General features: G+C 68.9%; 52 protein-coding genes, 1 tRNA gene and 1 pseudogene (2 of these 54 running past the window's edge). 17 read left to right on the forward strand and 37 right to left on the reverse strand.

Going from position 1 to position 55,280, the window contains the following annotated elements; translation table 11 throughout:
• Positions 1-145 carry the start of an SDR family oxidoreductase gene (locus ACE3UA_RS01280; protein WP_374641697.1) on the reverse strand. The gene continues 587 nt to the left of window position 1, outside the view, so only the first 145 of its 732 coding nucleotides appear in the window; its start codon is at positions 143-145; its stop codon lies beyond the left edge, outside the window.
• 104 nt (positions 146-249) lie between these two features.
• Here ACE3UA_RS01280 and ACE3UA_RS01285 point away from each other — a divergent pair, with 104 nt between their 5' ends.
• Complete coding sequence (locus ACE3UA_RS01285; protein ID WP_374641699.1) at positions 250-1,353, forward strand: hypothetical protein; 1,104 nt, start codon at positions 250-252, stop codon at positions 1,351-1,353.
• Positions 1,354-1,383: 30 nt separating this feature from the next.
• On the opposite strand, the gene galE is transcribed toward ACE3UA_RS01285, so the two are convergent.
• On the reverse strand, positions 1,384-2,370 hold the full coding sequence (gene galE / locus ACE3UA_RS01290; RefSeq protein WP_374641701.1) for a UDP-glucose 4-epimerase GalE: 987 nt from the start codon (positions 2,368-2,370) through the stop codon (positions 1,384-1,386).
• 17 nt (positions 2,371-2,387) lie between these two features.
• On the reverse strand, positions 2,388-4,775 hold the full coding sequence (locus tag ACE3UA_RS01295) for a hypothetical protein (RefSeq protein ID WP_374641703.1): 2,388 nt from the start codon (positions 4,773-4,775) through the stop codon (positions 2,388-2,390).
• Positions 4,776-6,412: 1,637 nt separating this feature from the next.
• Between ACE3UA_RS01295 and ACE3UA_RS01300 the strand changes: the two genes are divergently transcribed.
• A complete protein-coding gene (locus ACE3UA_RS01300) occupies positions 6,413-6,580 on the forward strand; it encodes a hypothetical protein (RefSeq protein WP_374641704.1) in 168 nt (55 codons plus the stop codon).
• A 537-nt stretch (positions 6,581-7,117) separates the two neighbouring features.
• On the opposite strand, the gene ACE3UA_RS01305 is transcribed toward ACE3UA_RS01300, so the two are convergent.
• The 6 genes from ACE3UA_RS01305 to ACE3UA_RS01330 form a co-directional block, all read right to left on the reverse strand.
• Entirely contained in the window at positions 7,118-7,504 is a 387-nt protein-coding gene (locus ACE3UA_RS01305) for a hypothetical protein (protein WP_374641706.1), read from the reverse strand.
• 138 nt (positions 7,505-7,642) lie between these two features.
• Positions 7,643-8,947 carry a UDP-glucose/GDP-mannose dehydrogenase family protein gene (locus ACE3UA_RS01310; protein WP_374641708.1) on the reverse strand — a complete coding sequence of 435 codons (1,305 nt, stop codon included), beginning with the start codon at positions 8,945-8,947 and terminating at the stop codon, positions 7,643-7,645.
• A gap of 108 nt (positions 8,948-9,055) precedes the next feature.
• A complete protein-coding gene (locus ACE3UA_RS01315; protein ID WP_374641710.1) occupies positions 9,056-11,392 on the reverse strand; it encodes a DUF2793 domain-containing protein in 2,337 nt (778 codons plus the stop codon).
• Between the two features lie 111 nt (positions 11,393-11,503).
• Complete coding sequence (locus ACE3UA_RS01320) at positions 11,504-11,893, reverse strand: cytochrome c (RefSeq protein ID WP_374641712.1); 390 nt, start codon at positions 11,891-11,893, stop codon at positions 11,504-11,506.
• A 23-nt stretch (positions 11,894-11,916) separates the two neighbouring features.
• Complete coding sequence (locus ACE3UA_RS01325; RefSeq protein WP_374641714.1) at positions 11,917-12,594, reverse strand: ABC transporter ATP-binding protein; 678 nt, start codon at positions 12,592-12,594, stop codon at positions 11,917-11,919.
• The gene (locus ACE3UA_RS01330) at positions 12,587-13,873 is read right to left on the reverse strand and encodes a lipoprotein-releasing ABC transporter permease subunit (protein WP_374641716.1); all 1,287 of its coding nucleotides are present in this window, start codon (positions 13,871-13,873) and stop codon (positions 12,587-12,589) included. The genes ACE3UA_RS01325 and ACE3UA_RS01330 overlap by 8 nt, the downstream gene beginning before the upstream one ends.
• Before the next feature lie 226 nt (positions 13,874-14,099).
• Between ACE3UA_RS01330 and ACE3UA_RS01335 the strand changes: the two genes are divergently transcribed.
• A complete protein-coding gene (locus ACE3UA_RS01335) occupies positions 14,100-14,792 on the forward strand; it encodes a DNA alkylation repair protein (protein ID WP_374641929.1) in 693 nt (230 codons plus the stop codon).
• A gap of 10 nt (positions 14,793-14,802) precedes the next feature.
• Here the strand turns inward: ACE3UA_RS01335 and ACE3UA_RS01340 are convergent, their stop codons facing one another.
• Positions 14,803-15,273: a D-galactarate dehydratase gene (locus tag ACE3UA_RS01340; RefSeq protein ID WP_374641718.1), complete on the reverse strand. Its 471-nt coding sequence runs from the start codon at positions 15,271-15,273 to the stop codon at positions 14,803-14,805.
• Positions 15,274-15,358: 85 nt separating this feature from the next.
• Between ACE3UA_RS01340 and moaA the strand changes: the two genes are divergently transcribed.
• On the forward strand, positions 15,359-16,360 hold the full coding sequence (moaA, locus tag ACE3UA_RS01345) for a GTP 3',8-cyclase MoaA (protein ID WP_374641720.1): 1,002 nt from the start codon (positions 15,359-15,361) through the stop codon (positions 16,358-16,360).
• 67 nt (positions 16,361-16,427) lie between these two features.
• Here moaA and hemP read toward each other — a convergent pair whose 3' ends face one another.
• Complete coding sequence (gene hemP, locus ACE3UA_RS01350) at positions 16,428-16,586, reverse strand: hemin uptake protein HemP (protein WP_374641722.1); 159 nt, start codon at positions 16,584-16,586, stop codon at positions 16,428-16,430.
• Between the two features lie 275 nt (positions 16,587-16,861).
• Here hemP and ACE3UA_RS01355 point away from each other — a divergent pair, with 275 nt between their 5' ends.
• The gene (locus tag ACE3UA_RS01355; RefSeq protein ID WP_374641724.1) at positions 16,862-18,178 is read left to right on the forward strand and encodes an aspartate aminotransferase family protein; all 1,317 of its coding nucleotides are present in this window, start codon (positions 16,862-16,864) and stop codon (positions 18,176-18,178) included.
• Positions 18,179-18,392: 214 nt separating this feature from the next.
• On the opposite strand, the gene ACE3UA_RS01360 is transcribed toward ACE3UA_RS01355, so the two are convergent.
• The gene (locus tag ACE3UA_RS01360; protein ID WP_374641931.1) at positions 18,393-19,145 is read right to left on the reverse strand and encodes an alpha/beta hydrolase; all 753 of its coding nucleotides are present in this window, start codon (positions 19,143-19,145) and stop codon (positions 18,393-18,395) included.
• A 244-nt stretch (positions 19,146-19,389) separates the two neighbouring features.
• Here ACE3UA_RS01360 and ACE3UA_RS01365 point away from each other — a divergent pair, with 244 nt between their 5' ends.
• From ACE3UA_RS01365 to phoB, 5 genes are all read left to right on the forward strand, one after another.
• Positions 19,390-19,842: an RbsD/FucU family protein gene (locus ACE3UA_RS01365; RefSeq protein WP_374641726.1), complete on the forward strand. Its 453-nt coding sequence runs from the start codon at positions 19,390-19,392 to the stop codon at positions 19,840-19,842.
• Between the two features lie 4 nt (positions 19,843-19,846).
• Entirely contained in the window at positions 19,847-20,767 is a 921-nt protein-coding gene (gene rbsK, locus ACE3UA_RS01370) for a ribokinase (RefSeq protein WP_374641728.1), read from the forward strand.
• Between the two features lie 102 nt (positions 20,768-20,869).
• Entirely contained in the window at positions 20,870-21,667 is a 798-nt protein-coding gene (pstB, locus tag ACE3UA_RS01375; RefSeq protein WP_374641730.1) for a phosphate ABC transporter ATP-binding protein PstB, read from the forward strand.
• Positions 21,668-21,677: 10 nt separating this feature from the next.
• Positions 21,678-22,379, forward strand: coding sequence for a phosphate signaling complex protein PhoU (gene phoU / locus ACE3UA_RS01380; protein ID WP_374641732.1), 702 nt, complete (start codon positions 21,678-21,680; stop codon positions 22,377-22,379).
• 4 nt (positions 22,380-22,383) lie between these two features.
• Positions 22,384-23,076 (forward strand): phosphate regulon transcriptional regulator PhoB, encoded by a 693-nt coding sequence (gene phoB, locus ACE3UA_RS01385; RefSeq protein WP_374641734.1) that lies wholly within the window; start codon positions 22,384-22,386, stop codon positions 23,074-23,076.
• A 74-nt stretch (positions 23,077-23,150) separates the two neighbouring features.
• On the opposite strand, the gene modC is transcribed toward phoB, so the two are convergent.
• Genes modC through ACE3UA_RS01405 form a run of 4 tightly spaced genes read right to left on the reverse strand, consistent with a single transcriptional unit; the run spans position 23,151 to position 26,111 of the window.
• Positions 23,151-24,236: a molybdenum ABC transporter ATP-binding protein gene (modC, locus tag ACE3UA_RS01390; RefSeq protein WP_374641736.1), complete on the reverse strand. Its 1,086-nt coding sequence runs from the start codon at positions 24,234-24,236 to the stop codon at positions 23,151-23,153.
• Positions 24,233-24,931: a molybdate ABC transporter permease subunit gene (gene modB / locus ACE3UA_RS01395; RefSeq protein ID WP_374641738.1), complete on the reverse strand. Its 699-nt coding sequence runs from the start codon at positions 24,929-24,931 to the stop codon at positions 24,233-24,235. Before modB ends, modC begins: the two co-directional genes overlap by 4 nt.
• Before the next feature lie 12 nt (positions 24,932-24,943).
• The gene (gene modA, locus ACE3UA_RS01400) at positions 24,944-25,690 is read right to left on the reverse strand and encodes a molybdate ABC transporter substrate-binding protein (RefSeq protein WP_374641740.1); all 747 of its coding nucleotides are present in this window, start codon (positions 25,688-25,690) and stop codon (positions 24,944-24,946) included.
• 58 nt (positions 25,691-25,748) lie between these two features.
• A complete protein-coding gene (locus tag ACE3UA_RS01405) occupies positions 25,749-26,111 on the reverse strand; it encodes a winged helix-turn-helix domain-containing protein (protein ID WP_374641742.1) in 363 nt (120 codons plus the stop codon).
• Positions 26,112-26,225: 114 nt separating this feature from the next.
• On the opposite strand from ACE3UA_RS01405, the gene ACE3UA_RS01410 reads away from it, so the two are divergent.
• Both ACE3UA_RS01410 and ACE3UA_RS01415 read left to right on the forward strand, forming a co-directional pair.
• Positions 26,226-27,011 (forward strand): ThuA domain-containing protein, encoded by a 786-nt coding sequence (locus ACE3UA_RS01410; RefSeq protein ID WP_374641744.1) that lies wholly within the window; start codon positions 26,226-26,228, stop codon positions 27,009-27,011.
• A complete protein-coding gene (locus ACE3UA_RS01415; protein ID WP_374641746.1) occupies positions 27,011-28,066 on the forward strand; it encodes a Gfo/Idh/MocA family protein in 1,056 nt (351 codons plus the stop codon). The genes ACE3UA_RS01410 and ACE3UA_RS01415 overlap by 1 nt, the downstream gene beginning before the upstream one ends.
• 1 nt (position 28,067) lies before the next feature.
• Here ACE3UA_RS01415 and ACE3UA_RS01420 read toward each other — a convergent pair whose 3' ends face one another.
• From ACE3UA_RS01420 to ACE3UA_RS01485, 14 genes are all read right to left on the reverse strand, one after another.
• A complete protein-coding gene (locus ACE3UA_RS01420; protein ID WP_374641748.1) occupies positions 28,068-28,652 on the reverse strand; it encodes a hypothetical protein in 585 nt (194 codons plus the stop codon).
• Between the two features lie 18 nt (positions 28,653-28,670).
• Entirely contained in the window at positions 28,671-30,080 is a 1,410-nt protein-coding gene (gene murD, locus ACE3UA_RS01425; protein ID WP_374641750.1) for a UDP-N-acetylmuramoyl-L-alanine--D-glutamate ligase, read from the reverse strand.
• Between the two features lie 57 nt (positions 30,081-30,137).
• Positions 30,138-31,232, reverse strand: a complete 1,095-nt coding sequence (locus tag ACE3UA_RS01430) for an ABC transporter substrate-binding protein (RefSeq protein WP_374641752.1) — start codon at positions 31,230-31,232, stop codon at positions 30,138-30,140.
• A gap of 175 nt (positions 31,233-31,407) precedes the next feature.
• Entirely contained in the window at positions 31,408-32,490 is a 1,083-nt protein-coding gene (gene mraY / locus ACE3UA_RS01435; RefSeq protein WP_374641754.1) for a phospho-N-acetylmuramoyl-pentapeptide-transferase, read from the reverse strand.
• The gene (gene murF, locus ACE3UA_RS01440) at positions 32,491-33,921 is read right to left on the reverse strand and encodes a UDP-N-acetylmuramoyl-tripeptide--D-alanyl-D-alanine ligase (protein WP_374641756.1); all 1,431 of its coding nucleotides are present in this window, start codon (positions 33,919-33,921) and stop codon (positions 32,491-32,493) included. It lies immediately after the preceding gene.
• Positions 33,921-35,402 carry a UDP-N-acetylmuramoyl-L-alanyl-D-glutamate--2,6-diaminopimelate ligase gene (locus tag ACE3UA_RS01445; RefSeq protein WP_374641758.1) on the reverse strand — a complete coding sequence of 494 codons (1,482 nt, stop codon included), beginning with the start codon at positions 35,400-35,402 and terminating at the stop codon, positions 33,921-33,923. Before ACE3UA_RS01445 ends, murF begins: the two co-directional genes overlap by 1 nt.
• Positions 35,403-35,415: 13 nt before the next feature.
• The gene (locus ACE3UA_RS01450) at positions 35,416-37,209 is read right to left on the reverse strand and encodes a peptidoglycan D,D-transpeptidase FtsI family protein (protein ID WP_374641760.1); all 1,794 of its coding nucleotides are present in this window, start codon (positions 37,207-37,209) and stop codon (positions 35,416-35,418) included.
• Positions 37,206-37,559, reverse strand: a complete 354-nt coding sequence (locus tag ACE3UA_RS01455; protein ID WP_374641762.1) for a cell division protein FtsL — start codon at positions 37,557-37,559, stop codon at positions 37,206-37,208. The genes ACE3UA_RS01450 and ACE3UA_RS01455 overlap by 4 nt, the downstream gene beginning before the upstream one ends.
• Positions 37,559-38,563: a 16S rRNA (cytosine(1402)-N(4))-methyltransferase RsmH gene (rsmH, locus tag ACE3UA_RS01460; protein ID WP_374641764.1), complete on the reverse strand. Its 1,005-nt coding sequence runs from the start codon at positions 38,561-38,563 to the stop codon at positions 37,559-37,561. The genes ACE3UA_RS01455 and rsmH overlap by 1 nt, the downstream gene beginning before the upstream one ends.
• A 4-nt stretch (positions 38,564-38,567) precedes the next feature.
• Positions 38,568-39,074, reverse strand: a complete 507-nt coding sequence (locus ACE3UA_RS01465) for a division/cell wall cluster transcriptional repressor MraZ (protein ID WP_374641766.1) — start codon at positions 39,072-39,074, stop codon at positions 38,568-38,570.
• Between the two features lie 605 nt (positions 39,075-39,679).
• Positions 39,680-40,285: a TetR/AcrR family transcriptional regulator gene (locus ACE3UA_RS01470; RefSeq protein WP_374641768.1), complete on the reverse strand. Its 606-nt coding sequence runs from the start codon at positions 40,283-40,285 to the stop codon at positions 39,680-39,682.
• Between the two features lie 25 nt (positions 40,286-40,310).
• The gene (locus tag ACE3UA_RS01475) at positions 40,311-40,769 is read right to left on the reverse strand and encodes a VOC family protein (protein WP_374641770.1); all 459 of its coding nucleotides are present in this window, start codon (positions 40,767-40,769) and stop codon (positions 40,311-40,313) included.
• 9 nt (positions 40,770-40,778) lie between these two features.
• Positions 40,779-41,255, reverse strand: coding sequence for a VOC family protein (locus ACE3UA_RS01480; RefSeq protein WP_374641772.1), 477 nt, complete (start codon positions 41,253-41,255; stop codon positions 40,779-40,781).
• Between the two features lie 95 nt (positions 41,256-41,350).
• A complete protein-coding gene (locus ACE3UA_RS01485) occupies positions 41,351-42,424 on the reverse strand; it encodes an Mrp/NBP35 family ATP-binding protein (protein ID WP_374641774.1) in 1,074 nt (357 codons plus the stop codon).
• Positions 42,425-42,675: 251 nt separating this feature from the next.
• Between ACE3UA_RS01485 and ACE3UA_RS01490 the strand changes: the two genes are divergently transcribed.
• Positions 42,676-42,891, forward strand: coding sequence for a DUF1127 domain-containing protein (locus tag ACE3UA_RS01490; RefSeq protein WP_374641776.1), 216 nt, complete (start codon positions 42,676-42,678; stop codon positions 42,889-42,891).
• Between the two features lie 561 nt (positions 42,892-43,452).
• A pseudogene (locus ACE3UA_RS01495) lies at positions 43,453-44,597 on the forward strand (benzoate/H(+) symporter BenE family transporter).
• A gap of 51 nt (positions 44,598-44,648) precedes the next feature.
• Here the strand turns inward: ACE3UA_RS01495 and ACE3UA_RS01500 are convergent.
• On the reverse strand, positions 44,649-47,021 hold the full coding sequence (locus tag ACE3UA_RS01500) for an ATP-dependent helicase (RefSeq protein ID WP_374641778.1): 2,373 nt from the start codon (positions 47,019-47,021) through the stop codon (positions 44,649-44,651).
• A 199-nt stretch (positions 47,022-47,220) separates the two neighbouring features.
• On the opposite strand from ACE3UA_RS01500, the gene ACE3UA_RS01505 reads away from it, so the two are divergent.
• Positions 47,221-50,682: a pyruvate carboxylase gene (locus ACE3UA_RS01505; RefSeq protein ID WP_374641781.1), complete on the forward strand. Its 3,462-nt coding sequence runs from the start codon at positions 47,221-47,223 to the stop codon at positions 50,680-50,682.
• Between the two features lie 45 nt (positions 50,683-50,727).
• Here ACE3UA_RS01505 and ACE3UA_RS01510 read toward each other — a convergent pair whose 3' ends face one another.
• Both ACE3UA_RS01510 and ACE3UA_RS01515 read right to left on the reverse strand, forming a co-directional pair.
• Entirely contained in the window at positions 50,728-50,925 is a 198-nt protein-coding gene (locus ACE3UA_RS01510; protein ID WP_374641783.1) for a CsbD family protein, read from the reverse strand.
• Between the two features lie 164 nt (positions 50,926-51,089).
• Positions 51,090-51,338 (reverse strand): EF-hand domain-containing protein, encoded by a 249-nt coding sequence (locus ACE3UA_RS01515; RefSeq protein WP_374641785.1) that lies wholly within the window; start codon positions 51,336-51,338, stop codon positions 51,090-51,092.
• Between the two features lie 299 nt (positions 51,339-51,637).
• On the opposite strand from ACE3UA_RS01515, the gene ACE3UA_RS01520 reads away from it, so the two are divergent.
• Positions 51,638-51,712 (forward strand) — tRNA-Gly (locus tag ACE3UA_RS01520).
• Between the two features lie 316 nt (positions 51,713-52,028).
• Here ACE3UA_RS01520 and ACE3UA_RS01525 read toward each other — a convergent pair.
• On the reverse strand, positions 52,029-53,174 hold the full coding sequence (locus ACE3UA_RS01525) for an alpha-D-ribose 1-methylphosphonate 5-triphosphate diphosphatase (protein WP_374641787.1): 1,146 nt from the start codon (positions 53,172-53,174) through the stop codon (positions 52,029-52,031).
• Positions 53,175-53,278: 104 nt separating this feature from the next.
• Here ACE3UA_RS01525 and ACE3UA_RS01530 point away from each other — a divergent pair, with 104 nt between their 5' ends.
• Entirely contained in the window at positions 53,279-53,950 is a 672-nt protein-coding gene (locus tag ACE3UA_RS01530; protein ID WP_374641789.1) for a DUF1045 domain-containing protein, read from the forward strand.
• On the opposite strand, the gene phnN is transcribed toward ACE3UA_RS01530, so the two are convergent.
• The 3 genes in view from phnN to phnK are tightly spaced (at most 4 nt apart) and all read right to left on the reverse strand, a layout consistent with a single transcriptional unit that may run on beyond the window.
• Positions 53,932-54,456, reverse strand: coding sequence for a phosphonate metabolism protein/1,5-bisphosphokinase (PRPP-forming) PhnN (phnN, locus tag ACE3UA_RS01535; protein WP_374641791.1), 525 nt, complete (start codon positions 54,454-54,456; stop codon positions 53,932-53,934). The genes ACE3UA_RS01530 and phnN overlap by 19 nt on opposite strands.
• Entirely contained in the window at positions 54,453-55,136 is a 684-nt protein-coding gene (phnL, locus tag ACE3UA_RS01540; RefSeq protein ID WP_374641793.1) for a phosphonate C-P lyase system protein PhnL, read from the reverse strand. Before phnL ends, phnN begins: the two co-directional genes overlap by 4 nt.
• Before the next feature lie 4 nt (positions 55,137-55,140).
• Positions 55,141-55,280, reverse strand: partial view of a phosphonate C-P lyase system protein PhnK gene (gene phnK, locus ACE3UA_RS01545; RefSeq protein WP_374641795.1) — the end only. The gene runs 640 nt beyond the window's last position; 140 of the gene's 780 nt are visible here — the last part of the coding sequence; the start codon falls outside the window, past its right edge; the stop codon is at positions 55,141-55,143.

Here is a 55,280-nt window from a genome sequence, read left to right on the forward strand (position 1 = left end):
AGCCCTGCAGGCCCTGCAGCGCCTCGGCGTTCACATCCGTCGCGATCACCCGCGCGCCTTCCCCCGCCATGGCCAGCGCCGAGGCCCGCCCGATCCCCGCCCCCGCCGCCGTCACCAGAACCGTCTTGCCGTCCAGCCGTCCCATCCGCGCCTCCCCTGCTGCCCGGCCAGCCTAGCCGGGAGGAAACCGACATGCCAGTTCCCTTGCCGGCCCGGCGGGGCTAGCCTGCCCCGGAAAGCGAGGCTCCGATGCTCCACAAGATCAGCGCCCAAGGCATCGCCGCCAGTTTCGCCGCAAGGGGCGGCGTGCTGCGGCAGTTCACCGTGACCGACGAGGGGGCCGAGATCGCCCCCCTGCACCACGCCCCCTGGGCGGCCGACGAGGTTCCCGCCGATGCCCCGCCGCACCAGGCCTGGCTCGCCGGGGATTTCCTCGCCGCGCCGATGGGGCCGGGGCCGGAGGGGCTGCACGGGCTGGCGGCGAACGGCGACTGGCGGGTGATGCCTTCCGACCCCGGCACATTGCGCGCGGTGCTGGACGGCGCGGTCCATGGCGCGACCCTGGTCAAGGAGCTTGCCGTCGCCGACGGCCAGCCCTTCGTCTACCAGCGCCACCTCTTCATCGGCGGCACCGGCGCGCTGCCGGTCTCGAACCACGCGATGGTCCATGTGCCGAACGGCGCGAAACTCTCCTTCTCGCGCAAACGCTGGTGGGAGACGCTGGCCGAACCGCTGGAGACGGCGGGCGGCCGGTCCTGCCTCGCCTATCCCCGCCGGGCCGAGGACGCGGCCGGGTTTCCCGGCGCCGATGGCGGCACGGTGAACCTGCACCTCTATCCCTGGGGCGAGCGGCACGAGGATTTCGTCGCCGGCGTCGAGGACCCGGCCTCCCATCTGGGCTGGACCGCCGTGGTCCGGCCAAGGGAGGGCGACCTTTTCCTGTCCCTGCGCAATCCCGCAAGTCTGCCGATGACCATGCTCTGGCATTCGAACGGCGGCCGGGACTACGCGCCCTGGAACGGCCGGCACCGGGCCTGCCTCGGGGTCGAGGAGGGCGTGGTCCTGCCGGTGCTCGGACTGTCCTCACGCGAGGACCCCGATCCCCTGACCGCCGCCGGCCAGCCCGCGCTGCTGCGCCTCGACCCGCAGGGCACGGCCGAGGTCCGCCATATCCTGGGCGCGATCCGCTGGCCCTCGGGCCAGTCGGTGGCCGGGGTGATGCTGGAGGGCGACGTGCTGACCGTCACCGGCGACTGGGGGGCGGAGCGCAGGCTGCCGATCCGGGGCGGCTGGCTGGGGCTTGGCGCGACCGCGGCCCCCCCGGCCAGAAAGCCGATAGACTGGGACCTCTGAGACACCGGAAATCGAAGTCCCGCCCCGGCGCTACGCGGAATATCCCGGTTTCTGCGCCCAGGCCCAGGCGTCGCCGATCATCTGCCGCAGGCTGGAGTGCCGTGGCTCCCAGCCCAGTTCCTGCACCGCCCGGCCTGACGACGAGACCAGCGCCGCCGCATCCCCCGGCCGCCGCCCGGCGAACACCACCGGAACCTCGCGGTTGGTGACGGCGCGGCTGGCCTCGATCACCTCGCGCACCGAAAAGCCCCGCCCCGTCCCCAGGCAGAAGACGCCGTTGCCCCGGCCCTGCAAGAGATGCCGCAGGCCCAGGACATGCGCCTCGGCAAGGTCGGCGACATGGACGTAATCGCGCACACAGGTGCCGTCCGGCGTCGGGTAGTCGGTGCCGAAGACGCTCAATGCCGGACGCCGGCCCGCCACGGCGTCCAGCATCAGCGGAATGAGATGGGTCTCGGGCCGGTGCTGCTCGCCGATCTCGCCCTCGGGGTCGGCGCCGGCCACGTTGAAATAGCGGAAGATCACATGCGCAATCCCGAAGGCCGCGCCGAAATCGCGCAGCATCCCCTCGATCGCCAGTTTCGAGCCGCCATAGGCGTTGATCGGGCGCTGCGGCGTCTCCTCGGTCAAGAGGACCCCGTCCTGGTCGCCATAGGTCGCGCAGGTCGAGGAGAAGACGAAGTTCCGCACCCCCGCCGCCGCGCAGGCCTCCAGCAGGTTCAGCGCCCCGCCGATGTTCACCCGCCAGTAGTGGCCGGGGTCCCGCATCGACTCGCCCACCAGCGACAGCGCCGCGAAATGCATCACCGCGACCGGGCGGTGTTCGGCCAGCGCCGCGTCGATCATGGCGCGGTCCATCAGGTCGCCCCGGACCAGCGGGCCCCATTTCACCGCCTCGGCCCAGCCGGTCGAAAGGTTGTCGAACACCACCGGGGTAAAGCCCGCCCGCGCCAGCGCCTTGCAGGCATGCGCGCCGACATAGCCCGCCCCGCCCGTCACCAGCACCTTGCCCGTCATCTTTCGACCTTCCCGCGTCACAGGAACTGAATCTCGTCCGTCAGGAGTGTTGCGTCGAAAATCCCCCGGATGTCCAGCGACCCCGCCGCGCCAAAGTCCAGCATCAGCCCCGAATCCGTGACCGTCGCGCCCGCCAGCAGCGCGGCAAGCGGCGGCGGCTCGCCGGGCCAGAGCGACGCCGACAGCAGGATCCGGTCCTCGCCCCCGGTAAAGTCGGCCAGCATGTCGCATCCGCCGGTGAAGACAAACGTATCCGCGCCCGAACCGCCGGAAAGCCAGTCGTTCCCCGCGCCGCCATCCAGCCAGTCGTCGCCCTCGCGTCCCGAAAGGCTGTCATCGCCCGCCCCGCCGGCAAGCCGGTTGGCAAGGGCATTCCCCGCCAGCCGATCCGCAAAGCGCGAGCCCTCCAGATCCTCGATCGAGATATGGCTGTCGCCCTTCGCATCGCCCTGGTTCTGCGCCGGCAGCGCCAGATCCGCCACCACCCCGGCCGCCGCATCGGCGTATGAGGCAAGGTCCCGCCCCGCCCCCCCGTCCAGCCGGTCGGCCCCCGCCCCGCCGGTCAGCGTATCGTCGCCCTCGCCGCCCAGGAGCGAATCATTTCCCGCCCCGCCCGCCAGCCAGTCATCCCCCGCGCGGCCCTCCAGCCAGTCGTTGCCGGCAAGGCCCCAGACCCGGTCGTCATCCGCGCTGCCCAGGAAACGGTCGGCGCCCTGGCCCAGTTCATGGGCCTCGATCCCCAGGTAGAGATCGCCCAGCGCATCGCCGCTGTTGGCCGAGGGCAGCGCCAGGTCGATCCGCAGGGCGGCGGTCGACGTCCGGTAGCTGGCAAGGTCATACCCCTCGCCCCCGTCCAGAAGGTCGCGGCCCGCGCCGCCGATCAGCAGGTCATCCCCCGCGCCGCCGTAAAGCATGTCGTTGCCCGCCCCGCCGTTCAGGGTGTCGATCCCCTCGCCCCCGTCGAGAAGGTCATTGCCTGCGTCGCCCTCCAGCCGGTCGTCGCCCCCGCGCCCGTGGATCTGGTCGTTGCCCGCGCCGCCGATCAGCAGGTTCGCCAGCTGGTCGCCGAAAAGCGAATCGGCGGCCGAGGTGCCGGTGACCTGCTCGATCCCCACCAGAAGGTCCAGCGCCGCCTCGCCCAGGTTGCGGGCGGGATCGAAGAGGTCGACCAGGATCGCGGCGGTCATGTCGGCATAGCTTGCCATGTCCAGCCCGTCGCCGCCGATCAGCACATCCGCCCCCGCGCCGCCGGCCAGCGTGTCGTCGCCCGCGCCGCCGTCCAGCGTGTCGTTGCCCGCCCGGCCCGCAAGGCTGTCGGCGCCGTCCAGCCCGAGGATCAGGTTCGCCGCCGCATCGCCCAGCAGCATGTCGGCATGGGCCGAACCCTCCAGGTCCTCGATGCCGGAATAGCTGTCGCCCTTGGCATCGCCCAGGTTCCCCCTCGGCGCGGCAAGGTCCACCTTCACCGCCGCTGCGGCATCGGCATGGCTTGCCCGGTCGCGCCCCGCGCCGCCCTCCAGCCGGTCCGCCCCCGCCCCGCCGATCAGCGTGTCATCCCCCTCGCCGCCGTAAAGACTGTCGTTGCCCGCACGGCCCGAGAGCCAGTCGTCGCCGCCCTCGCCGCGCAGAAGGTTGGCCAGCCCGTCGCCCGCCAGCCTGTCGGCGAAGGCGCTTGCCACCACCGCCTCCACCCCCAGCAGCATGTCGCCCGCCGCGGCCCCGGCGTTGCGGCCCGGATCGGCAAGGTCGAGTATCAGCCCCATTCCCGCATCGCTGTAGAAGACGGTATCCAGACCCGCCCCGCCCTCCAGCCAGTCGGCCCCCGCGCCACCCCAGAGGCTGTCGTTGCCGTCGCCGCCGGACAGGCGGTCGTCGCCCTCCTCGCCCTGCAAGAGGTCGTTGCCCGCCCCGCCCGCAAGGCTGTCCTGTCCCGCGCCGCCCCAGAGGAAATCGTTGCCAAGGCCGCCGTCCAGACTGTCCTCGCCCTCGCGGCCCTGGATCTGGTCATTGCCCGCGCCGCCGACCAGCCGGTTCGCGCCCCCGTCGCCGCCGATCGTGTCGGCCCCCGCGCCGCCGATCAGCCCCTCGATCCCGTCGTAGGCATCCCCCGCCGCCTCGCCCGTGTTCAAGAGCGGCGTGGCAAGGTCCAGCCGCAGGGCGGTGGTGACCTCGTAGGCGGCCATGTCCAGCCCCTCACCGCCGATCAGCAGGTCCGCCCCCGCGCCGCCGACCAGCGTGTCGTCACCCGCCCCGCCGTCCAGCGTGTCGTTGCCCGCCCGGCCCGCAAGGCTGTCATTGCCCGCCCCGCCCGCCAGGCGGTTCGCCGTCGCATCGCCCGCCAGCGTGTCGGCGAAGGCCGAACCCGTAAAGACGTCTCCAAGATCAGCGCGCGACACCACAACCATGATCGTCTCATTGGGCGAGAACGCCAATGTAAAGTTATTCAAGCCAGCCCGCAGATCATGAGCCGATAGAGTCAAAGAAGGATTTCCGTCTATACCTTTGTCTACCTGATAAATAACCGCATGCTGCGCGCCGACCACACCCCCAAGGATGTTCAGTATGTCAACGCGCCCAACCTCACTTCTATTTGTCAGAAAATACACCAGCTTCTCATCGGAACCAAAAGCGCTCTGTGCAATCCCGCTGGAGACCTGAGGCACCGAAAGCACTTTCAATCCAGGCAGGTGAGTAGACATTAGATCAAAGGCAAGGCCAGAGAACGTCAGGCCAGAATAAGTCTCGGTTCCCAGCCCTGTGTTCCCAATCAGCCTTGTCCTGTTGTTCTGCTGAACAGCCCAAACATTGGCATAATCCACACCAGCGCGTATCATTTCTTCAACAAGCTCAACCATCGTATCGAATTGCTTTAGGCCGAGCTCGTCGGTATTTCTCGCAGAAACATTCCATTCGGTTACATAGCGGTCTACATCTTTTGCGCTGGAATGTGACGTTGCCAGCGATGCCCATCTTTCGAAAGGGTCATAGGGCCAACCACTTATCGCGCTGTCCCTCCCGTGGAGATATCGATGAGTGACAATGCCATCTACGGCACCTAGACTATTGGAATCTTCAAATTGTTGAAAGATCAGCTCTGTCGCAGCTACCACCGTTTCTGAATAATCCTCAGGAGCTTGATGACCAGAGGCAGTATACCACTCAGCGTTACCGCCTGGACCAACTTGGACAACGATTGCGGGAGTTTCCCAATCGAATTCCGGAACAGAGTCGCTGTATCGCCTGATTTCGTCCTGAAGCAGATCTGCAATAGCAGAAGCAACTCGACCGTATTCGACCGGAGTCATCCTAAATCCGAAGATCGCCGAATTATCGGCCCACCACTCGTTTCCAATTTCAAACGCAGCGATTGTGATATTTGCGGTTAGCGCCTTGTCAAGTGCGTATTGAACAAACCCCCGCAGAACCGGCATCTCCGAGAAGTCTATTGTTCGATGACCGGATGGATCTGGCGTCTCACTGAGAAACCTGTAGGTGGGGAGAACAATCGTTGCTGATGCTCCGATACTTCCAGCATAGTCGAGAAAGTCGGAAATACCAACCGTCGGCTCTTTGTGTTTGGAGATAATCCCCGAGTAATTCTGATTTGGCGCGTCTGGATTGGCAAGATCGAAATGCGCTTCCGTCATAGTACCGCCCGGGTAGCGCAAATTGTACAAACTGACGTCGTTCGCGAAAGCAGCATAGGTATTGGAGATGGAGCCAGTCGACTGACCTCCGTCTCGATCAAATAGGAAGTTTGCTCCAAAGATGTTTTGTGAGATGATTTGCCCGGCGCCTAGCCCAGGTTTCGACAAGTCATGAAGCTGAATTCTCGCCATTTTCCCACCCGAACCCGGTGTATCCTCGCGCCAAGTGTATCCTCGCGCATCGGCCTTTACGATTGGTTATTGTGTCGTGTTAGAATTTATAAACTTCTTGCCATCTGTGTAAGCGGCTCTGGCCCCACCTTTTGGCCTTGTCCTGATTAATTCATCGGAGCGCAGTTTTGATGAGGACGGAGTTTCTCCATGGAGGGGCTTCCTTGCGCAAATGCGGTGGAGGATTCACCTCGGGCCGGACGCCCACCAGGCTGATCGCGGCGCTGTCCGCCCAACCGATGCTGGGCGCGGCGCTGGCTGGGCAGGAGACCAGCACCAGCCCCGCCACCGTGCTGCGCAGCCTCGACCTCCTAACCGCGGGCTGGTCCTGAAGGTGGCGGGGAAAGGGCGCTTCCGCGTCTGGGCCGCGAAGGTGTGGAAGGTTGTGAGGTTCTGGAGGAGAGCTGCGAAGGTTCTGGTAGCGGGGGCCGGACTACAGGTGACCGCAGGATCCTAGCGTCTTAATAAAGCTGTAAGCAATTCGATCTACCCTTGCGTGTGAAGCCACTGGAAAGGGCGATGAGTGTGCACACATTTGACTGGGTTTTGCCTGTCCTGAGGGACATGTCTGAGTTCTTGACGACAAACGGAGATGCAATTGGCGCCGCTATTGTCATAGATGCGGCGACAATCATCGGGGCACATCTGGAGTGCACTCGCCAGTACGATGATAATGAAGATGGCGTGAAGGCTCTTATTGCCGAACTGGCTACTCGTTCTGGGTGATGTTCTTGTTATGGCCCGTATGGCCCAATAAACTTATCAACTTGCTTCCACGTGAAACAGAGCCTCTTGAAATGCATCAGTACCGGAGTTTTCGATTAACTCTCGCATCGTCTTCTAGGGGAGATACACAAATCCCGCCGTAGCTAGTTGTTCAGTCCCGGCATCTTGTGGATCGGGTCGGCCATGAACCGATGCGGTTCTGATGCCCAAATATTGCAGGTGTCCCCGGCCAGCGCGCCCCCTCCGTCCAGCGCGAGCGTCCGTACCCCGCCCTGGTTCGCGCCCGAGACGACGAGATGCGGCGCGCCATTGACCTGCAACAGCTCCAGCCCCGCCGGGGCCGGCAGCGTGGTGCCGGGGGCGATGCCCTCCTGGTCGATCAGCGCCATCGCGCCATCGACATCCAGCGCCAGCACCCCCCCGCCCGCGCGCGTCGCCGTATACAGCACCAGGTTCCCGCCCCGCGCCGCCAGCTGCATGTCACAGATACCGGAGACCAGGTTCAGCGGCGCAGCCGTGAACGTCTCCACAACATGGACTTTGAACACCCGAGGCCCCACACAGACCCTATTTACCCAAGGATCAGGCTTGCCCGGACGTCCTTACTTTCCGCTGAAGCCATCCGGGCCGAATTGGGGCCTTTCCGCCGGATTTTCCGAAAATCCCGCCTAGCGGCCGACGCCGGCATAGGCGGTGAAACCCGCCTCCAGCACCTCGTCGCGGTCATAGATGTTGCGCAGGTCCGCCATGCGCGGCACCGCCATCGCCTGCGCCATCCTGGCCAGGTCGAGGCCCCGGAACTCGTTCCATTCGGTCAGGAGAACCACCAGGTCGGCCCCGGTCGCGGCCTGGTAGGGATTGTCGATCCACGTCACCCCCGGCAGCAGCGCCTCGCCCTCGCGCCGGCCCTGGGGGTCGCTGATCCGCACCTTCGCCCCCGCGCCCACCAGCGCCGGCACGATGGTCAGCGCGGGCGCATCGCGCATGTCGTCGGTGTTGGGCTTGAAGGTCACGCCCAGGACGGCGATGGTCCGGTCGCGCAGGCAGTCGTCGCAAAGGTCGAGGATCTTGTCGATCATCCGCCGCTTCACCTCGTCATTGACCTTGATCACGGTCTCGACGATCTGCACCGGCGCGGCATGTTCCTGCCCGATCCGGGCCAGCGCCCTGGTATCCTTGGGAAAGCAGCTGCCGCCATAGCCCGGCCCGGCATGCAGGAACTTGTCGCCGATGCGCCCGTCCATGCCGATGCCGCGGGCCACGGCCTTCACATCGGCCCCCACCCTCTCGCACAGGGCGGCGATCTCGTTGATGAAGGTGATCTTGGTCGCAAGGAAGGCGTTGGCCGCGTATTTGATCATCTCCGCGCTTTCCAGCCCGGTATAGACCACCGGGAACTCGCGCAGCGAAAGCGGCCGGTAAAGCTCGGCCATGACCTTCCTCGCCCGCTCGGATTCGACGCCGACGACCACCCGGTCGGGATGCATGAAATCGTCGATCGCCGCGCCCTCGCGTAGGAACTCGGGGTTCGAGGCGACGTCGAACTCGGCCTCGGGATTGGCGGCGCGGATCGCCTCGGCCACCTTGCGGTTGGTGCCGACCGGAACCGTGGACTTGGTGACCACTACCGCCGGGCCGGTCAGCGCCCGCCCGATCTCGGCGGCAGCGCCCATCACATAGCTGAGGTCGGCATGGCCGTCGCCCCGGCGGGTGGGGGTGCCCACGGCAATGAACACCGCCTCGGCCCCGTCCACCGCCTGCGCCAGGTCGGTGGTGAACGACAGCCGCCCGGCCGCGATGTTCTTGTCCAGCAGCGCCTCCAGCCCCGGCTCGAAGATCGGAACCTCGCCGGCCCGCAGCCGCTCGATCTTGCCTGCGTCCTTGTCGACGCAGACCACGTCATGCCCGAAATCCGAGAAACAGGCCCCCGAGACCAGCCCGACATAGCCCGTCCCGATCATCGCAATGCGCATGAGAAACCCCAAATGCAGCCGAGGGCCTGTCTATGGAGGCCGACGGCGGCTGTCAAATGGCCAAAGGGATAGCCGGACCGCATCCTCATGCGATCCGGAAGGAGATCCTCAGTAATCGGTCTCGATGTAGATGCTGGTGATCGCAAGCCCGATGGTCGCGCTGACCCCGCCCACGCTCATCTGCAAGGTCGGCGCAAGCAGCGAGGTCGGGCCGGGCAGGTCGGCCGTGATCAGGCCCGTGTCCTCGGCCCCGGTGGTCAGGTTGCGGAACCGCCACGACACCGACTGGACCGTGCCCGGCGGCGAGAACAGCGCCAGCTCATAGGCATCCGCATTGTCGGCATTGGGCTTCGGGAACGCGGCCCCGAGGCTGATCTTCGTGGCCGTGCCGGCCCCGTCATTGGCCATGATCTGCCAGCTGGAATCGCCTGCGTCATAACCCGCGCCGACCATGTTCTGCAGGGTGGACGGGTTCACGTCGGTCGGCGTGTTCTGCGGCCGCAGGCCGGCGAAGGCGCGGTGGCTGGCGTTTGCCATCCCCAGGCTGCCGTTGAAGCGGGTGATGAAATGGAACCCGCCCAGACCGGCCGCCGAGCCGCCGACCGAGAACTGATTGGCATTGCACCGCCAGCCGACGACGGCAGAGGCGGAGGCGGTGGTGACGTGATAGCCCAGGCGGCGCATCATGCCCACGATGGACCCGGCCGCCACGTTGGTCGCCGTCGCGGTGCCGGTCGTGCTCGCCGTCATCCCCATCGCCGAGACCGCCGTGCCGTTGCCATGCGGCACCCACCAGGCCGCGCGGTTCAGCCCGACATGCGGCTGCAGCGGCGAATCCAGCCCGGACGGCCCCATGGACGCAGGCAGGATCCGCCCGCCGACGTCCCGTCCGAACAGCTTCAGCCCCCCGGCGGCCGGGACCGAGGGAATGGCGATGGCAGGAAGGCGCAGCTGCCCGCCCTCGATCTCCACATCCGCCGCGCCCGCGAAGGCCCCGGCATTGTTGTACTGGATCTCGCCGAAGGCTCCGCCGGGTGCCCCACCCCCGCCGCCCGCGGGGGCCGCCCAGGTCCCGTCCGCCCGCAGGAAATTCGCCGTCCCCCCGCCCGAGGCCGGCACCACCCCCTTCGTCGCGGCGCCGAACGGATCGAGCAGCGCCGTCACCTGCGCCCCGGTCAGATCCTCCGGCGCGCCGGCCCCGGCCGTCGCGCGCCCCTTGATCGTGCCCGTCCCGACGCTCGCCAGCTTGGCATTGCTCACGGCTCCGGCTGCGATGGTCAGGGCGGTCGCCCCGGTGACATCCCCGGTATGGGTCGCGTTGCCGGTCACGTCTCCGACATAGAGGGGATCGCCATCCGTGACGGCCGCGCTCAGTTCCGCCTTCGTCAGGCTCAGCCGCGCCGCCGGGATCGTCCCCGCGCCAAGGTCGCTGGCCGAGCCGCTGGTCGCCACCGCAGCCAGGCCCGAGACATCCCCCGCGGTGATCGCCAGCAGCGCCCTGACCTGCGCCGGGGTCAGCGCGATCGGGGCCGCCGCGGCACCCGTGTCATTGCCAAGGATCGTGCCGGCCGCAAGATCCGCCAGCTTCGCCAGCCCCACCGCGCCCGCGTCGATGCTCCAAGTCGCGCCGCCACCCGAGACGGTGATGTCCCCCTTGTCCCCGTCCGTCACCCCGCCGCCGCCGCCGCCCAGCGCCAGCGTCGCCCCGCCCGAGCGGACCCGGACCTGACCCGTCGCGGCATCCAGCCACAGGGTCCCGTCCGCCGGGGCCGGCGGGTCCGCCACCTGCCCGCCCAGGTGCAGGGGCTGCGGCAGCGTGACCTCGCCCGTGGCCGCCGCCGCCTGCAGCGCCGTGGACCAGGCCGCGCCATCGGCGCTTACCTTGACGCTGAAATCCTCCGACCCCGCCGTCCCCATCTCGGCCCGCCCGGAAAAGCCGGTCTGGAACAGCAGGCTCGCCGTATCGCCCGGCGCGGCCTTGTTCAGCTTCAGCTGGTGCCCCGCCCCCGCATGGTTCAGCAGCGTCGCCGGAGACGAGACCGCCAGCCGGTTCGTCGCATCGGCCGTGGCCGAGACGCCAAGCTCGCCCACGCTCAAAGGCCCGTCGGTCGGCGCGCTCCAGCCCAGGCCGTCGAAGACCGCCGTCTGCCCCTCGGCCAGCACATGCGCCCGCCAGCCGGGCAGGGCTTGCGTGAACTGCCAGCCGGTCGCCGAATACAGCGCGATGCGCCCGGACTGCCCGGCCCAGGGGCCGCTGGCGCCCGGCGCGACGATATGCCGGTCGCCGACCGAGGACAGGGTCGGGGCGCTGGTCCGCACCCGGTCGATCACCGTCAGCTGGACGATCAGGTCCAGCTGCGCCAGGGCCTCGTTATGGGTGACATGCTTCTGCGCCTGCGCCGGAAGGATCAGGGGCAGCGACAGGATCGTCGTTTCGTCGGGCATGGATACCTCCGCAGGATCGCCGTGGCCCGCGACCCTAGGAGAGCAGCCTCAACACCGCCTGACCGCACCGCGCGCCGCGCGGCACCCCGCGCAACGCCCGGTCACAGGCGCCTATTCCTGGATCGACTTCAGGTATTCCGCCAGCTGCACCAGCCGGACCGGCGTCGGCGTCTGGATTCCGTCGCCGCCGTCATAGGGCACCAGTTCGCCCTGCAGGAGCGGCCCGAACCCCGGCATCGGCGAGGCCCCGTCGCGCCCGCCGGTATAGCCCCAGATCTTCGCCATCACCTTCGTGCCGGGGAAGGTGCCGCCATTGCGGGCCGCGATCCGCGTCAGGTCGGCCGGCTTGCGCTCCAGATGCGCCGCGGCCTCGCCGTCGCCCTTGCCGCTGATCCCGTGGCAACTGGCGCAGAAATCGGCGAAATCGGCCTTGCCGGTGGGCACATCGGGCTCGATGCAGGCGGCAAGCACCAGGGGCAGGGCCAGGATGAGGCGTCGCATGGGATGTCCTTTGCTGTCTTGCATCAACTCACCGCGCCGGCCGAAAGCCGGACGATGCGGTCCATCCGCGCCGCCAGTTCCAGGTTGTGCGTCGCGATCAGCGCCGAAAGGCCCGTGGCCCGCACCAGTTCCATCAGCAGGTGGAACACCTGGTCCGAGGTCGCGGGGTCGAGGTTCCCCGTCGGCTCGTCCGCCAGCAAAAGTTTCGGCGCATTGGCCAGCGCCCGGCAAAAGGCGACGCGCTGCTGCTCGCCCCCCGAAAGCGCCGCCGGGCGATGCCCCGCCCGCGCGCCGACGCCGACCTTCTCCAGCAGCTCGCGGGCCCGCGCCTCGGCCTGCGCCCGGGGGACGCCATTTGCCAGTTGCGGGATCGTCACGTTCTCCAGCGCGGTGAACTCGGGCAGCAGGTGGTGGAACTGGTAGATGAACCCCACCTCCTCGCGCCGCGCCTCGGTGCGCGCGCGGTCGGAGAGCCCGCCCATCGCCCGCCCGCCCAGCCGGACCGTGCCCGCATCCGGCACGTCCAGCAGCCCCGCGATATGCAGCAGCGTCGATTTCCCCGCGCCCGAAGGGGCAACCAGCGCCACGACCTCGCCCCTGGCGACCTTAAGCGTCGCCCCGCGCAGGACCAGCACCTCGGAGGGCTTGCCCCGGTTGTAGCCCTTTTCGACGCCCTCAAGCTCCAGCATCGTCTCACTCATAGCGCAGCGCCTCGACCGGGTTCATCCGCGCGGCGCGGCGGGCCGGAAAGAAGGTGACGACAAAGGACAGGCCCAGCGACAGCGCCACGGCCGAAAGCACGTCGCCGAGTTGCAGCTTGGCCGGCAGCGAGTAGATGCCGCGGATCGAGGGATCCCAGACCTCGGAGCCGTTGATCCAGTTGATGAAGGACATGATCTGGTCGATGTTCAGCGCGGAAAGGCAGCCCAGCGCCACCCCGGCGACGGTGCCGATCACCCCGGTGAAGGCGCCGCAGATGAAGAAGACGCGCAGGACGGACCCCTCGGTCAGGCCCATGGTGCGCAGGATGCCGATGTCGCGGCCCTTGTTCTTGACCAGCATGATCAGCCCCGAGACGATGTTCATCGCCGCGATCAGCACCAGCACCGAGAGGATGACGAACATCACGTTGTCCTCGATGTCCAGCGCCCGCAGGAAGGCGCCGGAACTGTCCTTCCAGGTCCAGAGCAGCGCGGTCGGCCCGGCCGCGTTCAGGATCGGCAGGCTGAAGTCGTCGATCGCGTCGGGGTTCTCGACCATGACCTCGATCTCATCGGCCAGGCCCTCCTTGTTGAAGAAGCTCTGCGCCTCGACGAAGGGCATGTAGATCCGGGTCGAGTCGATGTCGTAGCGGCCGGCGGTGAAGATGTAGACGACCTCATAGGCGTTCACCCGCGGAGAGGTGCCCATCGCGGTCTTGACGCCCCCCGGCGCGATCAGGCGGACGCGGTCGCCCACGGTCACCCCCAGCTCACGCGCGACGCCGGAGCCCAGGGCGATCCCCTCGGGAAACCGCTCCAGCTCGCCGATCGCCTCCGAGCCGCGGCCGATCCGGGGGATCGAGGCGAAATCCTCGGGCAGGAGGCCGTAGACCTCGGCCCCGGTGGTGTCTTCGCCGTCCGAGACCATGAGCTTGCCCCGGATCAGCGGCGCGGCGCGGGTCACGCCCGGAACCTTGGCGATGGCGGCGGCCATGGCCTCGGGCTGGCTGAAGCCGCGGACCAGCTGACCCTCGGACCCGACCTCGCCGGCGGAATAGACGGTGACATGGGCATTCGCGCCCAGGATCGTGTCCACGAACTCGGCCCGAAAGCCGGCGCGCACCGCCAGCGTCAGGATCAGGGCGAAGACCGCCAGGGTGATGCCGATCAGGCTGATCCAGGTCATCACGCTGACCCCGCCCTCAGCCCGCCGGGCGCGCAGGTAGCGCCAGGCGATCATGAATTCAAAGCCCGAGAAAGGTGCCGTTTTCGTTGCCATCTGCCCCGCCTGTCCGTCGCGCGACCTTCTGCGAGCGGCTGGGAAAGGTCAAGTCACGCCAGCGGGTGTCCACCCTGGACGCGATCCCGCCCTCAAGCGAAATCAACACCTTGGCTGCGGACGTTCAGATTCGATTAATCCTTTCCCGGCGCGGCTTGCCCTTCCCGGCCCCGGCTGGCAGTCTTTGCCCCCTGTGCAACCGGCACGCCGCATCGACGGCCTGCCCATGGGGATCGAGGCCAGGCCCGTGACACCGCTTCAGGAACTCCAGGCGCTGGCCAACCCCGCGAAGGCCGCCGAGATGCAGGCCTATCACAAGGCCGAGCGGCCCTATCTCGGCCTTTCCGTCCCGCAGATCGACGATCTGGCCGACCGCTGGCGCGCCGAGCGGACGCTGGACGAACGCCTCCGGCTGGCCGCCGACCTCTGGCAGACGAACATCCACGAGGCCCGGATCGCCGCGGCCAAGCTGCTGACCCAGGCCCGCATCCGCCCCGACCAGGCGGCCTGGGAGCTGATCGCCGGATGGGTGCCGGATTTCGACGCCTGGGCCATCGCCGACCATGCCGCCATCGCCGGGCAAAAGCGGCTGGTGGCCGATCCGGCGCGGCTGGAGACGGTCGCGGACTGGATCGCCAGCCCGCGCATGTGGACCCGGCGCGCGGCGCTGGTGATGACGCTGCCCTGGACCAAGCAGAACTTCCCCAAGCCCGAGGAGCTTGCGATCCGCGACCGGGTGCTGGGCTGGTGCGCCACCCTGGCCACGGACCCGGACTGGTTCATCCAGAAGGCGGTGGCCTGGTGGATCCGCGACCTGTCGAAACACGACGCCGCGCGCGCCCGCGCCTTCCTGGCCGAGCATGGGGCCGCGCTGAAACCCTTTGCCCGCAAGGAGGCCGCGCGGCATCTGCAGGGGTGACGCGCGGCCGTCAGCGGGCGTAGACCGTGACCTCGGGCAGGTCGGTCAGCGACAGGCCCAGCGCCTGGAAGGCGGCCAGCGACAGCAGCGCGCCGCCGCTGCCGGGGCGCAGCTCCAGCGTCAGGCTCTTGCCCGCCGCCGTCTCGATCCGGCCCTGGACCGGCTTGTCCACCAGCGCGGTGGAAAGCCAGATCCCCTGCTCGGCCGGGGGGCCGAGCGCGACGACGACCTTGCCCAGCGCCCGCTCGCCGCTGGCGGCGGGGGCGGAAAGGGCGGCGGCCTTCTCCTCGGCCGTGGTGCTGTCGAGCGCGGCCGCGCTGACCGCCCGCGCCCCCAGCGCCGTGGGCGAGACCGCGGGGGCGATTCCGGTCGCGGGCTGCGGGGCCGAGGGGCCGGTCACGGAGCCGGGGCGTTCGTCCGAGGCGGGGAACAGGCCGCAGCCGGCCAGGGCGAGAAGCGGGACAAGCAGGACATGGCGCATGGCCGAAGCCTAGCCTGACGCCAACAGCGTCGCAATCGCCGCTTTCCCGCTTGTGCGGGGAGCCGCCCGATCCTACCTTTCCGGCATGGAACAGCTTGTCGATCCCTTCGCCCGCCGGATCAGCTATCTGCGCGTCTCGGTCACCGACCGCTGCGATTTCCGCTGCACCTATTGCATGTCGGAACACATGACCTTCCTGCCCAAGGCCGAGCTTCTCAGCCTTGAGGAGCTGGACCGGCTGTGTTCGGCCTTCGTGCGGCTTGGCGTGGAAAAGCTGCGCATCACCGGGGGCGAGCCCCTGGTCCGGAAGGGGATCCTGACCTTCTTCGAGGCGATGTCGCGCCATCTGGCCTCGGGCGCGCTGAAGGAGCTGACGCTGACCACGAACGGCAGCCAGCTGGCGAAATTCGCCCGGCCCCTGGCCGACCTCGGGGTGAGGCGGGTCAATGTCTCGCTGGACACGCTGGATCCGGCGAAATTCGCCGAGATCACCCGCTGGGGCCGCCTGCCGCAGGTGCTGGAGGGGATCGCGGCCGCGAAGGCCGCGGGACTGCGGGTCAAGATCAACGCGGTGGCGCTGAAGGGCTTCAACGAGGATGAGCTGTTCCCGCTCCTGGACTGGAGCGCGAAGGAAGGCCACGATCTGACCTTCATCGAGGTCATGCCGATGGGCGAGGACATGACGGCGGGCCGGCTGGACCAGTACTGGCCGCTGAAGGACCTGCGCGCCCGGCTGGCCGAACGCCTGACGCTGACCGACCTGGCCGAGCGCACGGGCGGCCCCGCGCGCTATGTCCGAATCGAGGAGACGGGGCAGAAGGTCGGCTTCATCACGCCGCTGACGCATAATTTCTGCGAAAGCTGCAACCGGGTGCGGCTGACCTGCACCGGGCAGCTTTACATGTGCCTCGGGCAGGAGGATGTGGCCGACCTGCGCGCGCCGCTGCGTTCCAGTCCCGAGGATGCGGCGCTGGACCAGGCGATCCGCGCCGCGATCGCAAGGAAGCCGAAGGGCCATGACTTCGATTATTCGCGGCAGAAGGTGCAGGGCCAGATCACCCGCCACATGAGCCACACCGGCGGCTGAGGGCCGGAGCAAATCTTTTCGAAAAGATTTGCAAAATCCTTCGAAGGATTTTGGCCCGCCCCGACCCTCACTTCGTCAGGATCAGCTTGCCCGCCTTGGTGATGCGCAGCGAATAGACCTGCCCGTCCAGCACGATCCGCGCCAGGCTGCCGCCCTCGGTCAGGGCGCGGGCGTCATGCGCCGGGGTCGCATCGGCGGTAAGCCAGGTTTCGACGAAAGCGTTCATCGTCCGGCCTCCAGTCGCGCGAGCAGCGTCTCGATCATCACGCCGGGAAAGGCCCCGGACATGCTGAACAGGAATTCCAGAAGGTCGCCCCGCAGGGCCTGGCGGTCGGGCATGGTGAACTCCATCCGTTCGAAGGACACCGGGGCTGGCCCCGGTCGGGGCTGGCTGGGCTCGATCGCATCCTTAGTGAAATACTCAGGTATGTCAACCGCACATTCCGCTGGCCCCCGGCGGGCAAGCGGCTATCCTGCCCTCGCCTTGCGAAAGACCCCGCCATGACCCGCCAGACCACGATGCTGAACGCCTATACCCCCGGAGCCGGGCATCTGTCGCCCGAGGACAGCGCGCTGGCCGAGCGGCGCGGCCGGGCGCTCGGGCCGGCCTACCGGCTGTTCTACGAGACGCCGGTGCATCTGGTCCGGGGCGAGGGCGTCCATCTCTATGACCGCGACGGCAAGGCCTATCTCGACACCTACAACAACGTGGCCTCGGTCGGCCATTGCCATCCCCGCGTGGTCGAGGCGATGGCGCGGCAGGCCGCGACGCTGGCCACCCATACCCGCTATCTGCACGAGGGGATCCTGGCCTATGCCGAGCGGCTGCTGGCGCTGTTCCCGGCCGGGCTTGCGCATGTGATGTTCACCTGCACCGGATCCGAGGCGAACGACCTCGCGCTGCGGATCGCGCGGGCCTGCACCGGCGGGACCGGGGTGATCGTCACCGACAATGCCTATCACGGCGTCACCCTGGCCACGGCCGAAATGTCGATGTCGATCGGCCCGGCCGTCGCGCCGGGGCCAGCGGTCTTTCCGGTCCCCGCGCCTTCGGCCGCGAACTATCCGGAGGGCGTCGCGGCCGGCTTTGCGCGGGCGGTCGATGATGCCTGCGACCGGATGGCGGCGCAGGGAATCCGGCCGGCGCTCCTGATCGTCGACACGGTCTTTTCCTCGGACGGGGTCTATCCCGACCCCGAGGGCTTCCTCGCCCCCGCCGCCGCCGCGATCCGGGCGCGGGGCGGTTTGTTCCTGGCCGACGAGGTGCAGCCCGGCTTTGGCCGCACCGGCAGCCGGTTCTGGGGCTTCCAGCGGCATGGGCTGGTCCCGGACATGGTGAGCCTGGGCAAGCCGATGGGCAATGGCTATCCGCTGGCGGGGCTGGTCCTGCAGCCGGAGACGATTGCCGAGTTCGGCGCGAAGGCGCGGTATTTCAACACGTTCGGCGGCAATGCCGTGGCCGCCGCCGTGGGCCTGGCGGTGCTGGACGTGATCCGCGACGAGGGGTTGCAGGAGAATGCCGCCCGCGTCGGCCGGGCCTTTGCCGAGGGGCTGCGCGCGCTGGCCTCGCGCCACGAGGCCCTGGGCGAGACCCGGGCGGCGGGGCTGTTCCTGGGCCAGACGATCCTGACCGGCGGCAGGCCCGACCCGGCCCGCACCGCGCGGCTGGTCAATGCGCTGCGCGAGGAGCGGATCCTGATCAGCTCGACCGGACCCGCAGGGGACAGCCTGAAGATCCGCCCGCCGCTGCCGTTCTCGATGGCGAACCTCGACCAGTTCCTGACCACGCTGGACAAGGTGCTGGCGCGCGAGGCTTGAGGCCCGCCGGAAGGGCTCGGCACCGGCGCCTGCCAGGGGACGGCGGGAGGCAACGGGGCCAACGCCGGACAAGCGCCGGATGGGAGAAGGGCCAGACGGAAGCCAGACGGGTGCCAGACGGAAGCCAGACAGGAGGCAGCACGACGCCGGGATATGCCGGCGGGGTTCCGGCGTTCCGGTTGTCACGGCTGTCGCCGAGGCCGGGCCGGACCGCCTAAAGCCCGGCGAGCAGCGTCCGGCAGAGGGGGGAGTCGGGGGTCTCCAGCCCTTCGATCACGTCGAAATGGTGGCGGAGGGGTTCCGGGGTCCAGGGGCAGGACCATTCCTCGGCAAGGGTCCGGGCCTGCCAGAGGAAGGCGGGGCGTTCCTCGGCTCCGACCCAGACATGGGCCGAGACGCCGGGGCGCAGCGGCAACCGGGCCGGGCTTTCCGCTGCCGCCTCCTCCGCGTCGATCCGCAGCGTCGCGTTCATCGTGGTGGCCATCAGCGGGCCAAGCTCGGCCAGGGGCGAGATCGGCACCACCCGCGCCACGGGCAGGTCGAGGTCGGCGCAGCCCATCCGGGCGGCGAGGTGGCCACCGGCGGAATGGCCGGTCACCACCAGCGGGCCGGGCAGCCGCGCGGCCAGGAAGCGGCAGGCGCGGGCGATTTCGACGGTGATTCCGGCCAGCCGCGCCTTTGGCGCCAGGGTGTAGCCCGGCAGCGCGACGGCATAGCCCTGCGCCAGCGGCCCGGCGGCCAGATGCGACCAGTCGGCCTTGTCCAGCGCCAGCCAATAGCCGCCATGGACAAAGGCCACCACGCCGCGCGGCGGACCTTCGGGCAGGAAGAGGTCGAGCCTTTCGCGCGGGGCGGGACCATAGGACAGGTCAAGCTCGGCCCGGCGGCAGGCGGCGCGGAAGGCGGCGGCGCGTTCGGCCCAACGGGCGGGATGATCGTCGGCGCCGGGGATGAAGACCCCGTTCATATGCTCGCGGTCGGGGTCGGGCCAGGCATAGGGCGGGCGGGTCACGGCTTTTGCCCGATCCCGCCGGGCGGAACGGAAATGCGGCTTGCGGCAATCATGCGGGGCCCCTCTCCCTGGTGTCGGCCCATGAGGGAGGGTGTGGCCGGGGATGTCCAGACCGCATCGCGCGGGGCCTTTGCAACCGGGGCGGAAAAGGTGCAATCCTTCCGCCGATACGCGATCCGACAAGGCCGGGGAGGGCCGGATGCTGAAGGGAATCGACCACCGGCTGAACGCCGATGTGCTGGCCTGCCTGCGCGCCATGGGGCATGGCGACATGCTGATCCTGGCGGATGCCAATTTCCCCGCCGAGGCGCTGGCGCGGGCGACGGTGACCGGAAGGCCCCTGCGGATGGAGAACCTGGGCGCGGCCGAGGCTGCGGCGGCGATCCTGTCGGTCCTGCCGCTGGATACCTTCGTCGACGACTTCGCCGGGCGGATGGAAGTGGTGGGCGCGCCGGGCGAGATCCCGCCGGTGCAGGAGGAAGTCCAGGCCGAGATCGACCGCGCCGAGGGGCGGGCGCGGCCGATGGCCGGCATCGAACGCTTCGCCTTCTACGACCTTGCCCGCCAGTCCTTTGCCGTGATCCAGACCGGGGAACGGCGCTTTTACGGCTGCTTCATGTTCCGCAAGGGCGTGATCCCTCCGGAGGTATGAGACCATGAAACCCATCGTCATCCTTGGCATCTTCGTCGCCGACACCAGCTTTCGCGCCGAGCGGATGCCGCGCATGGGCGAGACCATCCTGGGACAGAGCTTCGCGCTGGGGCCCGGCGGCAAGGGCTCGAACCAGGCGGTGGCCGCAGCCATGGCGGGGGGCGAGACGCATTTCATCACCCGGCTGGGGCGCGACGACTTTGCCCGGATCGCGCGGACGACCTGGGAACAGGCAGGGGTGCGGCCCGAGGTGACGGAGGACGACGAAAGCTATACCGGCGCGGCCTTCATCTTCCTGGAGGCGGCCACGGGGGACAATGCGATCATCGTCTCGCCGGGGGCGGCGGCGCGGATCGCCGCCGGGGACCTCGAGGCGCGGGCGGAGTTGATCCGGGGGGCCTCGGTCTTCGTCACCCAGCTGGAGCAGCCGATCCCGGCCGCGAGGCGCGGGCTGGAGATCGCCCGGGCGGCCGGAGTGCCGACGATCCTGAACCCGGCCCCGGCGGCGGCGCTGGACGATGCGATGCTGGCGCTGTGCGACTATCTGACCCCGAACGAGTCGGAGGCCGAGGGGCTGACCGGCCTGAAGGTGACGAGCCTGACCGAGGCCGAGGCGGCGGCGGATGCGCTTCTGGACCGGGGCGTCGGCGCGGTGGTGATCACGCTGGGGGCCAATGGCGCGCTGTATCGCGACCGCAGCCGCAGCGTGCATGTCCCGGCGGTCGGCGCGGGCCCGGTGGTCGAGACGACGGGCGCGGGCGATGCCTTCAACGGCGGCTTCGCCGTGGCCCTGGCGGAAGGGCGCGACGTGGTCGAGGCGGTGCGCTTCGGCTGCGCCACCGCCGGGATCAGCGTCACCCGGCCGGGGGCCGCGCGCTCGATGCCGACACGGGCCGAGATCGACGCGCTGCTGGCGCGCGGCTGACCCCTTGTCATTCGGCTGTTACACTTCTGTCGCATAGGCTTCACCGGGCCGGCCTATAGGGGCGGGGCGGGCTGCGGTCTCGCAGCGGCATGGAGCGGAAAGATGGACGGGATGCAGACGGCAGAGCAGGAGCTTGCGACGCGGGCGGCGAAGATCTCGGCCAGGGGGGTGCAGGTCTGGTACGGCCAGAACCACGCCCTGCGCGACGTGGACATCGACATCCCGGAACGGTCGGTCACGGCCTTCATCGGGCCTTCGGGCTGCGGCAAGTCCACCTTCCTGCGCTGCCTGAACCGGATGAACGACACCGTGGCCACCGCCCGGATCGAGGGCCGGATCCTCTTGGACGGCGAGGATATCCATGACGCCCGTGTCGATCCGGTGCAGCTGCGCGCCAGGGTGGGCATGGTGTTCCAGAAGCCGAATCCCTTTCCGAAGTCGATCTACGACAACGTGGCCTATGGCCCGCGCATCCACGGCATGACCCGCAACCGGGCCGAGCTTGACGCCATCGTCGAGACCGCGCTGCGCCGGGCCGCGCTCTGGAACGAGGTCAGGGACCGGCTGGACGCGCCCGGCACCGGGCTGTCGGGCGGTCAGCAGCAGCGGCTGTGCATCGCCCGCGCCATCGCCACCGCGCCCGAGGTCCTGCTGATGGACGAGCCCTGCTCGGCGCTGGACCCGATCGCCACCGCCCAGGTCGAGGAGCTGATCGACGAGTTGCGCGACCAGTTCTCGGTGGTGATCGTGACCCATTCGATGCAGCAGGCCGCGCGGGTGAGCCAGAAGACCGCCTTCTTCCACCTGGGCAATCTGGTGGAATACGACAGCACGACCCGGATCTTCACCAACCCGAAGGACCCCCGGACCGAATCCTACATCACCGGCCGGATCGGCTGAGGAGAGCGCGATGAGCACCGCACATATCGTTTCCGCCTTCGACCGCGACCTGGAATCGGCGCAGGCCCTGGTCATGCGCATGGGCGGGCTGGTCGAGACCGCGCTGCTGGACGCGGCCGAGGCGCTGGACACCCGCGACGAGGAACTGGCGCAGAAGGTGCGGACGGGCGATGCCGCGATCGATGCGCTGGAGGAGGAGATCCACAGCCAATGCGCCCGGCTTCTGGCGCTGCGCGGGCCGACGGCGGGAGACCTGCGCACGGTGCTGACCGTGATGCGCATCGCGGGCGCGCTGGAGCGGTCGGGGGATTACGCGAAGAACCTGGCGAAGCGGACCACGGTGCTGGGGCAGATGACCCAGGTCCCCGGCGCCTCGGGCGCGATCCGGCGGCTGGCGAAGGCGGTGGTGCAGATGCTGGCCGACGCGCTGGACGCCTATATCCGGCGCGACGTGAAACTGGCCGGCGACGTGCGCCAGCGCGACCGCGAGATCGACCAGATGTACAACTCGATCTTCCGCGAGTTCCTGACCCACATGATGGAGGACCCGCGCAACATCGGCCCCTGCATGCATCTGCATTTCATCGCCAAGAACATCGAGCGGGTGGGCGACCATGCCACCGCCGTGGCCGAGCAGGTGATCTACCTCGTCACCGGCGAGATGCCGGGCGACGAGCGGCCGAAGTTCGACGCCACCGCGACGGGGGGCTGAGGCGATGGCGCGCAGCGGGCAGCCGCGGGTGCTTTTGGTCGAGGACGAGTCCGCGCAGCGGACGGTCCTGGCCTATAACCTGGAAGCCGAGGGCTTTGCCGTGACCCAGGCCGACAACGGCGAGGACGCGCTGGTGCTGGTCGACGAGGAGGATCCCGACATCATCATCCTGGACTGGATGATGCCGAGGGTCAGCGGCATCGAGGTCTGCCGGCGGCTGAAGATGCGGCCCGAGACCCGGGGGATCCCGATCATCATGCTGAGCGCGCGGGCCGAGGAGGTGGACCGGATCCGCGGGCTGGAGACCGGGGCGGACGACTATGTGGTGAAGCCCTATTCGGTGCTGGAACTGATGGCGCGCGCCCGGGCCCAGCTGCGGCGGGTCCGGCCCTCGACCGCCGGGGTGGTGCTGGAGCACGAGGATATCCGGCTGGACCCCGAAAGCCACCGGGTCTACCGCGCCGACAAGGTGCTGAAGCTGGGACCGACCGAGTTCAAGCTTCTGGTCACGCTGATGGAGCGGCCGGGGCGGGTCTTCAGCCGCGAGCAGCTGCTGGACCTGGTCTGGGGGCGGGACATCTATGTCGACACCCGGACGGTGGATGTCCATGTCGGGCGGCTGCGGAAAAGCCTGATGCAGTTCGGCGGCGCGGATCCGGTGCGGACGGTGCGCGGCGCGGGCTATGCGCTGGGGTGAGGCCGACGCCGCGGGCATTCCACCCCCGGCCCCCCTGAGAGCATATTCGACAAGGGGAAGCCGCGGGTTTCGCCTCAGGGCGTGACGGTATGGCCGACGCTGTCGCGGGCGACGGCGACGGATTTCACGATGGCAAAGACCGGCTGGCCGGGGGCGAGAGCCAGCGCCTCGGCCGAGCGGCGGGTGACGCGGGCGAGAAGATGCTGGTCGCCGAGGTCGAGCCGCACCAGCGCGCCCGGCCCGCTGCCATGATGCAGCGCCGAGACGCGGGCGGGCAGGATGTTCAGGGCCGACAGGCCCTCGGGCCGGGACAGCGACAGGATCACGTCCTGCGCCGCGATGCGCAGGCGCAGCGTCTGGCCCGGCGCGCCCGCGACGCGCGGGAGCCAGAGGGGCAGCATGAGCGGGCCGGCGGCCAACTCCAGCCGGGACAGGCCGTCGCCCTCATGCGCGGCGATGCGGGCGGTCAGGATCGCGCCCGCATCGCCCAGCCCCAGAACCGGCGCGATCGCCGGATCGGACAGCAGGTCGGCCGCCGGGCCCCGGGCGACCAAATGCCCGGCCTCGATCACGGCGATGGTGGTGGCAAGGCGCGCGACCTCGGGGAGGGAATGGCTGACATAGAGGATCGGCAGGGCAAGCTCGTCGCGCAGCGTCTCGATATAGGGCAGGATCTCGGCCTTGCGCGCCTCGTCCAGGGCGGCGAGGGGTTCGTCCATCAGGATCAGCCGGGGCTCGGAGAGGAGCGCCCGGCCGATGGCGACGCGCTGACGCTCGCCCCCCGAAAGCGCGCCGGGTCGGCGGTCGAGCAGCGCCGCGATACCGAGAAGCGCCACGATCCGGTCGAGGTCGCGCGGCTGCTTGCGGCGGATGCGGGCGGCATAGCCGAGGTTGCCGCGCACGGTCAGGTGCGGAAACAGGCGGGCGTCCTGGAAGACATAGCCGATGCGGCGCTTGTGCGGCGGCAGGTGGTGGAGGGGTTCCCCGTCGAGCAGGATCTCGGCCCGGTCCGGCCGGAGAAGCCCCGCGACGGCGTTGATCACCGTGGTCTTGCCCGAGCCCGAGCGGCCGAAGAGGCAGGTCAGGCCGGGCGGCGCGGTCAGGTCCACCTCGAGCCGGAAGCCGGGAAGGGAATGGGAGAGGCGGATTTCCAGCGTCATCGCCCGGCGATCCTTGCGGCGATGCGGCGCGAGAGCCATTCCGAGAGCGCAAGCGCCAGCGTGGCGATGGCGACCGAGACCAGCACCAGGCGCAGCGCGCCCGCATCGCCGCCGGGAACCTGGAGGAAGCTGTAGATCGCGGTGGGCAGGGTCTGGGTCTCGCCGGGGATGTTGGCGACGAAGGTGATGGTGGCGCCGAACTCGCCCATCGCCTTGGCGAAGGCGAGGACCGCGCCCGCAAGGAGGCCGGGCAGGATCAGCGGCAGGGTCACGGTCAGGTAGACCATGCCGCGCGAGGCGCCGAGGGTGGCGGCGGCCTCTTCGAGGCGGGGATCCACCGCCTCGAGCGCAAGGCGGATGGCGCGGACGAGGAGCGGGAAGGCCATGACGGCGGCGGCGAGGGCGGCGCCGGTCCAGCGGAAGGCGAAGGTAAAGCCGAACCAGTCCCAGAGCGCCGCGCCGGCCCAGCCCTGCCGCCCGAAGCTGAGCAGAAGCAGGTAGCCGGTGACCACCGGCGGCAGGATCAGCGGCAGGTGGACGATCAGGTTCAGCAGGCCATGGCCGGGAAAGCGCCAGCGCGCCAGGGCATGGGCTGCCAGCAGCCCGAGAGGCAGGCTGGCGAGCGTGGCCCAGAACGAGACCCGCAGCGAAAGCAGGAGTGCTTGGGTCTCGGCGGGCGACAGTCCGTCAAACATGCGCCGATCGTGTCACGGCGCGGCGGTCAGGGGCAAGAAGCCATTGGCGGAAAAGACCCCGGCCGCCTCGGGCGAGGCGAGATGGTCGAGGAAATCCGCCGCCTCGGGCGAGGCGGTCAGGGTCAGCGCGCCGGGATAGGTGATGGGCTGGTGGCTGTCCTCGGGGAAGGTGCCGACCAGGCTGACGCCGGGTTCGGCCACCGCATCGGAGGCGTAGACGATGCCGTAGGGCGCTTCGCCCAGCGCCACCAGTTGCAGCGCGGCGCGGACGTTCTCGGACTGCACGATGCTGGGTTCGACCGCGGCCCAGAGGCCGAGGCTTTCCAGCGCCTCCTTGCCGTATTGCCCGGCGGGGACGGAATCGACCATGGCCATCGCAAGCTTGCCCCCGGCCAGCAGCGCCGCAAGGTCGAGCGTGGCGTCGATGGCGACCGGGGCGGCATCGGGCGGGCCGACGAGGATCAGCCGGTTGCCCAGGAGGTCGCGGCGGCTGTCGGGCTGGATCAGCGCCTTGTCGGCGAGATCGTCCATCCAGGCGGTCGAGGCGGAGAGGAAGATGTCGGCCGGCGCGCCCTCGGCGATCTGCTTGGCCAGCGTCGAGCTGCCGCCATAGGAGAGGGTCACCGGGGTGCCCGTCCCGGCGGTGTAATCGGCCGCGATCTCGTCCAGCGCGGTCTTGAGGCTGGCGGCGGCGAAGACGGTGACTTCGGCGGCGGCGGCCTGGGTGGAGAGCAGCAGGGCGAAGAGGGCAAGGCGCATTGGGGACTCCGATATGTCTGGCCGAACATATGGCCCGAAGAGCCGCGCGAGGCAAGCGTTATTTCCCTTCGGACATATCGCGAAGCAGCGCCGCGATCCGCGCGACCTCGGGGGCGGCGGCCGCCTCGGCGCGGGCCAGCATCGACTGATAGGCCGACAGGACCTCGGCTCCGGTGTCGGTCAGGCTGGCGCCGCCGCCCCCTGCCCCGCCGCGCGCGCTGCTGACGAGGGGGGTGCGGAAGGCGGCGTTCATCTCCTCGACCAGGGCCCAGGCGCGGCGATAGCTCATCCCCATGGCGCGACCGGCGGCGGCGATCGAGCCGGTCTCGGCGATCCGGGCCAGAAGTGCGGCCTTGCCGGGGCCGAAGACCAGCCTGTCGCCGATGAGAAGCCGCAGCTTCAATGTCGCCTGTTCCGTCATCCCGCCAGCATCCCCCGCCCCGCCCGCGGGCGCAAGGGAACAAGCGGACGGGGGCCGCGTTGACTCGGGGCCTTTTGCAACCCAGGCTTCCGGCATCAGGAGAGGGAGACCGCCATGCAGCTCCGCGTCACCGTCTGGGGCGAGAACGTCCATGAACAGAAGAACCGCATCGTGGCCGGGGTCTATCCGAAGACCATGCATGGCACGATCGCCGAGGCGCTGAACCGCGAACACGGGATCCAGGCCGGCACCGCCACGCTGCAGGACCCCGAGCACGGGTTGACGGCGGCGCGGCTGGCCGAGACGGATGTCCTGGTCTGGTGGGGCCATGCCGCGCATGGCGAGGTCTCGGACAAGGTGACCGAGCGCGTGATCGAGGCGGTCTGGTCGGGCATGGGGATCATCTTCCTGCATTCGGCGCATTTCTCGAAACCCTTCAAGCGGCTGATGGGCACGCCCTGCAACCTGACCTGGCGCGAGGCGGGCGAGCGCGAGCGGATCTGGGTCGCCGCGCGCCAGCATCCGATCACGCATGGCATCCCCGACCATTTCGAGCTGGAATACGAGGAGATGTATGGCGAGCCCTTTGGCGTGCCGGAACCGCTGGAGACGGTGTTCATCAGCTGGTTCCAGGGCGGCGAGGTGTTCCGCTCGGGCCTGACATGGCGGCGGGGGGCGGGGAATGTGTTCTACTTCCGGCCGGGGCACGAGACCTATCCGACCTATCACCAGCCCCTGGTGCAGAAGGTGATCTGCAACGCCGTCCGCTGGGCGCACAACCCCGAGGCGCGGGTTCCGAACGTGACGGCGGCACCGAACACGCCGGTCGCCAAGGCGCTGGAGCCGATCGTGGAACGCGGGCCGCGCCTGCATCAGGACGGCGAGGCGGGCTATCGCTGATGCAGCCGGTGCGGCTTTTGATCCTGGGCACGGGGGGCATGGCGAAGAACCATGCCGCGCATTTCGCGGCGATCCCCGGCGTGACGCTGGTCGCCGGCGTCGACACGCGGCCCGAGCCGCTGGCGGCCTTCCAGGCGGCGCATGGCATCGCGCATGGCTTCGCCTCGCTGGGCGAGGCGCTGGCCTGGGGCGGGTTCGACGCGGTGACCAATGCCACGCCGGATGCGGCGCATCATGCCACCACCCTGCCGCTGCTGGCGGCGGGCAAGCATGTGCTGTGCGAAAAGCCGCTGGCCACCAACGCCACCCATGCCGAGGAGATGGCCGAGGCGGCCCGGGTGGCGGGGGTGGTGAACATGGTCAACCTGTCCTACCGCAACGTGGCGGCGCTGCAGAAGGCGGCGGCGATGGTGCGCGAGGGCGCGATCGGCGAGATCCGGCATTTCGAGGCCTCATACCTGCAAAGCTGGCTGACGCAGCCCGCCTGGGGCCAGTGGGACCGCGAGCCGCAATGGCTGTGGCGGCTGTCGACGGCGCATGGATCGAAAGGGGTCCTGGGCGATGTGGGCATCCATATCCTGGACTTCGCCACCTTCATCGCCGGGCTGGAAGCGCGGGAGGTGTCCTGCCTGCTCCAGACCTTCGACAAGGCGCCGGAGGGGCGGATCGGGGAATATGTGCTGGACGCCAACGACAGCGCGACCTTGCAGCTGCGGCTGACCAATGGCGCGCTGGGGACGGTGGCGGCGACGCGCTTCGCGACCGGCCATCTGAACGACCTGCGGCTGCGGATCTTCGGGCTGGCGGGGGGGCTGGAGGTCAGCTTCGAGAAGGCGGAAAGCCGTTTGCGCGCCTGTCTTGGCCCGGATGCGCAGACCGCGACCTGGACCGAGATCGACTGCCCGCCGGTGCCGACGATCTATCAGCGGTTCATCGCGGCGATCCGGGGCGAGGGCCCCTGCGAGCCCGACTTTGCCCGTGGCGCGGGCCTGCAGCGGCTGCTGGACCGGGCCGAGGCTTCCGCGCGCGGCGGCGGCTGCCTGCTCGCGCTGTGAGTCAGCCCTTGCGGGCGGGGGCGGGCAACCCCTCCAGCCGGAGCTTGCCGCCCTGCATGCCGCCGGGGATCAGGAAGCCGGGCTCCTCCACTTCGGGATGGTCCGCCGCGTAGTCGCGGAAACGGTCGTTGGTCACGATCCTGGCCCCGAACTCGCGCGCGGTCTGCAACAGGAACGGGTCGGCCTGGGTGCCCTTTTCCACCACCAGCACCTGGGCCGGGTCCATCTCCAGCAGGCGGGCGAAATCGCCGTCGTGCATGTAGCGGCCTTCCAGCTTCCATCCGGCATTGGCGTCGAAGACCACGCCCGGAACATAGCCCTTCTTCCGCACCTCGGCGATCACCGCGCGGACCGGGTCCAGCCGGGGGGTATTGTCCTGCCAGTGCATCACGTTGGAGCCGTCGATCAGGATCCATTCCTCGGCCGCGGGCTTTGCCCTGGGGCGCAGGCGGGGGCGCAGGAAGACGAGGAGGAGGACCAGCAGCACCCCTCCGGCCACGGCCAGTTCGGTGCCCAGATGCGACGCCGGCGCCTCGGTGGGTGTCGGCTCGACCGTGATCGACTTGAAATCTGCAAGCGGTAACATCTGCCACTCTCTCCGATGTCAGGCCCCCGGCCCGATAAGCGCCCGCACCCGCGCGGTGAAATCCTCGCCCCGCTTCTCGAAGTTCGGATACTGGTCGAAACTGGCCGCCGCCGGGGCAAGCAGGACGACCTCGCCCGGCCCGGCCTCGGCCGCGGCGCGGGCGACGGCGCGGTCCATCGTCTCGCAGATCTCATGCGGGGTATCGCCCAGTTGCAGCGCGAAGTCGCGGGCGGAATGGCCGATGAGATAGGCCTTGACCACCGGGCCGAGAAGCGGCCGGAGCGCGGCGATCCCGCCCTCTTTCCCCAGGCCCCCGGCAATCCAGCGGATGCGGGGAAAGGCCTGCAGCGCCTTGGCGGCGCTGTCGACATTGGTGGCCTTGCTGTCGTTGACGAAGCGCACGCCACCCTTTTCGCCGACCAGCTGGCTGCGGTGCGGCAGGCCCGCGAAGCTGTGCAGCGCGCCCTCGATCAGCTTCGGCGCAAGGCCGAGCGCGCGGCAGGCGGCATAGGCCGCGCAGGCGTTCTGGTGGTTGTGCGCGCCGGGCAGGCCCCGGACCTCGCGCAGGTCGATCGAGGCGACCTGGCGGCCCTTGCGCCATTCGGCGAGGAAGCCCTTGCGGGCGAAGACCGACCAGCCGAAATCTTCCAGCTTCGTGCCCGAGGAGACGCGGATCACGCGGTCATCCTGCGGCCCCTGCCCCAGTTGTCCGGCCAGGAAACGCCCCTCGGCCTCGTCCACGCCCACCACGGCCCGGTCGGGACCGCCCAGCGTGAAAAGCCGGGCCTTGGCGGCGAAATAGCCGCCCATGCCGCCGTGGCGGTCCAGGTGGTCGGGCGAGAGATTGGTGAAGACCGCGACATCGGGGGTCAGCGCGCGGGCAAGCTCGGTCTGGTAGGAGGACAGTTCCAGCACGATGACCTCGCCATCCTGCGGTGGGTCGATCGAAAGGACGCCGGTGCCGATGTTGCCCGCCATCTGCGTGGGCCGGCCGGCGACCTGGAGGATGTGGTGGATCAGCGCCGTCGTCGTGGACTTGCCGTTCGAGCCGGTGACCGCGACGACCTTGGGCGGGGTCTCCATCTCGGCCCAGGTGCTGTCGGCCGCGCTCTGGAAGAAGAGGCCGATGTCGTTGTCGACCGGGATCCCGGCCTGCAGCGCGCGGGCGATGACGGGATGCGGCGCGGGATAGAGATGCGGGATGCCGGGCGAGGTGACGAGGCAGGCCAGCCCCTCGAGCGCGGTGTTCCGGGTCAGGTCGGTGAGCGTGAAGCCCTCGGCCTCGGCCCTGGCGCGGGCCTCGGGGCTGTCGTCCCACAAAAGCGGCTCGGCCCCCCCGGCGCGCAGCGCGGCGGCGGTTGCCAGGCCCGACCGGCCCAGCCCCAGCACCGCCACCTTCGCGCCCTTGTAGCCCTTGACCGGGATCATGCCAGCCCCCTGAATGCCCTGCGCATGGGATAGGTCAGGACGCGGCAAAGGGGAAGGCTACTCCTGCGACTTGTTCCATTCCGCAAGCCCCGTGGCGACGAGGTCGTACCATTCGCCGCTCTCGCGCATCTCGGCGATGCCGCGGTTGACCATCTCCATGTATTCCGCCGCGCGCGGATTCTTCTTCGAGATCACGATGTGATGCGTGTTGAACGTGGCCAGCGCCGGGTTCAGCGCCACCTTGTCGGTCGCCCCCAGCGCCTCGAAATTCGCGGTCGAGGTCTCGATCTCGATCGAATAGAGGTCGACCTCGCCCGCCAGCAGCATCTTGGCACATTCCATCGGCGTCTTGGGATGGAGGAAGGTCACCGTCGGCTCGGACAGGCCCTCGACCTCCAGATCCGAGGTCGGCCAACCTTCGGGGCGGCAGATCCGGGCCCCGGCATAGTCGCCGAAACTGCGGGCCTCGGCATATTTGCTGTCGATCAGCGTGTGGTAGGAATAGGCGACCTCGTAGATCGGCAGCGAGAAGTCGAACTCGGTGCACATCTTGACCGCGAATTCGCCCAGCAGGTCGATGCGCGAGCAATCGGGCCGCGACCAGGCGATCGACATGTCGAAGGCGTTGGTGGGCAGCAGCGTCTCGATATGCGAGCCCCAGTCGTCGACATAGTTGATGGTATAGTCGCGGTCGTTGCCGCCGCGCTGCATGGCGGTGGCGGCCATCTGCACATAGATCCCGCCGCCCGGCAGGCTTTGGTCGGTGAAGGGCTTCCAGTCGTTCGAGGTGACGAATTTCAGCTTGGGCGCATAGGGCCGGTCGGCCGAGCGGGTGGTCTCCTGCTTCTCGGTCTCGGCGGCGATGACGGCGGAAAGCTCGCTGTCGGCGGTCAGGCGGCCGTCCTCGCAGGGCAGGATCAGTTGCAGGCCGGCGGGGAGGTTGTTGAAATTCTGCCCCAGCGCATCGCGGTTGGCGTTGAAGATCATCTGGTAGTTGTAGGAGCCATAGGCGGCAAAGGCGATCTCGCCCAGGGTGTCCCCCTCCTGGACGGTATAGGTGGTGCATGCCTCCTGCGCGGCGGCGGAGACGGGGGCGAGCGCGCCGAGCGCGATCAGGGCGGGGCGCAGGAACTTGCGGATGGCAGTCGGCATGGTGAACCCCCCGGGATCGGTTTCTTGCAGGTAGGAACCTTCAGGAATGGGCCATTACTGCTGCAAGTTTGTGGCAGAACCAAGGAAACTGCGGCCAGTGTTTCCGCCGGGGCAACTTTGATCACGCTGGGGTTGCGCGCCCGGGCAGGGTGGGCGGGTCACCCACCCCATGCCTTCACCTGACCTTCAGCGTGGCGAGGCCGATCAGCGCCAGGATCACCGAAATGATCCAGAACCGGATCACGATCTGCGGCTCGGCCCAGCCCTTCTTCTCGAAATGGTGGTGGATCGGCGCCATCAGGAAGATGCGCTTCCTGGTGCGCTTGTAGTAGAGCACCTGGATGATCACGCTCAGCGCCTCGACCACGAAGAGGCCGCCGACGATGGCCAGCACGATCTCGTGCTTGGTGCAGACCGCGATCGCGCCCAGCGCGCCGCCCAGGGCCAGGCTGCCGGTATCGCCCATGAACACCGCCGCCGGGGGCGCGTTGTACCACAGGAAGCCGAGCCCGGCGCCGAAGAGGGCGGCGGTGAAGACCAGAAGGTCGCCGGTGCCGGGCACGAAATGCACGCCCAGGTATTCGGTGAAGTTCGAGTTGCCGACGACATAGGCGATGATCCCCAGCGTGCCGCCCGCGATCATCACCGGCATGATCGCCAGCCCGTCCAGCCCGTCGGTCAGGTTCACCGCATTGGCCGCGCCGACGATCACCACCATGCCGAAGGGCACGAAGAAGATGCCAAGGTCGAGAAGCGCGTCCTTGAAGAAGGGAAAGGCCAGCTGGTCGGTCAGGGCGGCGGGATGGAACATCGAGGCCGCATAGCTGGCCAGCGCCGCGATCAGCAGGCCCAGTCCCATGCGCAGCTTGCCCGAGACGCCCTTGGTGTTCTGCTTCGTCACCTTGGCATAGTCGTCGGCAAAGCCGATCAGGCCGAAGGCCAGCGTCACCAGGATCACGATCCAGACGAAGGGATTGTCGAGCCGCGCCCAGAGCAGCGTCGAGACCATCAGCGCCGAAAGGATCAGAAGCCCGCCCATCGTCGGGGTGCCGGCCTTGGACAGGTGGCTTTGCGGCCCGTCGTCGCGGATCGGCTGGCCCTTGCCCTGCTTGCGGCGCAGAAGGTCGATCAGCGGGCGGCCGAAGAGGAAACCGAAGACCAGCGCGGTCACGAAGGCCCCGCCGGCCCGGACGGTGATGTAGCGGAACAGGTTGAAGATGCCGCCGCCGTCAGCGAATTCGGCCAGCCAGTAGAACATTTACGGGGTTCCTTCCTTCGGGGCTGCGGCCTGCCCCATTTTCCGCAGCGCGTCAACGACCAGGCTGACCTTCGATCCCTTGGAGCCCTTCACAAGCAGGATATCCCCCGCGTCGATCAGGCTGCGGGCGCGGGCCGCCAGCTCGGCCGCGCCTTCGGTCCATTCGCCCCGCATCTGGCGCGGCAAGGCCGCGTGCAGCGCCCGCATCCGGGGGCCGACGCAATGGATCAGGTGGACCGCCGAAAGGCCGGGATGGCGGGCGATGGCTGCATGGAGGTCGATCTCGGTCGGGCCAAGTTCCAGCATGTCGCCAAGGATGGCGATGCGCCGCCCGCCGCCGACCCGGCCGATCCCGTCGGTGGGCCTTGCGGCGATGAGCACGTCCAGCGCCGCCGCCATCGAGGCCGGGTTGGCGTTGAAGGCGTCGTCGATCAGGTCGAAGAAGGTCTCCTCGACCAGATCCAGCACGATCCTCTCGCGTTGCCCCCGTCCGGCGGGCGGGGCCCAGCGGCCGAGGTCATGCGCCGAGATCATCGGGTCGGCCCCCAGCGCCTCGGCCGCGGCAAGGGCGCCCAGCGCGTTCAGCGCGAAATGGCGGCCGGGCGAGGCGACCTTGTAGAGGAGCGGCTCACCCCGGCGGGTGGCGCGGCAGACGGTGGTCTCGTCCACGATCCGCGCCTCGATCAGGCGGTAGTCGGCGGTCTCGGCCGCGCCGAAGGTGATGGGCGTTGCCCCCTGCGTCCCGGCCAGAAGGATCGGCGTGACGGGCAGGTCGGCGTTGACGATCGCGGTGCCGCCGGGCCTGAGCCCCTGGAAGATCGCGGCCTTTTCGCGAGCGATCTCGTCGACGCTGGCGAAAGCCTCCAGATGCGCGGGCGCGACGGTGGTGACCAGCGCCACGTCCAGCCGGGCCAGCCGCGCCAGCGGCGCGATCTCGCCGGGGTGGTTCATGCCGATCTCGATCACGGCGAAATCGGCGTCGGCGGGCATCCGGGCCAGGGTCAGCGGCACGCCCCAATGGTTGTTGTAGCTGGCTTCCGCGGCATGGGTCTTGCCCTGCCCGGACAGGATCGCGCGCAGCATCTCCTTGGTCGAGGTCTTGCCAACCGAGCCGGTGATGCCGACGACCTTCGCCTTCGTCCGCGCGCGGGCAAAGGCCCCCAGCGCCTCCAGCGCCCGCAGGACGTCGGGGACGACCAGCAGCGGCGCGTCCGGGGCCAGGCCTTCGGGGATGCGGGAGACGAGGGCGGCGGCGGCCCCCTTCGCCAGCGCCTGCGCCACGAAGTCATGCCCGTCGCGAAGGTCCTTCAGCGCGACGAAAAGGTCGCCCGCTTGCAGGGTGCGGGTGTCGATCGAGACGCCGGACGCCTGCCAGCCGGCGGTCAGGCGGCCCCCGGTGGCCCTGGCGGCATCGGCGGCGGTCCAGAGCATCAGATCACCCCGTCCAGGGCCGCCACCGCGACCGAGGCTTGCTCGACATCGTCGAAGGGATAGATGTCGGTCCCGACGATCTGCCCGCTTTCGTGGCCCTTGCCCGCGACCAGAAGCGCGTCGCCCGGTTGCAGGGCATCGACCGCGCGCAGGATCGCCTCGGCGCGGTCGCCGACCTCCTGCGCCTCGGGACAGGCGGCAAGGATCGCGGCGCGGATCGCGGCCGGGTCCTCGGTACGGGGGTTGTCGTCGGTGACATACAGCACATCGGCATGGGCCTTGGCGGCCGCGCCCATCAGCGGACGCTTGCTGCGGTCGCGGTCGCCGCCCGCGCCGAAGACGATGATGATCCGGCCCATCACATGCGGGCGCAGCGCCCGAAGCGCGGTCTCGATCGCATCGGGGGTATGGGCATAATCGACATAGACCGCCGCCCCGTTCCTGCGGGTGGCGGCCAGTTGCATCCGGCCGCGCACCCCGGTCAGGCGCGGCAGCACGGCCAGCACCGCGTCGGGCGCATCGCCGGCGGCAATCGCAAGGCCCGCCGCCACGGCGACATTCTCGGCCTGGAAGGCGCCGATCAGGTTCAGCCGGGTCTGGAACGCCCTGCCCTGCCACAGATAGCGCACCTCCTGCCCCGTCGCATCCGGCCTGGTCGCGGCGATCTGCAGGTCGGCGCCCGGCCCCTTGCCCACGGTCAGGACCCGCAGGCCGCGGGCCAGCGCAAGCTCGGCCATGTCGTCGCCGCGCGCGCCGTCGAGGTTGACCACGGCCACCCCGTCCTCGGGCAGGAGGCGGGTGAAAAGCTGGGCCTTGGCCTGGAAATAGGCCGCCATGGTGCCGTGATAGTCGAGGTGGTCCTGCGTCAGGTTGGTGAAGCCCGCCGCGCGCAGCCGCACCCCGTCCAGCCGGCGCTGGTCGACCCCGTGCGAGGAGGCCTCCATCGCCGCATGGGTCACGCCGCCCTGCGCCGCCGCCGCCAGAAGCTTTTGCAGCGTGATCGGGTCCGGCGTCGTATGCCCGGAGGGCGCGGTCCAGGCCCCCTCGATCCCGGTGGTGCCGATGTTGATCGCCTCATGCCCCAGCGCGGCCCAGATCTGGCGGGTGAAGGTCGCGACGCTGGTCTTGCCGTTGGTGCCGGTGACCGCGACCATCACCTCGGGCTGGGCGCCGAACCACAGCGCGGCCGCGCAGGCCAGCGCGGCGCGCGGGTCCTCGGCCAGGACCAGGGCCACGTCGCTGTCGGCCAGTTCTGCGGCCGCAAGCCGCGCCCCCTCGGCATCGGTCAGGATCGCGGCCGCGCCCTGCTCCAGCGCGGCGGGGATGAAGCGGGCGCCGTGGGTCGCGGTGCCGGGCAGTGCCGCGAAAAGCATCCCGGCCCGGACCGCACGGCTGTCCGCCGTCACCCCGGAAAGCGCCGGGTCGCGTCCGGCCCGGGCGGTCAGGCCCAGGTCCGATAGCCGTGTCGCGCGCGAAGTCATCCGCCGCCCCCTGTCAGTTGCTGGCGGCTGTTACCGCATCCGGAGCAGGGGGTTCAAGCTTGGGACGCAGCCCCATGAGCGGCGCGACGCGACGGATGATCTCGGAAGCAACCGGAACCGCGGTCCAGCCGGCGGTGCGGCGGGCCTGCGACAGCGTGGTGTCCATCGGCTCGTCCAGGGTCACGATCAGCACATATTGCGGGTTCGAGGCCGGAAACACCGAGGCGAAGGTGTTGACCACCTTGTCCTTGTAGTAGCCGCCGGTCTTCTTCGGCTTGTCCGCCGTCCCGGTCTTGCCCGCGACCTCGTAGCCCGGCACCTCGCCAAGGCTGGCGGTGCCTTCGGTCACCACGCGGCGCAGCATGGCGACGGAGTCGAGGGCGGTCTTTTCGCTCATCACCCGGACGCCGGTGGTCGGCCCCTCGCGTTTCAGAAGCGTGGGCTTGATCATCACCCCGCCGTTGGCGATCGCCGCATAGGCGGCGGCCAGGTGCATCGGGCTGGCCGACATGCCATGGCCGTAAGAGGTGGTGATGGTGACGATCTCGGGCCATTTCTTCGGGATCAGCGGCCGCGCGCCGGGGGCCTCGACCAGTTCCAGCGGCGTCGGCTCGAAGAAGCCGAGCGATTTCAGGAAGGCCTGCTGGCGCAGGGGGCCGATCATCAGCGCGATATGGGCGGTGCCGACGTTCGACGACTTGGCGATGACATCCGTCACCGACAGGAGGGGGCCGTAGTTCTTGCCCTCGAATTCCTTGATCTTGTGCTTGCCCCAGACCATCGGCGCATTGGCATCGACCATGGTGGTGGGCGAGACGAGGCCCAGTTCCATCGCCTGGGCCACGGCGAAGATCTTGAAGGTCGAGCCAAGCTCGTAGACGCCCTGCACCGCGCGGTTGAACAGCGGGCTGTCGCCGGGTTCGGCATTCTTGTCGACCAGCGGGTTCGGCCGGTCGTTGGGATCGAAATTCGGCAAGGAGGCCATGGCGAGGATCTCGCCGGTGCGCACGTCCATCAGGATCGCCGCCGCGCCCTTGGCGTTCAGCATCTGCATGCCGGCGAACAGGACTTCCTCGATCGTGGCCTGGATCGACAGGTCAAGCGAGAGGGTCAGCGCCCTGCCTGCCTGGGCCGGATCGCGCAGCCGCGCGTCCAGCGCCTTCTCGATGCCGGCGGTGCCGATCACCTCGGCCGAATGGACGCCCTCGGCCCCGAAGGAGGTGCCGCCGAGGACATGCGCGGCCAGCGTGCCGTTCGGGTAAAGCCGCATCTCGCGCGGGCCGAACAGAAGGCCGGGGTCGCCGATCTCGTGCACGAGCTGCATCTGTTCGGGGCTGAGGACCTTCTTGATCCAGACGAAGCTGCGCCCGTCGGTGAAGCGGCGCTCCAGCGCCTTGGCGTCGAGGTCGGGGAAGATTTCGGCCAGCTTCACCGCCACGCCCCTGGGGTCCACCATGACCTTGGGATGCGCGTATAGCGCGTGGGTGGTCATGTTGGTGGCCAGGATCCGGCCGTTGCGGTCGGTGATGTCGGCGCGCTGCGCGATGATCTCGGCCCCGGGGGCGGAGGCGCGCGGCTCCACCGGCTCGGTCGCGGCCATCAGGCCCATGCGGGCGCCGATCGCGCCGAAGGCCACGACGAAGCCCAGCGAGAGGAGGAGCAGCCGGAACTCGGCCCGCGAGCGCGATTTCTCGCGCATCGCCTCATGCCGCAGGCGCAGGTTCTCCTTCTCGATCTGGTCGGGATTCAGCCCGTCCTCGCGGGCTTGCAGGATCCGGGCGAGCGGTCGCAGCGGGGTGCGCATCAAAGGCCCTCCTCGATCGGTTCGGGTGCCTGGATGTCCACGGGCATGTCGATCTCGGGCAGGGTCTGGCGCGGGTAGGCGACCTGGGCCGCGGTGCCGAACTGACCCGGCTCCATCGGCAGCAGGCCGAGGCGGTCGAAGTTCACCGTCGCCAGTTCGCGCAGGCGGTCGGGGCGGTTGAGGTAGGCCCATTCCGCGCGCTGCACCGACAGGGCCTCGCGCAGGCCGACGATCTGGCGTTGCAGACCTTCGACCTCTTTCAGCGCGGCTTGCGTCGCATAGTTCTCGCGGTAGGCCCAGAAGCCCAGCGCGATCAGGGCGAGGAAGGAGAGGACATAAAGCACGGAGCGCATCAGCGGCGTCCTTTCGGTCGGATCTGCGGCACGCCGAGGTCGGCCGGGTCGATGGCCTGCGCGGGCGCGGCGGTGCGGCGGGCGACGCGGAGCTTGGCGGACCGGGCGCGGGGATTGCGGGCGATCTCGTCCTCGTCCGGGGCCACGGGTTTGCGGGTCACGAGGTCGAAGCGGGCCGTGGTGTCGGCCTTGGCCGGGGCATAGCGGTTGGCGTTCGCCTCATGGCCGCTGGCCAGCTGGAAGAACCGCTTCACGATCCGGTCCTCGAGGGAGTGGAAGGTGACGACGGCCAGGAGCCCACCGGGTTTCAGCGCGCGTTCGGCGGCGGCAAGTCCTTCGGCCAGTTCGGAAAACTCGGTGTTCACCGCGATGCGGATCGCCTGGAAGCTGCGGGTCGCGGGATGGCTTTGGCCGGGCTTCGGGCGCGGCAGGCAGCGGGCGACGATCTCGGCCAGCCGGGCGGTCGTGGTGATCGGCTCGACGCTGCGGGCGGCGGCGATGGCATGGGCGATCCGGCGCGAGGCGCGTTCCTCGCCGTAGTGATAGAGGATGTCGGCCAGCACGCCCTCATCCGCCGTGTTCACCAGATCGGCGGCGGAGGGGCCCGACTGGCTCATCCGCATGTCCAGGGGCCCGTCCTTCTGGAACGAGAACCCCCGCTCGGGCTGATCCAGCTGCATCGAACTGACGCCAAGGTCGAGCACCACCCCGTCCAGCGCCTCGCCGGCCAGCGAGTCGAGGTCCGAGAAGGTTCCCGCCACCAGCCGCAGCCGGTCGCCATGGTCGGCGGCCCAGCCAGCCGCCATCTCCAGCGCCAGCGGGTCGCGGTCGATGCCGATCACCCGCTCTGCCCCGGCGGCCAGGAGGGCGCGGGTATAGCCCCCTGCCCCCAGGGTCCCGTCCAGCCAGACGCCGGACACGGGGGAACATTCCCGCAGGATCGCGTCGATCAATACCGGGATATGCGGGTCTTCGGAGGGGCGGCCTGGCAGCGGAGCCGACATGTCCCTACCCCGTCCGCTTGTGCCGCCCGACAAGGGTCAGCGGGTCGATGTCGTCGTCCTCGTCGTCCTCGGCCAGTTCGGCGTCATAGACTTCGCGGCGATAGAGGCGGAAGCGGTTGGTGAAGCCGGCGAAGGCGGCCTCGGCGTCCGGGGGCAGGTCGCCCGCAAAGCCCATCTTCTCGCGCACGCGCGGGGGCAGGACGATGCGGCCGTCGGCGTCGATCTCGACCATCACCGAGCGGCTGATCAGGTCGCGCTCGGCGCGGGTGCGCTCGGGCGAGCCCATTTCCATCGCCTCGATATCCTCGGCCAGCCGGTCGGCGCCGCGCTTGGAATAGCATTCGACGAAGGTCCGCGCCTTGCCGCCGTAGACCAGGTAGAGGCGCGCGCCGCCCTTCTCGCCCTTCTGGGGATCGTCGGCATTCAGGATGGCGCGGAAGGCGGCCGGGATCGAAACCCGGGCCTTGGCATCTACCTTCTGGTAGAACTCGCCTCTGAACGCCTCTGCCATGCCTTGCGGCCTTCCAAAATGTCCGTCGAGCCCGGGGCGATGGAATGAAAAAGGCGGATCGGGTTGCTGCCACTACCCGATCCGCCGCTGTCCCATCGCTGGGCGTCCAGCTACGCGCGCCACCTGGGGGAGATGTCTGCTCGCTCGCGCGCCGGATCTGTGTCGCCGATGAAAGGGGCTGCCTGTATGAAGGTGCCTTACGCCTTGGTTCGGGGTCTTTTAGCCGCCCCTGCCATTCACTGCCCATCGCATCGTCGTGAACTCAAGGTGCATGGGATTACATGGGAACGCAAGGGAAAATTTGGGCGGCGAGCCCTGCATCTTGTGCCCGCAGGGGGCGGAGTCCAGCATTTTGTATTGGATTTCGCGGCGGAATTCCAAACTGTAGGAAGAACCTCTCAAGAACCACGCTAGATATTGTGGGCTGTTCACGGCAGATGACGGTCCCGTGATTTCCCGGAATTCGGGTAGAGAGATTGGAAGTCTTCGGCAAAATCCGGGGTGATCCACCGTTCCCGCCCGGAATCACCCGCCATGGCAAGGGCTTTGACCGCCCTTTCCCATGAAATCCCGGAGCCTGTGATTCGAACGCCCCGGCAGGCCCGTCAGGCCGGGCGGCCGAACAGAAGCCGCAGGTAGCGTTCCAGATGGTCGAAGGCCTCACGCGCGGGGGCGGGGTCGTCCAGCGCCTTGGCCAGCACGATCCCGCCTTGCACCGCGACCTGGAACATGCGGCCCAGGCTTTCGGCCGTCACCCCCGGCACCGGATGCGCGGCAAGGACGGCGGCGAGGTGGGCGCGGACATGGTCGACGCCCGAGCGGAGGCTGGCCGCCGCCGCCGCCCGGATCGGGGGCGAGCTTTCATAGGCCTCCTGCACCGTGGTTCCGGCGACGCAGGAAAACTCGGGGATCGGCAGTTCCAGAAGCTGGCGCCGCAGGTCGAGATAGGCCAGCACCCGGTCCAGCGGGTCGGGCAGGCTGTTGTAGGGATGGGCCGCGAACATCGCGCCGGTGGTTTCGGTCCAGTCCTCGATCAGGGCGACGCCCAGCGCCTCTTTCGACGGGAAATGGTGGAAGAAGGCGCCCTTGGTCACCCCGGCGGCGGCGCAGAGGTCGTCGACGCTGGTGGCGGCAAAGCCCTTGTGCCGGACAAGGGAACGCGCGGCCTCGATCAGCCGCGCGCGCGCCTCGCCCCGTGGAACCCGGGCCATTTCCGTCACCCTGCCGCGCCTGTCGTCATGATCCCTTGTCCCAGAGCGCGGGATCGGGTGTCAACAAGGCCCATTTCAGCCCGAAAGGATCGGCCAGGAGGCCCCAGGTATCGCCCCAGAACTGCCGCTCATAGGGGGCGAGCACCGTGCAGCCCGCCGCGACCGCCCGGTCCCACCACATCTGCCCGTCCGGCACGACCAGTTGCAGATGCCCGCGCGGCATCGCGCTGTCCGAGGCCTGGGTGCCCGACATGTCGCTGTAGTCGGTCAGCATCAGCGCGCCGCCGTTGATCTCGAGTTGCAGGTGCATGAACTTGTCCGGCTCTCCCTCCATCGGCATCCGGCCGATGTCGCGGGCGGCGAAGGCCTTCTCGTAGAAGGCGGCCGCCGCGCCGCATTGGCCGGCGAGGCCGAGATAGGGGATCACGCCCTGCATGATCCGGTCGCCGGGGCGATAGCGTTGCTCTTGCGGAATGTCGGTCATCCTGGCCCCCTATGCCGCCGCGGCCTGGACGGCGGCCAGGTCGATCTTGCCCATGTGCATCACCGCCGCCAGCGCCCGCTCGGCCCGGGCGCGGTCGGGCTGCAGCATCAGGCGCGAGACCTCGGCCGGGACCACCTGCCAAGACAGGCCGTAGCGGTCCTTCAGCCAGCCGCAGGGGCCGTGGCTGCCCCCATTGGCGGCCAGCGCCTCCCACAGGCGGTCGGTCTCGGCCTGGTCGGGGGTCTCGACCATGATCGAGACGCATTCGGAGAGCGGGAACATCGGGCCCGCGTCAAGGATCTGGTAGGGCACGCCGCGCAGGATGAAATCCACCACCTCGAAATGCATGTTGCCATCGGGGCCGCCGTTGTCGCTGGCGTAGAAGCCGGTGACGCGGCTGTCGGGAATAAGGGAACAGTAGAACTCGGCGGCCTCGCGGCCACGGCCGTTGAACCACAGGACGGTACGGATCGGTTGGGTCATCATCTGGTCCTCCTCTCGCCATAACGATACCAACCAGTCGGTATGTTTACAATGGCGAAGAAACCCCGGCAGCGGAAAGCTGCCGGGGTCGGGGTGGGTCAGGCCATGCCGCCGGCGATCAGGCGGCGGGCAAGGGCGCGGTAGGGCTCGGCCAGCGGGCTGTCGGTCACGGCGATGGGGGTGCCGCTGTCGCCGGCCACGCGGACGTCCAGGGCCAGCGGCAGCTCGCCCAGGAAGGGCAGGTCCAGCTTTCTGGCCTCGGTCGCGACGCCGCCATGGCCGAAGATCGGCGTGACATGGCCGCAGTTCGGGCAGCAGAAGGTGGACATGTTCTCGATCAGGCCCAGGACCGGAGTCTTCAGCTTGGCGAACATGTCCAGCGCCTTGCGCGCGTCCAGCAGCGCCACGTCCTGCGGGGTGGAGACGACCAGCGCCCCGGTCAGTTGCGTGCGCTGCGCCAGCGTCAGCTGCACATCCCCCGTTCCCGGCGGCAGGTCGATGATCAGGATATCCAGCTTGCCCCAGGCCACCTGCCCCAGAAGCTGCTGCAGCGCCCCCATCAGCATCGGCCCGCGCCAGACCACCGCCTCGCCTTCCTTCAGCATCAGGCCGATCGACATCATGGTGACGCCATGCGCGACCAAGGGCTCGATCGTCTTGCCATCGGGCGAGGCGGGACGCTGGCTCACCCCCATCATCTTCGGCTGGCTCGGCCCGTAGATGTCGGCGTCCAGCAGCCCGACCCGCCGCCCTTCGCGCGCCAGCGCCACGGCGAGGTTCGAGGCCACGGTGGACTTGCCCACGCCGCCCTTGCCCGAGGCGATGGCGATGATCCGGTCGATCCCCGAGATCCGCTGCGGCCCGCCCTGCTGCGGCGTCGGGTGCTGGCCGATCTTCAGGCTGGGCGGGGCGGCCTTGGGCGCCGGGCCATGCGCCGTCATCACCACCTGGACCGAGGTCACGCCGGGCAGCGCCTTCAGCCGCGCCTCGGCCTCGGCCTGGACGGGGCCCAGCGCACGGGCCTCGTCCGGCGTCGCCGCCTCGATCACGAAGCGGACCGTGCCGCCCTCGACCGTCAGGGCGCGAATCAGGTCGCGGCCGACCAGATCCCCCCCGCCGGGCAGCGGAACCCCCGCCAGAACCCGCGCCACCGCTTCCCGATCGAGTGCCATCGCATCCCCCGCCATCGAACTCCTGACCCTTATCGTCGTGATTATCGCGCAGAGAGGCAAGGCCTGTTGACCAGTTGCTCAAAATTTCGGCGAAGGCATTAAAAAAGCAGGAATATTTCGCGACCAGAGCCATGCGGATGCCGCATGGCAGCATTGCAGCTGGGAGCTATTGTGCAGTTGCAGCATAAGGTCCATCTTGCCTCCAACAGCGCAACAGAACGTCGCTGAAGCACTACAGAGGCTAAACCGAGATGGCATACGTCAACAGCACCCGCGTCGCCCAGAAAGGTCTTCTCGACCGTCTGGCCGACCTCAAGGACCGCGTCCTGGCCGCGATCCAGGCCCGCAGGCTCTATGCCCAGACCGTGGCCGAACTGAACGCCCTGAGCGACCGCGAACTCGCGGACCTCGGCATCAGCCGGCTCGGCATCGTCGAAGTGGCGCGCGAGGCCGCCTTCGGCAAGTAAGGTTTCGTGAAGGCCCCCTTCTCCTCCCTGGGGCCTGTGCGATCGGCGGCGATGCCCTCCTCCTCCCTGGCATCGCCGCCCCTTCCCTTCGGGGGCACCAGCCCCCAGAGATCCGGGTGACCCTCTCCTCCTCCCTTGGGTCATCTGGCGGCGGCGGCCCCTCTCCTCCTCCCTCGGGGTCGCCGCACAAACCATCCGGGCCGTCATGGCCCAGCGATTGGACGCCCCCTCCTCCTCCCTGGGGCGTTCGATACCGCGGCGGCGCCTCTCCTCCTCCCAGGCGCTGCCGCCCCCATTCGGGCCGTCATGGCCCAGAGATTGGACGTCCCCTCCTCCTCCCTGGGGCGTTCGATACCGCGGTGGCGCCCCTCCTCCTCCCGGGCGCTGCCGCCCCCATCCGGGGCCCTGCGCCCCACCGGCTTCGGGTGCCCTCTCCTCCTCCCTTGGGCATCTGGACCTGCGGCGGCCCCTCTCCTCCTCCCTCGGGGTCGCCGCCCCTCTCCCCCCTTGCAGCCCTGCCCCCGCCACCGGATAGTCCGCCCGGATGCGTTCGGGGGTGACATGCGGGTTTCGGTGATTTCGGCGGCGGCGGTCGCGTCCCTGGTGGGCTACGCGGCAAGCGTGGCCATCGTGCTGGCCGCAGCCACGGCGCTGGGGGCGACGGAGGCGCAGGCGGCAAGCTGGCTTCTGGCGGTGTCGCTGGCCAAGGCGGCGGGATCGGCCTTCCTGTCCTTCCGCTACCGGGTGCCGGTGGTGCTGGCCTGGTCCACCCCCGGCGCCGCGCTGATCGCCGCGACCGAGGGCATCACCCTGGCCGAGGGCGTGGGCGCCTTCATCGTCGCCGGCCTCATGATCGCCGCCACAGGCCTGATCCGGCCGCTGGGCGCGCTGGTCGCCCGCATCCCCGACGGAATCGCGGCCGGGATGCTGGCGGGCGTGCTCCTGCCGTTCTGCCTGAAAGGCGCCGGTGCGGCCGAGGCTCTTCCCGCCGTGGTCCTGCCGATGATCGCGGTCTTTCTTCTGGTGCGGCTGCTCAACCCCGCGCTGGCCGTGCTGGCGGCCTTCGCCACCGGCATCCTGCTGGCGCTTTTCGCGGGGGCGGATGTCTCGACCCTCGCCCTTGCCGCGCCGGTGCTGGAGCCGGTCGCCCCCGAGTTCCGGCTCTCGGTCCTGCTCGGCCTCGGCCTGCCGCTCTATCTTGTCACCATGGCCTCGCAGAACCTGCCCGGCTTCGCCACCCTGCGCGCGGCGGGATACGAGCCGCCGGTCACGCCGGCGCTGACGGTGACGGGGCTTCTGTCGGCGGTGACGGCCCCATTCGGGGCGCATACGGTCAGCATGGCGGCGATCACGGCGGCGATCTGCCTTGGCCCCGATGTCCATCCCGAGAAGGAACGACGCTGGGTGGTGGGCCTGGCCTATGCCGGAGCCTGGGTGATTCTGGGATTGCTGAGCCGACGGTGCTGCAACTGCTGGCCGCGCTGCCCGGCCCGGTGATTCTGGCGCTGGTGGCGCTGGCGCTGCTGTCACCGCTGATGGGCGCGCTGACGGCGGGGTTCGCCTTGCCCGAACAGCGATTCGCGGCGGTGCTGACCCTGGCGGTCACCGCCTCGGGCGTCGCGGCCTTCGGGATCGGCGCGGCCTTCTGGGGCCTGGTCGCCGGGATCGGCGCGCAGGGGCTGGACCGCCTGAAATCCGGGCGCTGAACGATTTCCGAACGGAAATCGTGCCGAATTCCGTTCGGAATTCGGTTGCGCCTAGAAGGGAACCTCGTCCACCTGATCGGCCGGGATCACCCAGCGGGCGACCACCTTCTTCAGCCCGGCGCGGTCGAATTCCACATCCAGCTTGTCGCCCTCGATCCCGATGATCTCGCCGTAGCCGAACTTCTGGTGGAACACCCGGTCGCCCAGCACATAGGGCGACACGGCCTCGGCATCGATCACCATGTGCCGCGCTTCCGCAGGCTGGCGGACCGGGCGGTGCGACTGGTTCTCCTGCATCCGGCGCCAGCCCGGCGAGTTGTAGACATCGGCCTTCGACACCCTGTCTTCCAGGCTGGACCCGAAGCCGACCTGCGCCGCCGCGCCATAGCCGCCGCCATACAGGCCGGGGGCGGTCAGCACCTCGACATGCTCGGGCGGAAGCTCGTCGATGAAGCGGCTGGGAAGCTGGCTTTGCCACTGGCCATAGACCCGCCGGTTCGAGGCGAAGCTGATCGTGCAAAGCTCCTCGGCCCGGGTGATGCCGACATAGGCCAGCCGCCGTTCCTCCTCCAGCCCCTTCACGCCCGATTCGTCCATGCTGCGCTGGCTGGGGAAAAGCCCGTCCTCCCAGCCGGGCAGGAAGACCACCGGAAACTCCAGCCCCTTGGCGGCGTGCAGGGTCATGATCGTGACCTTCTCCTCCGCCCCCTCCTGATCGTTGTCCATGATCAGGCTGACATGTTCCAGGAAGCCCTGCAGGTTCTCGAACTGCTCCAGCGCCTTCACCAGTTCCTTGAGGTTGTCGAGCCGCCCCGGCGCCTCGGGCGTCTTGTCGTTCTGCCACATCCCGGTGTAGCCCGATTCGTCCAGGATCGTCTCGGCCAGCCGGATGTGGTCGTATTCGGGGTGCAGCGTCGCGAGGTGCCAGCGGTCCACCCCCTCGACGAAGGCCCGCAGCTGCGCCGCCCCCTTCCCCGGGATCACCCCCTTCGCCAAAGCCTCCCGCGCACCGTCCAGCAGCGAGACCCCAGCCTCGCGTGCCAGCACGTTGATCTTCGATTGCGCGGTGTCGCCAAGGCCGCGCTTCGGCAGGTTCACCACGCGCTCGAAGGCGAGGTCATCCTCGGGCGAGACCGCCAGCCGGAAATAGGCCATGGCGTCGCGGATTTCCTGGCGTTCATAGAACCTTGGCCCCCCGATCACCCGGTAGGGCAGGCCGATGGTCAGGAAACGGTCCTCGAAGGCGCGCATCTGGTGGCTGGCGCGGACGAGGATTGCCTGCCGGTCCAGGTCCACCGGCTCCATCCCCCTTGTGCCGCGCTGGATCGCCTCGATCTCCTCGCCGATCCAGCGCGCCTCCTCCTCGCCGTCCCAATGGCCGATCAGCCGCACCTTCTCGCCCAGTTCCCCGGCGGTCCACAGCGTCTTGCCCAGCCGGCCGTTGTTCCTGGCGATCACCCCCGAGGCGGCGGCGAGGATATGGCCGGTCGAGCGGTAGTTCTGCTCCAGCCGGATCACCTGCGCGCCGGGGAAGTCCTTCTCGAAACGCAGGATGTTGCCGACCTCGGCCCCGCGCCAGCCGTAGATCGACTGGTCGTCGTCGCCGACGCAGCAGATGTTCCGGTGCGCCTGCGCAAGGAGCCGCAGCCAGAGATACTGGGCGACGTTGGTGTCCTGGTATTCGTCGACCAGGATGTAGGGGAACCGGCGCTGATACTGTTGCAGCACGTCCGGGTGGTTCTGGAAGATCGTCACGCAGTGCAGCAGGAGGTCGCCGAAATCGGTGGCGTTCAGCGTCTTCAGCCGCTCCTGATAGGCTGCGTAAAGCTCGGTTCCCCGGTTGTTGTAGGCGGAGGCCTCGGAGGACGGCACCTTCTCGGGCGTCCAGGCGCGGTTCTTCCAGCCGTCGATCAGCCCGGCCAACATCCGGGCCGGCCAGCGTTTTTCGTCGATGTTCGCCGCCAGGACCAACTGCTTCAGCAGCCGCAGCTGGTCGTCGGTGTCCAGGATGGTGAAGTTCGGCTTCAGTCCCACCAGCTCGGCATGGCGGCGGAGAATCTTGACGGACAGCGAGTGGAAGGTGCCCATCCAGGGCATCCCTTCGGCCACCTCGCCCAACAGGCGCCCCACCCGCTCCTTCATCTCTCGCGCGGCCTTGTTGGTGAAGGTGACGGCCAGGATTTCGTTCGGGCGCACCTGCCGCTGGCGCAGCAGATGAACGATGCGGGCGGTCAACGCCTTGGTCTTCCCCGTCCCCGCCCCGGCCAGCATCAGCACGGGGCCGTCCAGCGCCTCGACCGCCGCGCGTTGGGCGGGGTTCAGGTCGTCCAGATAGGGCGCAGGCCGCCCCGCCATCGCCCGCTGCGACAGCGGCACCGGGGCGGCGGCGGCCGCGAATGCCTCGTCTTCATCCCATCCGTTCATCCCGCCAGTATATACGCATCCCCGGCCGGGGGAAGGCCCGCGTTCACCGATTGTTCAGGCCCCGCATCCCGTCGCATGGCCGCGCCGAAACCGCGCAGCGGCGGACTGTCGCATTTCGGTCGGAAAACGGCGGCAAACCCCCTTGTGCTGCACCGCAGCGCCCCTAATCTGCCCCCGTTCTGCCCCGGGGAGGCCGCCAATGCCTGAGTTCAAGAAGATCCTGATCGCCAACCGCGGCGAGATCGCCATCCGCGTGATGCGCGCCGCGAACGAGCTTGGGAAGCGCACCGTCGCGGTCTATGCCGAAGAGGACAAGCTAGGCCTGCACCGCTTCAAGGCCGACGAGGCCTACCGCATCGGCGAGGGCCTGTCGCCGGTGGGCGCCTATCTCTCGATCCCCGAGATCATCCGGGTCGCCAAGATGTCGGGCGCGGATGCGGTGCATCCGGGCTATGGCCTGCTCTCCGAGAACCCCGATTTCGTCGAGGCCTGCGACCAGGCCGGCATCACCTTCATCGGTCCGCAGGCCGAGACGATGCGCGCCCTTGGCGACAAGGCCAGCGCCCGGCGCGTCGCGGTGGCGGCGGGCGTGCCCGTCATCCCGGCGACCGAGGTGCTGGGCGACGACATGGCGAAGATCAAGAAGCAGGCCAGGGAGATCGGCTATCCGCTGATGCTCAAGGCCAGCTGGGGTGGCGGCGGACGCGGGATGCGCCCGATCCTCTCCGAGGACGAGCTGGAGGCCAAGGTCCGCGAGGGCCGGCGCGAGGCCGAGGCCGCCTTCGGCAATGGCGAGGGCTACCTGGAAAAGATGATCCTGCGCGCCCGCCACGTCGAGGTGCAGATCCTGGGCGACAAGGCAGGCAATGTCTGGCACCTGTGGGAACGCGACTGCACCGTGCAGCGCCGCAACCAGAAGGTGGTCGAACGCGCCCCCGCGCCCTACCTCACGCAGGAACAGCGCGAGGAAGTCTGCGAGATGGCCAAGCGCATCTGTTCCCATGTGAACTATGAATGCGCCGGCACCGTCGAATTCCTGATGGATATGGACGAGGGCAAGTTCTACTTCATCGAGGTGAACCCCCGCGTCCAGGTCGAGCATACCGTCACCGAGGAAGTGACCGGCATCGACATCGTCCAGGCCCAGATCCTGATCGAGGAAGGCAAGACCCTGTCCGAGGCGACGGGCGTGGCCAGCCAGGCGGAGGTCAAGCTGAACGGCCATGCGCTGCAGTGCCGCGTCACCACCGAGGATCCGCTGAACAACTTCATCCCGGACTATGGCCGCCTGACCGCCTATCGCTCGGCGACCGGCAACGGCATCCGGCTGGACGGCGGCACGGCCTATGCCGGCTCGGTCATCACGCGCTATTATGATTCGCTGCTGGTGAAGGTCACCGCCCATGCCCAGACGCCGGAAAAGGCGATCAGCCGGATGGACCGCGCGCTGCGCGAATTCCGCATCCGCGGCGTGGCCACGAACATCGAGTTCGTGATCAACCTGCTGAAGCACCCGACCTTCCTGGACGACACCTATACGACCAAGTTCATCGACACGACGCCCGAGCTGTTCAACTTCAAGCGCCGCAAGGACCGGGCGACCAAGATCCTGACCTATATCGCCGACATCACGGTCAACGGTCACCCCGAGACCGCGGGCCGCGCCCTGCCCCCGGCCGAGGCCCGCGCCGCGAAGCCCCCGGCGCTGAAGGCGGAACCGGCCTATGGCACGCGCAACCTGCTGGAGCAGAAGGGCCCGCAGGCCGTCGCCGACTGGATGAAGGCGCAGACCAAGGTGCTGCTCACCGACACCACGATGCGCGACGGGCACCAGTCCCTGCTGGCGACCCGGATGCGGTCCTTCGACATGATCCGCGTGGCCCCGGCCTATGCCGCGAACCTGCCGCAGCTCTTCTCGGTCGAATGCTGGGGCGGCGCCACCTTCGACGTGGCCTACCGCTTCCTGCAGGAATGCCCCTGGCAGCGGCTCCGCGACCTACGGGCGGCGATGCCGAACCTGATGACGCAGATGCTGCTGCGCGCCTCGAACGGGGTGGGCTATACCAACTATCCCGACAATGTGGTGCAGGCCTTCGTGAAACAGGCGGCCGCCAGCGGGGTGGACGTGTTCCGCGTCTTCGACAGCCTGAACTGGGTCGAGAACATGCGCGTCGCCATGGACGCCGTGGTCGAGGCCGGCAAGGTCTGCGAGGGCACGATCTGCTATACCGGCGACCTTCTCGACCCGTCGCGGCCGAAGTACGACCTGAAGTACTACGTCGCAATGGGCAAGGAACTGAAGGCCGCCGGCGCGCATGTGCTGGGGCTGAAGGACATGGCGGGCCTGCTGAAACCCGCCGCCGCCCGCGTGCTGGTCAAGGCGCTGAAGCAGGAGGTCGGCCTGCCGATCCACTTCCACACCCATGACACCTCGGGCGCGGGGGCGGCGACGATCCTGGCCGCCTGCGACGCGGGCGTGGATGCGGTGGACGCGGCGATGGACGCCTTCTCGGGCGGGACCTCGCAGCCCTGCCTCGGCTCGATCGTCGAGGCGCTGCGCCATACCGAGCGCGACACCGGCCTCGACATCGCCGCGATCCGCGAGATCTCGAACTACTGGGAAGGCGTGCGCAAGCAATACGCCGCCTTCGAATCGGGCCTGCCCGCCCCGGCCTCCGAGGTCTACCTGCACGAGATGCCGGGCGGCCAGTTCACCAACCTCAAGGCCCAGGCCCGCAGTCTCGGCCTGGAAGAACGCTGGCACGAGGTGGCGCAGGCCTATGCCGATGCGAACCGGATGTTCGGCGACATCGTGAAGGTGACGCCTTCGTCCAAGGTGGTGGGCGACATGGCGCTGATGATGGTGGCCCAGGGCCTGACCCGCGCCCAGGTCGAGGATCCGGCCGTGGACGTGGCCTTCCCCGAATCCGTGGTGGACATGCTGAAGGGCAACCTCGGCCAGCCCCCCGGCGGCTGGCCGGCAGGGATCCTGAAGAAGGTGCTGAAGGGCGACAAGCCGATCACGGAACGCCCCGGCGCCTCGCTCGCCCCGGTGAACCTCGACGCCGCGCGGCAGAAGCTCGCCGCCGAGATGAAGGCCGGCGCGGAAGAGGCCGAGGATGCCCAGGTCGATGAAGAGGACCTGAACGGCTACCTGATGTATCCCAAGGTCTTCATGGACTATCGCGCCAGGCACCGGATCTATGGCCCGGTGCGGGTCCTGCCGACGCGGACCTTCTTCTACGGGATGCAGCCCGGAGACGAGATCAGCGCCGAGATCGACCCCGGCAAGACGCTGGAGATCCGCCTGCAGGCGGTCAGCGAGACCACGGACGAGGGCGAGGTCCGCGTCTTCTTCGAGCTGAACGGCCAGCCCCGGGTGATCCGGGTGCCGAACCGCGCGGTGAAGGCCAAGACCGCCGCCCGCCCCAAGGCGGCCGAGGGCAATCCGGCCCATGTCGGCGCGCCGATGCCCGGTTCCATCGCCTCCGTCGCGGTGTCCGTGGGGCAGAAGGTGCGCGCGGGCGACCTCTTGCTGACGATCGAGGCGATGAAGATGGAAACCGGCCTGCACGCCGACCGCGAGGCGCTGGTGAAGGCGATCCACGTCCATCCCGGCGCGCAGATCGAGGCCAAGGACCTGCTGGTCGAACTGGAGTGAAGGCGCAGGGTGGGTGATTCACCCACCCTGCCTGCCGGGCCCCGGTCAGAAACGGTCGAAGAAGTTGCTGACTTCCCGCTCGGCCTCGTCCCGGGTGCGGCCGTACCGCTCCTGGATCAGGCCAGACAGCTTGTCCTTGTGGCCCTCGGCGATGTCGAGTTCGTCATCGGTCAGCTTGCCCCACATGATCTTGGCCTCGCCCTTCATCTGCTTCCACTTGCCGGCGATCTGGTCGTTGTTCATCTCGCGTCTCCTTTGCTGCGCGCCGCGACCTTGCGGCGCCATGCCGGACTGACGCGCGCCCCCTGCCCCCGGTTCCGGCCCCCGCGCCCGCTCGGCGGCATCCGGCCACAGGAAAGGGGCCGCCCCTCTCGGGACGGCCCCTCGTCCGGTCAACCGGATGTGGCTCAGGCGGCGAAGGCGCCGGCGTCCACAGCGGCTTTCAGCTCGTCAGCCGACAGTTCGCCCGAAGCGTCGGTGTCGGCGGCCTTGAAGGTCTCTTCGGTCACGGCGGCGTAGACAGCCTGGACTTCGGCCAGCGAGAAGGTGCCGTTGGCGTCGGTGTCCACGACTTCCGCAGCCGGAGCGGCTTCTTGAGCGAAAGCGGTGGCGGCGGTCAGGGCCGAAGCGGCCAGAACGAGAGCGAACTTCTTCATTTACTTTCTCCAGAATGCGGCGACGCAGCGAAGTGCGGCCGCGCAAGAAGGCCCGATGCCTTCGCCGCGCAAGTTATTAGGATCATTGCCAGATACCAGACTGTTGCAATATCTTCACGCCGGTTTTACCGGCGCATTTCCCCCATTGACGCTGCGCGCGCACTGGTGCTGGTGGGCGGATTGCCCTTTCGCAAAATGCCCCTCCCGACGCCTGAGTCGCAGAAATTTTCGCGTTCGACGCACTTTTCCCCTTGCGGCCATCTGCAGGTCTTTATACATCCCCCCTCGTCCAGACCGGCGCGGGCGTAGCTCAGGGGTAGAGCATAACCTTGCCAAGGTTAGGGTCGTGAGTTCGAATCTCATCGCCCGCTCCAGTTGGGACAATGCTTGCAAAAGCTTAGATGGCGCCCCTCGGGGCGCCATTTGCTTGTCTGGGTTCTCGGACAAGCCGTGCAAGCAGCCGGTTTCGGAACGGATGGTGTAGCGGCGGCGGCGATGACAGAATCGACCGATCTGCGCCCGATTTTCAGCTTCGCTCCGCGTCAGGCGGCCGAAACAAGTGGCAGGAGCTTGTTCTGCTCGCGTCGGTCCCGAAAGCCCGAACCAGTCTGGCTGGCGCAGCGAGTTGGTCCACGGGCGGAAACCGAAGACAGGATTGCCCAAGGCCGTCCGGATTAAGGCCGTCCGGATCTAGGCCACGCGGCGTCCCTGGGCCCAGACACCACGCACGGAGCCCGTCCCCCCGATCCTGGAGACGCGGACCAGGTCCGCCCTTGCACCAAGCCGGATTTCCCCGCGATCCGACAATCCGACGGCCCTGGCAGGGGCGCTGGTGACTGCGGCGATGCCCCGGGGGATGTCGCCCCACAGGTCGCCCAGCATCAGCGCGGCGGACAGAAGCGAGGAGGGGACATAATCGGAAGAGATGATGTCCAGAAGGCCCGCTTCGGCCAGGTCGCGGGCCGCGACATTGCCGGAATGGCTGCCGCCCCGGATCAGGTTCGGCGCACCCATCATCACCTTGATGCCGTGGTCGTTGCAGGCCCGTGCCGCCTCGACCGTGGTGGGAAACTCGGCAATATGTGCGCCGTGCGCGGCGGACCGGGTGACATGGGTGACGTCAGTGTCGTCATGGCTGGCCAGAACCGCGCCGTAGCGGCGGGCGGCGGCGACCGCGGCCGCTTCGTGGACGGCACCGTGCCGTGTCGAGAGCGCCTTCTGCGCGGCGACATGGGCTTCGAACTCGGTCTCGCTGATGCCGTGCTTGCCCATGACATATTTGCGCAGCTGCGTCAGGTCGCGGAACTGCCGCTCGCCGGGGGTATGGTCCATCAGGCTGACGATGCCGATCCTGTCCTCGGGCCCGAACTTGTCCAGCTCTTCGACCAGGGTTTCCGAACAGACCTCGGCCCGCAGGTGCAGGAAGTGGCTGATCTTCAGCGCACCCCCGGCGCGGAGGCCCAGGATCTCGTCGGCGAGGGCGCGGGCATATTCACCGTAATTGGCCTTGGCGTTGGACACGACCGAGCCCACACGCAGCGCGTCGAAGACCGTGGTGATGCCGACGCTGGCAAGCTCGGCATCGTGGGCGATGATCGCGGCGGCATGGGGCCAGTCGACCTTGGGTCGGGGCTCGATGTGGCGTTCCAGGTTGTCGGTGTGCAGCTCGATCAGACCCGGCATGACCAGGTCGCCGCCGCAGTCCTCTGCCCCGGCCGGCACGCCCGGGCCCTCGGCGATATCGGCGATCCGGCCGTCGGCGATCCGCACCTGCCCGCGCAGGATCTCGTCCGGCAGGACCAGGATGGCATTGGCAAGGATGGTTTCACGGGTCATGTCGTCCTCTTGGGTCTTGCGGTCCGCATCGCGGTGGCCTCTCGTGACACGGCCCCGTCACACTGGTGTGACAAAACCCGGCTACCTCTCCGCGCATGGATCCGATGCAACGCTATGCAATCTATTACGCCCCGCGCGAGGGGGCCTTCGCCTTCCGGGCGAACGACTGGCTGGGCCGTGAGCCGGGCAGCCGCCGCGAGTTGCCGCAGCCGGTGCTGCCGGCCATCGGCGACCCCCGCGACATTACCTCCGAACCGCGCCGCTACGGCTTTCACGGCACGATCCGGGCACCGTTCCGCCCGGCGGAGGGTATAGGCGAGGACCGGATCCGCGCCACCGTCTCGGACCTCGCCGCGCGCCTTGCGCCCGTCATCTGTGAAGGGCTGCGCGTGGAGGTGCTGCACGGTTTCGTCGCGCTGACGCCGCTCGGCTGCGAGGCGGCCCTGCTGGACCTCGGCGCGGCGGTCGTCGAGGGGACGAACAGCCTGCGGGCACCCCTGACCGGGGCCGAGATCGCCCGCCGACGCCCCGACCGCCTGTCGCCGCGCCAGCGCGAGTTGCTGGATCGCTGGGGCTATCCGCATGTGATGGAGGAATTCCGCTTCCATCTTACCCTGACCGACCGGCTGGAGAGGCCGGAACCCGCCCGGGTCGCGCTGGAGGCCTTCTTCGATCCGGTCCTGCCGCGCCCCTTCGTGGTCGAGGACCTGTGCCTTTTCGGCGAGGACGGGTCCGGACGCTTTCACCTCTTGCATCGCTACGCCCTCACCGGCTGAAGCGCCGCCAGAAGCCGCGCGATGCCAATCTCCGGGCTCGCGTCGTTGATCACCGTCCGGAAGGCGATGCCCGCGGGCATCTCGAACGAGGCGCGGGACAGGCGGCTGCGGATGTCCTGTGCCGTCTCGCGGCCCCGGGCGGCCAGGCGGACGGCCAACAGGATGTCGGGCGCGGTGACCAGGATCGCGCGCAGGCCGGGAAAGACCTGCGCGGCCTCGGGCAGCGCCGCACGGCTGCCGTTGAAGATCACATCGCCGGGGCCGGTGATCTGGTCCCTCGGGATGCCGTAGGACAGGCCATGCGCCTCCCAGGTCAGGGCGAAGTGGCCAAGGCTCTGGCGGCGGGCGAACTCCTCGGGCGTGACGCCGTCGAAGTCCTCGCCCCCGGATTCGGTCGGACGGGTGATGACGCGGCGGACGAGGCGCAGGTCGGGTCGGGCAGCCAGCGCCCCCCGGATCAGCGTATCCTTGCCCGCGCCCGAGGGGCCGACGATGGCGAAGATCATGCCGCAGCCCCCGGAGTGAAGCCGGTCACATCGACCAGCCGGTCGCAGACCCGCGCGCGGGCGGCCTCATCGTGGAAGATGCCCAGGATCGCCGCGCCACGGGCCTTGGCTTCCTCGATCAGCATCAGCACCACCTCGCGGTTGGCGGCGTCGAGGCTGGCGGTGGGCTCGTCGAGGAGGAGCGCGGGATAGGCATGGGCGAAGCCCCGGGCGATGTTGACCCGCTGTTGCTCGCCGCCCGAGAAGGTGGTCGGCGAAAGGGACCAGAGCCGCTCGGGGATGTTGAGGCGCTTCAGCAGGATCGCGGCACTGTCGCGGGCCTCGGCTGCCGGTACGCCGAGGGCGAGCAGCGGCTCGGCCACCACGTCCAGCGTGGGAACGCGCGGCACGACGCGGAGGAACTGGCTGACATAGCCGAGCCTGTGCCGACGCAGCGCGATGATCTCGCGCGGCTCGGCCTGGGCCACGTCCAGGTCGCCGACGATCAGGCGGCCCCCGGCGGCAAGGTAGTTGCCGTAGACCATCCGCATCAGCGTGGATTTCCCCGCGCCGGACTGGCCGGTAAGGCCGACGCACTCTCCCGGGGCGACGGTGAGACTCGCCCCCGCCATCACCGGGATCATCGCGCCGCCCTGGTTGTGGAGGGTGAAGGACTTCGACAGGTTCTCGATGCGGATCATGGGCTTACACCTGCAGGACGGAGGAGACGAGAAGCTGGGTATAGGCGTGCTGCGGGTCGTCCAGCACCTGGTCGGTCAGGCCCTGCTCCACCACGCGGCCGGATTTCATCACCATCAGCCGGTGGGCGAGCAGCCGGACGACGG

The organism is Tabrizicola sp., assembly GCF_041919135.1.
In the GTDB taxonomy this organism is placed as follows: domain Bacteria; phylum Pseudomonadota; class Alphaproteobacteria; order Rhodobacterales; family Rhodobacteraceae; genus Tabrizicola.

Bases quoted from the DNA above. Each gene is read 5' to 3' on its own strand.
- ACE3UA_RS01285 (WP_374641699.1), top strand. From the start codon at position 250: ATGCTCCACAAGATCAGCGCCCAAGGCATCGCCGCCAGTTTCGCCGCA.
- galE (WP_374641701.1), bottom strand. From the start codon at position 2,370: ATGACGGGCAAGGTGCTGGTGACGGGCGGGGCGGGCTATGTCGGCGCG.
- ACE3UA_RS01295 (WP_374641703.1), bottom strand. From the start codon at position 4,775: ATGGTTGTGGTGTCGCGCGCTGATCTTGGAGACGTCTTTACGGGTTCG.
- ACE3UA_RS01310 (WP_374641708.1), bottom strand. From the start codon at position 8,947: ATGCGCATTGCGATGATCGGGACGGGCTATGTCGGGCTGGTCTCGGGG.
- ACE3UA_RS01315 (WP_374641710.1), bottom strand. From the start codon at position 11,392: ATGCCCGACGAAACGACGATCCTGTCGCTGCCCCTGATCCTTCCGGCG.
- ACE3UA_RS01320 (WP_374641712.1), bottom strand. From the start codon at position 11,893: ATGCGACGCCTCATCCTGGCCCTGCCCCTGGTGCTTGCCGCCTGCATC.
- ACE3UA_RS01325 (WP_374641714.1), bottom strand. From the start codon at position 12,594: ATGAGTGAGACGATGCTGGAGCTTGAGGGCGTCGAAAAGGGCTACAAC.
- ACE3UA_RS01330 (WP_374641716.1), bottom strand. From the start codon at position 13,873: ATGGCAACGAAAACGGCACCTTTCTCGGGCTTTGAATTCATGATCGCC.
- ACE3UA_RS01335 (WP_374641929.1), top strand. From the start codon at position 14,100: ATGGGGATCGAGGCCAGGCCCGTGACACCGCTTCAGGAACTCCAGGCG.
- ACE3UA_RS01340 (WP_374641718.1), bottom strand. From the start codon at position 15,273: ATGCGCCATGTCCTGCTTGTCCCGCTTCTCGCCCTGGCCGGCTGCGGC.
- moaA (WP_374641720.1), top strand. From the start codon at position 15,359: ATGGAACAGCTTGTCGATCCCTTCGCCCGCCGGATCAGCTATCTGCGC.
- hemP (WP_374641722.1), bottom strand. From the start codon at position 16,586: ATGAACGCTTTCGTCGAAACCTGGCTTACCGCCGATGCGACCCCGGCG.
- ACE3UA_RS01355 (WP_374641724.1), top strand. From the start codon at position 16,862: ATGACCCGCCAGACCACGATGCTGAACGCCTATACCCCCGGAGCCGGG.
- ACE3UA_RS01360 (WP_374641931.1), bottom strand. From the start codon at position 19,145: ATGAACGGGGTCTTCATCCCCGGCGCCGACGATCATCCCGCCCGTTGG.
- ACE3UA_RS01365 (WP_374641726.1), top strand. From the start codon at position 19,390: ATGCTGAAGGGAATCGACCACCGGCTGAACGCCGATGTGCTGGCCTGC.
- rbsK (WP_374641728.1), top strand. From the start codon at position 19,847: ATGAAACCCATCGTCATCCTTGGCATCTTCGTCGCCGACACCAGCTTT.
- pstB (WP_374641730.1), top strand. From the start codon at position 20,870: ATGGACGGGATGCAGACGGCAGAGCAGGAGCTTGCGACGCGGGCGGCG.
- phoU (WP_374641732.1), top strand. From the start codon at position 21,678: ATGAGCACCGCACATATCGTTTCCGCCTTCGACCGCGACCTGGAATCG.
- phoB (WP_374641734.1), top strand. From the start codon at position 22,384: ATGGCGCGCAGCGGGCAGCCGCGGGTGCTTTTGGTCGAGGACGAGTCC.
- modC (WP_374641736.1), bottom strand. From the start codon at position 24,236: ATGACGCTGGAAATCCGCCTCTCCCATTCCCTTCCCGGCTTCCGGCTC.
- modB (WP_374641738.1), bottom strand. From the start codon at position 24,931: ATGTTTGACGGACTGTCGCCCGCCGAGACCCAAGCACTCCTGCTTTCG.
- modA (WP_374641740.1), bottom strand. From the start codon at position 25,690: ATGCGCCTTGCCCTCTTCGCCCTGCTGCTCTCCACCCAGGCCGCCGCC.
- ACE3UA_RS01405 (WP_374641742.1), bottom strand. From the start codon at position 26,111: ATGACGGAACAGGCGACATTGAAGCTGCGGCTTCTCATCGGCGACAGG.
- ACE3UA_RS01410 (WP_374641744.1), top strand. From the start codon at position 26,226: ATGCAGCTCCGCGTCACCGTCTGGGGCGAGAACGTCCATGAACAGAAG.
- ACE3UA_RS01415 (WP_374641746.1), top strand. From the start codon at position 27,011: ATGCAGCCGGTGCGGCTTTTGATCCTGGGCACGGGGGGCATGGCGAAG.
- ACE3UA_RS01420 (WP_374641748.1), bottom strand. From the start codon at position 28,652: ATGTTACCGCTTGCAGATTTCAAGTCGATCACGGTCGAGCCGACACCC.
- murD (WP_374641750.1), bottom strand. From the start codon at position 30,080: ATGATCCCGGTCAAGGGCTACAAGGGCGCGAAGGTGGCGGTGCTGGGG.
- ACE3UA_RS01430 (WP_374641752.1), bottom strand. From the start codon at position 31,232: ATGCCGACTGCCATCCGCAAGTTCCTGCGCCCCGCCCTGATCGCGCTC.
- mraY (WP_374641754.1), bottom strand. From the start codon at position 32,490: ATGTTCTACTGGCTGGCCGAATTCGCTGACGGCGGCGGCATCTTCAAC.
- murF (WP_374641756.1), bottom strand. From the start codon at position 33,921: ATGCTCTGGACCGCCGCCGATGCCGCCAGGGCCACCGGGGGCCGCCTG.
- ACE3UA_RS01445 (WP_374641758.1), bottom strand. From the start codon at position 35,402: ATGACTTCGCGCGCGACACGGCTATCGGACCTGGGCCTGACCGCCCGG.
- ACE3UA_RS01455 (WP_374641762.1), bottom strand. From the start codon at position 37,559: ATGCGCTCCGTGCTTTATGTCCTCTCCTTCCTCGCCCTGATCGCGCTG.
- rsmH (WP_374641764.1), bottom strand. From the start codon at position 38,563: ATGTCGGCTCCGCTGCCAGGCCGCCCCTCCGAAGACCCGCATATCCCG.
- ACE3UA_RS01465 (WP_374641766.1), bottom strand. From the start codon at position 39,074: ATGGCAGAGGCGTTCAGAGGCGAGTTCTACCAGAAGGTAGATGCCAAG.
- ACE3UA_RS01470 (WP_374641768.1), bottom strand. From the start codon at position 40,285: ATGGCCCGGGTTCCACGGGGCGAGGCGCGCGCGCGGCTGATCGAGGCC.
- ACE3UA_RS01475 (WP_374641770.1), bottom strand. From the start codon at position 40,769: ATGACCGACATTCCGCAAGAGCAACGCTATCGCCCCGGCGACCGGATC.
- ACE3UA_RS01480 (WP_374641772.1), bottom strand. From the start codon at position 41,255: ATGATGACCCAACCGATCCGTACCGTCCTGTGGTTCAACGGCCGTGGC.
- ACE3UA_RS01485 (WP_374641774.1), bottom strand. From the start codon at position 42,424: ATGGCACTCGATCGGGAAGCGGTGGCGCGGGTTCTGGCGGGGGTTCCG.
- ACE3UA_RS01490 (WP_374641776.1), top strand. From the start codon at position 42,676: ATGGCATACGTCAACAGCACCCGCGTCGCCCAGAAAGGTCTTCTCGAC.
- ACE3UA_RS01500 (WP_374641778.1), bottom strand. From the start codon at position 47,021: ATGAACGGATGGGATGAAGACGAGGCATTCGCGGCCGCCGCCGCCCCG.
- ACE3UA_RS01505 (WP_374641781.1), top strand. From the start codon at position 47,221: ATGCCTGAGTTCAAGAAGATCCTGATCGCCAACCGCGGCGAGATCGCC.
- ACE3UA_RS01510 (WP_374641783.1), bottom strand. From the start codon at position 50,925: ATGAACAACGACCAGATCGCCGGCAAGTGGAAGCAGATGAAGGGCGAG.
- ACE3UA_RS01515 (WP_374641785.1), bottom strand. From the start codon at position 51,338: ATGAAGAAGTTCGCTCTCGTTCTGGCCGCTTCGGCCCTGACCGCCGCC.
- ACE3UA_RS01525 (WP_374641787.1), bottom strand. From the start codon at position 53,174: ATGACCCGTGAAACCATCCTTGCCAATGCCATCCTGGTCCTGCCGGAC.
- ACE3UA_RS01530 (WP_374641789.1), top strand. From the start codon at position 53,279: ATGCAACGCTATGCAATCTATTACGCCCCGCGCGAGGGGGCCTTCGCC.
- phnN (WP_374641791.1), bottom strand. From the start codon at position 54,456: ATGATCTTCGCCATCGTCGGCCCCTCGGGCGCGGGCAAGGATACGCTG.
- phnL (WP_374641793.1), bottom strand. From the start codon at position 55,136: ATGATCCGCATCGAGAACCTGTCGAAGTCCTTCACCCTCCACAACCAG.